Origin of the sequence: Paucibacter soli (genome assembly GCF_037482845.1) — a bacterium.
GTDB classification, from domain to species: domain Bacteria; phylum Pseudomonadota; class Gammaproteobacteria; order Burkholderiales; family Burkholderiaceae_C; genus Paucibacter_B; species Paucibacter_B soli.
This window is the reverse complement of sequence record NZ_JBBHJW010000013.1, coordinates 1-57,337: the sequence shown is the minus strand read 5'-3', so window position 1 is coordinate 57,337 and position 57,337 is coordinate 1. Positions and strand designations below refer to the sequence as shown.

48 protein-coding genes, 6 tRNA genes and 1 pseudogene (1 of these 55 cut by a window edge) are annotated in these 57,337 nt (G+C 66.8%); 19 read left to right on the top strand and 36 right to left on the bottom strand.

Translation table 11 applies throughout. The features are described 5' to 3' along the window. Positions 1-529: the end of a diguanylate cyclase gene (locus WG898_RS23140; protein ID WP_339605142.1), read on the top strand. 2,027 nt of this gene lie to the left of the window's left edge; 529 of the gene's 2,556 nt are visible here — the last part of the coding sequence; its start codon lies beyond the left edge, outside the window; it ends in the stop codon at positions 527-529. 8 nt (positions 530-537) lie between these two features. On the opposite strand, the gene paeA is transcribed toward WG898_RS23140, so the two are convergent. From paeA to smc, 3 genes are all read right to left on the bottom strand, one after another. Then, the gene (gene paeA, locus WG898_RS23135; RefSeq protein ID WP_339605141.1) at positions 538-1,833 is read right to left on the bottom strand and encodes a polyamine export protein PaeA; all 1,296 of its coding nucleotides are present in this window, start codon (positions 1,831-1,833) and stop codon (positions 538-540) included. Between the two features lie 35 nt (positions 1,834-1,868). Continuing rightward, a complete protein-coding gene (locus WG898_RS23130; RefSeq protein ID WP_339605140.1) occupies positions 1,869-2,924 on the bottom strand; it encodes a cell division protein FtsZ in 1,056 nt (351 codons plus the stop codon). Positions 2,925-3,003: 79 nt separating this feature from the next. Then, complete coding sequence (gene smc, locus WG898_RS23125) at positions 3,004-6,525, bottom strand: chromosome segregation protein SMC (RefSeq protein WP_339605139.1); 3,522 nt, start codon at positions 6,523-6,525, stop codon at positions 3,004-3,006. Positions 6,526-6,719: 194 nt separating this feature from the next. Here smc and queF point away from each other — a divergent pair, with 194 nt between their 5' ends. Genes queF through WG898_RS23085 form a run of 8 tightly spaced genes read left to right on the top strand, consistent with a single transcriptional unit; the run spans position 6,720 to position 14,880 of the window. Next, positions 6,720-7,151: a preQ(1) synthase gene (gene queF / locus WG898_RS23120; RefSeq protein WP_339605138.1), complete on the top strand. Its 432-nt coding sequence runs from the start codon at positions 6,720-6,722 to the stop codon at positions 7,149-7,151. Positions 7,152-7,162: 11 nt separating this feature from the next. Then, positions 7,163-7,588 (top strand): SET domain-containing protein, encoded by a 426-nt coding sequence (locus WG898_RS23115; protein ID WP_339605137.1) that lies wholly within the window; start codon positions 7,163-7,165, stop codon positions 7,586-7,588. 7 nt (positions 7,589-7,595) lie between these two features. Next, positions 7,596-8,819: a succinyldiaminopimelate transaminase gene (gene dapC / locus WG898_RS23110; RefSeq protein ID WP_339605136.1), complete on the top strand. Its 1,224-nt coding sequence runs from the start codon at positions 7,596-7,598 to the stop codon at positions 8,817-8,819. Between the two features lie 47 nt (positions 8,820-8,866). Further along, positions 8,867-9,688, top strand: a complete 822-nt coding sequence (gene dapD, locus WG898_RS23105; RefSeq protein WP_339605135.1) for a 2,3,4,5-tetrahydropyridine-2,6-dicarboxylate N-succinyltransferase — start codon at positions 8,867-8,869, stop codon at positions 9,686-9,688. A 26-nt stretch (positions 9,689-9,714) separates the two neighbouring features. Beyond that, positions 9,715-10,872 (top strand): PilT/PilU family type 4a pilus ATPase, encoded by a 1,158-nt coding sequence (locus WG898_RS23100; protein ID WP_339605134.1) that lies wholly within the window; start codon positions 9,715-9,717, stop codon positions 10,870-10,872. Beyond that, positions 10,869-12,026: a succinyl-diaminopimelate desuccinylase gene (dapE, locus tag WG898_RS23095; RefSeq protein ID WP_339605133.1), complete on the top strand. Its 1,158-nt coding sequence runs from the start codon at positions 10,869-10,871 to the stop codon at positions 12,024-12,026. The genes WG898_RS23100 and dapE overlap by 4 nt, the downstream gene beginning before the upstream one ends. Next, complete coding sequence (prmB, locus tag WG898_RS23090) at positions 12,023-12,904, top strand: 50S ribosomal protein L3 N(5)-glutamine methyltransferase (protein WP_339605132.1); 882 nt, start codon at positions 12,023-12,025, stop codon at positions 12,902-12,904. Before dapE ends, prmB begins: the two co-directional genes overlap by 4 nt. Then, entirely contained in the window at positions 12,901-14,880 is a 1,980-nt protein-coding gene (locus tag WG898_RS23085; RefSeq protein ID WP_339605131.1) for an ATP-binding cassette domain-containing protein, read from the top strand. Before prmB ends, WG898_RS23085 begins: the two co-directional genes overlap by 4 nt. 15 nt (positions 14,881-14,895) lie before the next feature. On the opposite strand, the gene WG898_RS23080 is transcribed toward WG898_RS23085, so the two are convergent. Continuing rightward, on the bottom strand, positions 14,896-15,255 hold the full coding sequence (locus WG898_RS23080; protein WP_339605130.1) for a DUF1304 domain-containing protein: 360 nt from the start codon (positions 15,253-15,255) through the stop codon (positions 14,896-14,898). 67 nt (positions 15,256-15,322) lie between these two features. On the opposite strand from WG898_RS23080, the gene WG898_RS23075 reads away from it, so the two are divergent. Further along, positions 15,323-15,817 (top strand): MarR family winged helix-turn-helix transcriptional regulator, encoded by a 495-nt coding sequence (locus WG898_RS23075; RefSeq protein WP_339605129.1) that lies wholly within the window; start codon positions 15,323-15,325, stop codon positions 15,815-15,817. A 24-nt stretch (positions 15,818-15,841) separates the two neighbouring features. Then, entirely contained in the window at positions 15,842-16,267 is a 426-nt protein-coding gene (locus tag WG898_RS23070; RefSeq protein WP_339605128.1) for an organic hydroperoxide resistance protein, read from the top strand. Here WG898_RS23070 and WG898_RS23065 read toward each other — a convergent pair. Continuing rightward, positions 16,264-17,208 carry an asparaginase gene (locus WG898_RS23065; RefSeq protein ID WP_339605127.1) on the bottom strand — a complete coding sequence of 315 codons (945 nt, stop codon included), beginning with the start codon at positions 17,206-17,208 and terminating at the stop codon, positions 16,264-16,266. The two genes, WG898_RS23070 and WG898_RS23065, sit on opposite strands and share 4 nt — an antisense overlap. 90 nt (positions 17,209-17,298) lie before the next feature. On the opposite strand from WG898_RS23065, the gene lexA reads away from it, so the two are divergent. Together lexA and WG898_RS23055 are read left to right on the top strand one after the other, a co-directional pair. After that, the gene (gene lexA, locus WG898_RS23060; protein WP_339605126.1) at positions 17,299-17,997 is read left to right on the top strand and encodes a transcriptional repressor LexA; all 699 of its coding nucleotides are present in this window, start codon (positions 17,299-17,301) and stop codon (positions 17,995-17,997) included. 12 nt (positions 17,998-18,009) lie between these two features. Beyond that, positions 18,010-18,306, top strand: coding sequence for a helix-hairpin-helix domain-containing protein (locus tag WG898_RS23055; RefSeq protein WP_339605125.1), 297 nt, complete (start codon positions 18,010-18,012; stop codon positions 18,304-18,306). A gap of 77 nt (positions 18,307-18,383) precedes the next feature. Here WG898_RS23055 and WG898_RS23050 read toward each other — a convergent pair. The 25 genes from WG898_RS23050 to WG898_RS22930 all read right to left on the bottom strand — a co-directional run bounded on the left by WG898_RS23050 (position 18,384) and on the right by WG898_RS22930 (position 41,110). After that, a tRNA-Asp gene (locus tag WG898_RS23050) sits at positions 18,384-18,460 on the bottom strand. Between the two features lie 90 nt (positions 18,461-18,550). Continuing rightward, a tRNA-Glu gene (locus WG898_RS23045) sits at positions 18,551-18,626 on the bottom strand. Between the two features lie 88 nt (positions 18,627-18,714). After that, positions 18,715-18,790: transfer RNA gene (locus WG898_RS23040), tRNA-Ala, on the bottom strand. 85 nt (positions 18,791-18,875) lie between these two features. Continuing rightward, a tRNA-Asp gene (locus tag WG898_RS23035) sits at positions 18,876-18,952 on the bottom strand. Positions 18,953-19,034: 82 nt separating this feature from the next. Beyond that, positions 19,035-19,110, bottom strand: a tRNA-Glu gene (locus WG898_RS23030). Between the two features lie 48 nt (positions 19,111-19,158). After that, positions 19,159-19,234, bottom strand: a tRNA-Ala gene (locus tag WG898_RS23025). Between the two features lie 103 nt (positions 19,235-19,337). Continuing rightward, on the bottom strand, positions 19,338-20,753 hold the full coding sequence (gltX, locus tag WG898_RS23020) for a glutamate--tRNA ligase (protein WP_339605124.1): 1,416 nt from the start codon (positions 20,751-20,753) through the stop codon (positions 19,338-19,340). Then, positions 20,750-21,991, bottom strand: a complete 1,242-nt coding sequence (locus tag WG898_RS23015) for an O-succinylhomoserine sulfhydrylase (RefSeq protein ID WP_339605123.1) — start codon at positions 21,989-21,991, stop codon at positions 20,750-20,752. The genes gltX and WG898_RS23015 overlap by 4 nt, the downstream gene beginning before the upstream one ends. A gap of 5 nt (positions 21,992-21,996) precedes the next feature. Then, on the bottom strand, positions 21,997-23,508 hold the full coding sequence (gene purF, locus WG898_RS23010; protein ID WP_339605213.1) for an amidophosphoribosyltransferase: 1,512 nt from the start codon (positions 23,506-23,508) through the stop codon (positions 21,997-21,999). 85 nt (positions 23,509-23,593) lie between these two features. Beyond that, a complete protein-coding gene (locus WG898_RS23005) occupies positions 23,594-24,082 on the bottom strand; it encodes a CvpA family protein (protein WP_339605122.1) in 489 nt (162 codons plus the stop codon). Between the two features lie 2 nt (positions 24,083-24,084). Then, positions 24,085-24,879 carry an SPOR domain-containing protein gene (locus tag WG898_RS23000; protein ID WP_339605121.1) on the bottom strand — a complete coding sequence of 265 codons (795 nt, stop codon included), beginning with the start codon at positions 24,877-24,879 and terminating at the stop codon, positions 24,085-24,087. A 73-nt stretch (positions 24,880-24,952) separates the two neighbouring features. Further along, the gene (gene folC / locus WG898_RS22995) at positions 24,953-26,287 is read right to left on the bottom strand and encodes a bifunctional tetrahydrofolate synthase/dihydrofolate synthase (RefSeq protein WP_339605120.1); all 1,335 of its coding nucleotides are present in this window, start codon (positions 26,285-26,287) and stop codon (positions 24,953-24,955) included. Between the two features lie 73 nt (positions 26,288-26,360). Continuing rightward, positions 26,361-27,233: an acetyl-CoA carboxylase, carboxyltransferase subunit beta gene (accD, locus tag WG898_RS22990; protein WP_285232019.1), complete on the bottom strand. Its 873-nt coding sequence runs from the start codon at positions 27,231-27,233 to the stop codon at positions 26,361-26,363. 52 nt (positions 27,234-27,285) lie between these two features. Further along, on the bottom strand, positions 27,286-28,098 hold the full coding sequence (gene trpA, locus WG898_RS22985; protein WP_339605119.1) for a tryptophan synthase subunit alpha: 813 nt from the start codon (positions 28,096-28,098) through the stop codon (positions 27,286-27,288). Beyond that, complete coding sequence (gene trpB / locus WG898_RS22980) at positions 28,095-29,342, bottom strand: tryptophan synthase subunit beta (protein WP_339605118.1); 1,248 nt, start codon at positions 29,340-29,342, stop codon at positions 28,095-28,097. The genes trpA and trpB overlap by 4 nt, the downstream gene beginning before the upstream one ends. A 19-nt stretch (positions 29,343-29,361) precedes the next feature. Continuing rightward, positions 29,362-30,009 (bottom strand): phosphoribosylanthranilate isomerase, encoded by a 648-nt coding sequence (locus WG898_RS22975; protein ID WP_339605117.1) that lies wholly within the window; start codon positions 30,007-30,009, stop codon positions 29,362-29,364. A 5-nt stretch (positions 30,010-30,014) separates the two neighbouring features. After that, on the bottom strand, positions 30,015-30,803 hold the full coding sequence (truA, locus tag WG898_RS22970) for a tRNA pseudouridine(38-40) synthase TruA (RefSeq protein ID WP_339605116.1): 789 nt from the start codon (positions 30,801-30,803) through the stop codon (positions 30,015-30,017). Between the two features lie 76 nt (positions 30,804-30,879). Beyond that, entirely contained in the window at positions 30,880-33,537 is a 2,658-nt protein-coding gene (locus WG898_RS22965; RefSeq protein ID WP_339605115.1) for a motility hub landmark protein FimV, read from the bottom strand. Positions 33,538-33,786: 249 nt separating this feature from the next. Further along, positions 33,787-34,917, bottom strand: coding sequence for an aspartate-semialdehyde dehydrogenase (asd, locus tag WG898_RS22960; protein ID WP_339605114.1), 1,131 nt, complete (start codon positions 34,915-34,917; stop codon positions 33,787-33,789). 93 nt (positions 34,918-35,010) lie between these two features. After that, positions 35,011-36,117, bottom strand: coding sequence for a 3-isopropylmalate dehydrogenase (gene leuB, locus WG898_RS22955; RefSeq protein ID WP_339605113.1), 1,107 nt, complete (start codon positions 36,115-36,117; stop codon positions 35,011-35,013). 7 nt (positions 36,118-36,124) lie between these two features. Further along, complete coding sequence (gene leuD / locus WG898_RS22950; protein WP_339605112.1) at positions 36,125-36,775, bottom strand: 3-isopropylmalate dehydratase small subunit; 651 nt, start codon at positions 36,773-36,775, stop codon at positions 36,125-36,127. Further along, positions 36,775-38,190: a 3-isopropylmalate dehydratase large subunit gene (leuC, locus tag WG898_RS22945; RefSeq protein ID WP_339605111.1), complete on the bottom strand. Its 1,416-nt coding sequence runs from the start codon at positions 38,188-38,190 to the stop codon at positions 36,775-36,777. Before leuC ends, leuD begins: the two co-directional genes overlap by 1 nt. Positions 38,191-38,196: 6 nt before the next feature. Further along, complete coding sequence (locus WG898_RS22940; RefSeq protein WP_339605110.1) at positions 38,197-39,096, bottom strand: LysR family transcriptional regulator; 900 nt, start codon at positions 39,094-39,096, stop codon at positions 38,197-38,199. A 90-nt stretch (positions 39,097-39,186) separates the two neighbouring features. Continuing rightward, on the bottom strand, positions 39,187-40,842 hold the full coding sequence (locus WG898_RS22935; protein WP_339605109.1) for an NAD(P)/FAD-dependent oxidoreductase: 1,656 nt from the start codon (positions 40,840-40,842) through the stop codon (positions 39,187-39,189). Positions 40,843-40,942: 100 nt separating this feature from the next. After that, a complete protein-coding gene (locus WG898_RS22930; protein WP_285232006.1) occupies positions 40,943-41,110 on the bottom strand; it encodes a hypothetical protein in 168 nt (55 codons plus the stop codon). Positions 41,111-41,236: 126 nt separating this feature from the next. Here WG898_RS22930 and WG898_RS22925 point away from each other — a divergent pair, with 126 nt between their 5' ends. The 4 genes from WG898_RS22925 to WG898_RS22910 are packed head-to-tail and all read left to right on the top strand — an operon-like array spanning position 41,237 to position 44,713. Further along, complete coding sequence (locus tag WG898_RS22925) at positions 41,237-42,382, top strand: MlaE family ABC transporter permease (protein ID WP_339605108.1); 1,146 nt, start codon at positions 41,237-41,239, stop codon at positions 42,380-42,382. Then, positions 42,382-43,140, top strand: a complete 759-nt coding sequence (locus tag WG898_RS22920; RefSeq protein ID WP_339605107.1) for an ABC transporter ATP-binding protein — start codon at positions 42,382-42,384, stop codon at positions 43,138-43,140. Before WG898_RS22925 ends, WG898_RS22920 begins: the two co-directional genes overlap by 1 nt. Beyond that, a complete protein-coding gene (locus WG898_RS22915) occupies positions 43,137-44,141 on the top strand; it encodes an MlaD family protein (RefSeq protein WP_339605106.1) in 1,005 nt (334 codons plus the stop codon). The genes WG898_RS22920 and WG898_RS22915 overlap by 4 nt, the downstream gene beginning before the upstream one ends. Next, positions 44,138-44,713 carry a PqiC family protein gene (locus WG898_RS22910; protein ID WP_339605105.1) on the top strand — a complete coding sequence of 192 codons (576 nt, stop codon included), beginning with the start codon at positions 44,138-44,140 and terminating at the stop codon, positions 44,711-44,713. Before WG898_RS22915 ends, WG898_RS22910 begins: the two co-directional genes overlap by 4 nt. Before the next feature lies 1 nt (position 44,714). Here WG898_RS22910 and WG898_RS22905 read toward each other — a convergent pair whose 3' ends face one another. The 6 genes from WG898_RS22905 to scpA form a co-directional block, all read right to left on the bottom strand. Next, positions 44,715-45,182 carry a VOC family protein gene (locus WG898_RS22905; protein WP_339605104.1) on the bottom strand — a complete coding sequence of 156 codons (468 nt, stop codon included), beginning with the start codon at positions 45,180-45,182 and terminating at the stop codon, positions 44,715-44,717. Further along, positions 45,179-46,267 (bottom strand): hypothetical protein, encoded by a 1,089-nt coding sequence (locus WG898_RS22900; RefSeq protein ID WP_339605103.1) that lies wholly within the window; start codon positions 46,265-46,267, stop codon positions 45,179-45,181. The genes WG898_RS22905 and WG898_RS22900 overlap by 4 nt, the downstream gene beginning before the upstream one ends. Before the next feature lie 14 nt (positions 46,268-46,281). Then, complete coding sequence (locus WG898_RS22895) at positions 46,282-48,357, bottom strand: acetyl-CoA carboxylase biotin carboxylase subunit (protein WP_339605102.1); 2,076 nt, start codon at positions 48,355-48,357, stop codon at positions 46,282-46,284. A gap of 21 nt (positions 48,358-48,378) precedes the next feature. Further along, positions 48,379-49,911 (bottom strand): acyl-CoA carboxylase subunit beta, encoded by a 1,533-nt coding sequence (locus WG898_RS22890; protein ID WP_339605101.1) that lies wholly within the window; start codon positions 49,909-49,911, stop codon positions 48,379-48,381. Next, on the bottom strand, positions 49,904-50,938 hold the full coding sequence (gene meaB / locus WG898_RS22885; protein ID WP_444718990.1) for a methylmalonyl Co-A mutase-associated GTPase MeaB: 1,035 nt from the start codon (positions 50,936-50,938) through the stop codon (positions 49,904-49,906). Before meaB ends, WG898_RS22890 begins: the two co-directional genes overlap by 8 nt. 129 nt (positions 50,939-51,067) lie before the next feature. Continuing rightward, positions 51,068-53,251, bottom strand: a complete 2,184-nt coding sequence (gene scpA / locus WG898_RS22880) for a methylmalonyl-CoA mutase (RefSeq protein ID WP_339605099.1) — start codon at positions 53,249-53,251, stop codon at positions 51,068-51,070. An 82-nt stretch (positions 53,252-53,333) separates the two neighbouring features. Between scpA and WG898_RS22875 the strand changes: the two genes are divergently transcribed. Both WG898_RS22875 and WG898_RS22870 read left to right on the top strand, forming a co-directional pair. After that, on the top strand, positions 53,334-53,999 hold the full coding sequence (locus WG898_RS22875; protein WP_339605098.1) for a GntR family transcriptional regulator: 666 nt from the start codon (positions 53,334-53,336) through the stop codon (positions 53,997-53,999). A gap of 517 nt (positions 54,000-54,516) precedes the next feature. Continuing rightward, positions 54,517-57,337 (top strand): annotated as a pseudogene (locus WG898_RS22870) (heme utilization protein); the annotation flags it as partial.

Below are 57,337 nucleotides of genomic sequence, written 5' to 3'. Positions count from 1 at the left end.
GCTGCAGGCCAAGAACCGCGAACTGGAGCGCCTGGCCATCACCGACGCATTGACCGGCTTGTACAACCGCCGCTATCTGGACATGGTGCTGGAGCGCGAGCTGCGCCGCGCGCAACGCTACGGCACCGAGCTGAGTGTGATCCTGCTGGACCTGGACCATTTCAAGCACATCAACGACCGGTACGGCCACCAGCTGGGAGACCAGGTGCTGGTCAGCGTGGCCGCGCTGCTGCGCACACGCCTGCGCGACAGCGATGTCGCCGGCCGCTGGGGCGGCGAGGAGTTTCTGATCATCTGCGCCAGCACCTCCGAGCCGGGCGCCAGCGCCGTGGCCGAGCAGGTGCGGCGCCATGTGGCAGGCTTGCCGCTGCCGCAGCGGGGCCACTGCAGTGCCAGTTTCGGCGTGGCTCAGCTGCGCGAGGGTGAGACGGCGGCCGGCCTGCTGGCACGCGCCGATGCCGCGCTCTACCGCGCCAAGCAGAGCGGCCGCAATCGCGTGCTCAGCGACGCAAGCCCGCAGCGCAGCTAGATGGTGGCTTAGGCCGCGGGCGGCAGGCGCGTGATCATCACCTGGTCCACGCGGTGGCTGTCCACGTCCATCACCTCGAAGCGCCAGCCCTCCCAGACCACCTGGTCGGTGCGCCTGGGGATGCGGCGCAGCATCACCATCAGGAAGCCGGCCAGGGTGTCGTACTGGCCGGCTTGGGGCCAGGCCTCCAGCTCCAGCGCGCGCTGCACATCGGGAATGGGGGTGATGCCGTCGGCCAGGAAGCTGCCGTCGTCGCGGCGCACGATCTGCTGCTCCTCGTCGTAGCTGGCCACCAGGCTGCCCATCACCGTGCTCATCACGTCGTTGAGGGTGATCACGCCCACCACCAGGCTGTATTCGTTCACCACCACGGCGAAGTCTTCGTGCTTCTCGCGAAACTGCAAGAGCACCTCGGAGAGGGTGATGCGGTCGGGCACGATCAGCACCTTCTTGATCAGGCCCTCGCTACCGCGCAGCTGCAGCAGCTCCGCGCGCAGCACGCGCTGGAACAGATCGGTGGCATCCACATAACCCACCACCTGGTCGATCTCGCCCGCGCAGACCAGATAGGTCGAATGCGGCTCCTCGGCGATGCGGTTGCGCACCAGCGCGTCGTCGTCGTCAAGGCCGAAGAACACGATGCGCTCGCGCGTGGTCATCACGCTTTCCACCGTGCGCGTGTCGAGCTCGAACACATTGGCGATGATCTGCTGCTCGGCGTCGGCCACCACGCCGGCCAGATTGCCGGCTTCGGTGAGGGCCAGTATGTCGGCATGGGTGATGCTGTTGTCGCGCGTGGCCGGCAGGCCCATCAGCCGTATCAAGGCCTCGCTGATCTTGCTGAAGGCCCAGGACAGGGGCTTGAGCAGGGTGCACAGGCCCAGCATCGGCCCGATCAGGATCAGCGCCACGCGCTCGGGTTCATTCATCGACAAGCGCTTGGGCACCAGGTCGGCCAGCACGATGAAGAGCGCGGTGATGGCCGCAAAAGACAGTGCGAAGCCCAGGCTTTGCGCCCGCTCGGGCGCGAGCAGCAGGCCCAGGGCGGCGGAGAAATGCGGCGTGAACGCGCCTTCGCCGACGATGCCGCCGAGTATCGCCACGGTGTTCACACCGATCTGCACCACGGTGAAGTAATGCCCGGGCTGCTCCTGCACCTCCAGCACGCGCTCGGCGCGGCCATCGCCCTCGTCGGCCAGCTGGCGTAGCTTGAGCCGGCGCGAGGCCGCCACCGACAGCTCCGCCATCGAGAAGAAGGCGCTGGCGGCGATCAAGAGGGCAATCAGCAGCAGGCCGGTGCTCAAGCGTGCTCCGTTTCCGAACAGAGCTTGCAGTGTAGTCAGCTGAAGAGCCGCCGCGCGGCCAGGCTGCCGGCCGCCAGATCGCGCGAGGCCAGCGCCTTGTAGAGCGTGGCGAGTTCCTGGCCGATGGCGGCGAAGGCATGCAGATTCAGGATCTGGGCGCGGTCGTCGCAGACATCGGCCTCGATGTCGCGCGAGAGCGCCCGCGCGGCTTCCTGCCAGGCGGCGAAGGGCTCCAGGGCCTCGGGGGTCTGCGGCACGTCCAGCGCCAGCGTCAGCTCGCGCAGCGCCGAGGCCTGCGGGTCCTCGGCCAGCGCCGCCTGGGCATCGAACTGCAGGCTCAGGATGGGCGGCGCGCCCTCCTCGTCGGCGGCCAGCACCAGGCGGCCCGGGATGGCGCCGGGCACGAAGCCATGGCGAAGCGCCATCTGCTGCACATAGCCCAGGGTCCAGGCGGCGCTGCGCGCGCGCAGCACCACGGCCAGCTGGGCATCGTGCTCGCTGGCGAACTGGTCGAGCTCGCGCGCACGCGCCACCACATCCAGCATGTCGGGGAACTGCACAAAGGCCGAGAGGCCGTCGGCAAAGCCCTGCACCTTCTGCACGAACTCCGAGTACTCGATCTCGTTCATCGCGCCGCTGCGGTTGGCCATCTGCACGCCGGCCTGGAACTCGCTATAGCGCTGGCCGGCCATGGGCAGTTCCCACTCGCCCGATTCGGCATTCAGCCCCTCGATATGAAAGGGCTTGGTGCCGGCGCGGCGGCTGCCCGGCAGGTGCGAGATCGCCAGCTCGCCGCTCACCGGTGCTTCCAGGGTGACGGTGGCGATGGCGTCGATCAGCGCGTCGATACGGGCCGAGGGCTTGCGCGGCAGCTGACGCGTCGGCAGCGCTGCGCCGCCATCGGCCTGGAAGGGTTCGCCAACCGCCGCCCTGGCTTCGCCGAGGGTCGGGTCTTGCCTGTCCCCCAGCTGCGGCTCGATCGGCGGATCGGCACGGCGCGGGCCGGCCTTGCGCGCGCTCCAGGCGCCGTGGGCGATGACGATGATGAGGATCAGGCCGCCGAGGATGGCGAGCATGGCGGTAAGGGTCATGCCAGACCTCCCGCCGGGCCGCCCCAAGGGAGGGCTGAGCCCCCTTGGGGGGTAGCGAACGAAGTGAGCTTGGGGGCTGTCATAGTGCCTCCGCCATGCCCAAGGCCGCTTCCATGTCGACGGCCACGATGCGCGACACGCCCTGCTCCTGCATGGTCACGCCAATCAGTTGTTCTGCCATTTCCATTGCAATCTTGTTGTGCGAGATGAAGAGGAACTGCGTGCCCTTGCTGCTCATCTCGGAAACCAGTTTCGCGTAACGCTCGGTGTTGGCGTCGTCCAGCGGCGCATCCACCTCGTCCAGGAGGCAGAAGGGCGCGGGGTTGAGCATGAAGATCGCGAACACCAGGGCGATCGCGGTGAGCGCCTTCTCGCCGCCCGAGAGCAGGTGGATGGTGCTGTTCTTCTTGCCGGGCGGCTGGGCCATCACCTGCACGCCGGAATCGAGGATCTCGTCGCCGGTGATCACCAGCTTGGCATTGCCGCCGCCAAAGAGCGTGGGGAACATGCGGCCGAAGTGCTCGTTCACCTGGTTGAAGGTGCCCGAAAGCAGCTCGCGCGTCTCGAGGTCGATCTTGTGGATCGCATCCTCCAGCGTCTTCATCGCGGTGCTGAGGTCGGTGTACTGAGAGTCCAGGAAGGTCTTGCGTTCACGCGCCGCGCTGAGCTCGTCCAGCGCCGCCAGGTTCACCGCCCCCAGGGCCGCGATCTCGCGGTTGATGCGGTCGATCTCGCCCTGTAGACCGTAGAGCTTGACCTGGCCCTCCTCCACCGTCCTGGCCAGCGCCTCCAGGTCCACGGCGGCGGCGAGCAACTGCTCCATGTACTGGGCGCCGCCCAGCGAGGCGGCCTGCTCGTCGAGCTGCAGCTTGGTGATGCGCTCGCGCAGCGGGTCCAGGCTGCGTTCGAAGACGAGGCGCTGCTCCTCGGCCTTGCGCAGGCGCAGGCTGAGATCGTCGTAGCCGGCGCGCACGGCGGCCAGCTCGCGCTCGCGCTCGACCTTGAGCGCCAGCGCGTCCTGCAGGCCGGCCTGCGCGGCGGCGTCGTTGAGCGTCTCAAGCTCCTTGCCCAGGGTCTCGGTGGACTGCACATTCAGCGCCATCTGCTGCTGGGCGGTCTCGATGGAGCGCTGCAGCTCGCCGCGGCGCGCCGCCAGGGTGCGGGCGCTGAAGGTGGCCTCCTGGGCGCGGCGCTCCAGCGAGCGCAATTGCTCGCGCGCCTCGGCCAGGCGGCGCTCGGCCTGGATCACCGCATCGTCCAGCTCGGCATGTTTTTCCTGGCAGGTCGCCAGCTGCATATCGAGTTCCTCGAAGCGCGCCTCGCCGGTGATGCGGCGCTCCTGCAGCTCCTCGGACTGGGCGTCGATCTCGAACAGCTCTTCTTCCAGCTGTGTGCGGCGCGTGCTGGCGGCCTCGCTCTGCTGGGTCAGGCGCAGCAGTTCGACGTGCAGCTGGTGCGCGCGGGTCTGGGTGTCGGTGGCGTCACGGCGCAGCTGGCCCAGGCGCTGCGAGGCCTCGGTATGGCCGGCCTCGGCGCGCACCAATTGCGTCTTGGCGTCCTCGGCGATGAGCTGCTGGGCGCGCAACTCGCGGCCCAGGTTTTCGATTTCCTGGGCGCGCGCCAGGAGGCCGGCGGCCTCGGAATCGGGCGCATAAAAGCTCACCGCGAACTGGCTCACCGCATGGCCCTCGCGGGTCATGATGACCTCGCCATGCGTGAGCCTGGCGCGGCCGGCCAGGGCCTCGTCGATGCTGGCGGCGGTGTAGACGCCTTCCAGCCAATCGTTCAGCAAGGCCTTCAGCCCAGGCTGGTCGTCCAGGCGCAAGAGCTCGGTAAGGCGCGGCAGGGTCTCGTGGGTGTTGGCGATCGCGGCCGCGGGCGGCGAGTAGAAGGCCAGCCGGGCGGGCGGCGCATCGCTGGCAAAGGCGCGCACCGTCTCCAGCCGGCCCACCTCGAGCGCACCCATGCGCTCGCGCAGCGCCGCCTCCAGCGCGTTTTCCCAGCCCTGCTGGATGTGCAGCCGGGTCCAAAGCCCGGCCAGGCCTTCCAGCCCATGCTTGGCCAGCCAGGGTTTGAGCTTGCCCTCGGTCTGCACTTTTTCCTGCAGCGCGCGCAAGGCATCGAGCCTGGCGGAGAGGTCCGATTGCCGCGCCAGCTGGGCATTGGCATCCTGCTGTGCGGTGCGGCGCGCCTCGTCCAGCGCCGGCAGCTGCTCGCCGAGCTCGTGCAGGCGCGCATCGGCCAGTTCGCGGGCCTCGTCGGCCGCCGCGCTCTGGCGCTTCAATTCGGCCAGGCGCTCCTGATCGGGCAGGGCGAGGCCCTGCCGTTCGCTGGCCAGGCGCTCGCGCCGGGTACGCAGCTGGCGCGCCTGCTCGTCGATATTGCGGCTCTCGGCCGCCAGCACCTGGATCTGCTGCTGCACCTGGGTCACGAGGGCACGCTGCTCGTTGGCCTTCGCTTGAGCCGCGCGCACCGCATCCTCGCTATTGGGCAGGTTGATGCCCTGCTCCTCGGCCTGGGCGGCGAGGATCTCGCTCTGCTCCTCGGCGCTGGCAATCTGCGCGCCGATCTGCTCCTGCTCCTCGCGCGCCTGGGCCGAGCGCTCGCCCCATTGCTGGTTCTGCGCCTGCAGCTCCAAGAGGCGCTGCTCGACGCGCTGGCGCCCCTCCACCACATAGCGGATGCGCTCTTCCAGCCGGCTCACTTCCAGCTGCGCCTCGGCCATGCGGCCTTGGCTGGCATGCAGCTCATCGCCCGCCGCATAGTGGGCCTGGCGCACGGTTTCCAGCTCGGCCTCGACGGCGCGCAGCTCGGCCATGCGCGCCTCCAGCGCGTTCACCGCTTCGAGCTGCTCGCCCTTCACGCGCGCCTGCTCGCCGGTGGCATCGCGGTGCTTGAGGAACCAGAGCTGGTGCAGCTTGAGCGTGCCCTGCTCCTGCAACTGGCGGTAGCTGGCCGCCACCACCGCCTGCTTCTCCAGGCGCTCGAGGTTGTTGTTCAACTCACGCAGGATGTCGTCCACGCGGGTGAGGTTCTCGCGCGTGTCCTTGAGGCGGTTCTCGGTCTCGCGGCGGCGCTCCTTGTACTTGGAGACGCCGGCGGCCTCCTCGAGGAACATGCGCAGCTCTTCGGGCTTGCTCTCGATGATGCGGCTGATGGTGCCCTGGCCGATGATGGCGTAGGCGCGCGGCCCCAGGCCGGTGCCCAGGAACACGTCCTGCACATCGCGGCGGCGCACCACCTGGTTGTTGATGTAGTAGCTGGAGCTGCCGTCGCGCGTCAGCACGCGCTTCACGGCGATCTCGGTGAACTGGTTCCACTGCCCGCCGGCACGCGCGTCCTCATTGCTGAACACCAGCTCCACGCTGGCGCGGCTGGCCGGCTTGCGGTTGCCGGAGCCATTGAAGATCACGTCCTGCATGGACTCGCCGCGCAGCTCGCTGGCCTTGCTTTCGCCCAGCACCCAGCGCACGGCGTCCATGATGTTGGACTTGCCGCAGCCATTGGGCCCCACCACGCCCACCAGCTGCCCGGGCAGCTGGAAATTCGTGTGCTCGGCGAAGGACTTGAAGCCGGAGAGCTTGATCGAGTTCAGGCGCATGACAACAAACGCGTACTAAGCCCTTGATTTGGTTATAGAAAAGCCCCTTACCCGGGGCCTATCTAGGGGCCGGATGATACCATCGGGCCCTCCCCAAAACAGAGAACGCCAGGGCCGCCGCCCGGGCCGCACCATCCATGGCCACCCAGAAGAAAACCGCCAAGCCTGCAGCTCCCGCGCCCAAACAACGTGAGATGCCACCCAACCCGCCCTCGCGCCCCAGCAAGGAACTGCACGTCTTCCCGAACCCGGCCCCCGAGCGCGACTATGTGATCCAGTTCCAGGTGCCCGAGTTCACCTGCCATTGCCCGCTCACCGGCCAGCCCGACTTCGCACACTTCACCATCGACATGATCGCGGACCGGCACTGCGTCGAGCTGAAGAGCCTGAAGATGTATTTCTGGAGCTACCGCGACGAGGGCGCCTTCCACGAGAAGGTCACCAACACCATTCTGGAAGACATCGTGAAGGTGACGAACCCGCGCTTCATCCGCATCACCGCCAAGTGGTATGTGCGCGGCGGCATCTACACCAATGTGGTGGTGGAGCACCGCAAGAAGGGCTGGAAGCCCGAGCCGCGCGTGGACCTGCCGGCCCACGGCTTCGAGTCCGGCCTGCTGCGCTGATAGCTCGCCGCGTGGCCCTTGCGTCCCACCCCGCGCATCAACTGGTCGAGGTGACGGTGCGGCGCAGCCGCATCGACGGCTTTGGCGTGTTCGCCGCCGAACCAATCGCTGCCGGCGCGCGCCTGGGTGACCTGACCGGCGAGGCCATCACGGTGGCCGAGGCTCGCCGGCGTGCGCAGGGCCGGCAACGGCTGATGCTGGTGGAACTCTCGGCCAGCCGCGCCATCGATGCCAGCCGCGGCAGCGACCCGATGCGCTTCACCAATCACAGCTGCGCACCGAATGCAAGGCTGCAGGTGGAAGGCGGCGAGGTGCGCTTCTTCGCGCTGCGCGATATCTCGCTTGGCGAAGAAATAACCGTCTCCTACGGCAGTACCCACCATGAAGGGCGCCTGGCCTGCCGCTGCGGGGCCGAGAATTGCCAGGGTCAACTCTGAATCCGACATGAGCGCCATCGCACCGCCCGCACCACATAACCCGCTGCTGGACAAGCTGCACCCCTACCCCTTCGAGCGCCTGCGCGCGCTCACCGCGGGGCTGACGCCCAACCCGGCCTATCGGCCCATCAGTCTGGGCATCGGCGAGCCCAAGCATGCGGCGCCCAAGCTGATCGAAGACGCCTTGATGGCCAGCTTGAAGAGCCTCGCCGCCTACCCGGCCACCGCCGGCGCACCGGCCCTGCGCGAAGCCATCGTCGGCTGGCTGCAGCGCCGCTATGGCCTGGCCCTGGACGCGGCCACCCAGGTGCTGCCGGTGAACGGCTCACGCGAGGCGCTGTTCGCCATCGCGCAGACGGTTGTCGACCCCACGCGTGCCGGCGCCACCGTGGTCTGCCCCAATCCCTTCTATCAGATCTACGAGGGCGCGGCCCTGCTGGCTGGCGCCCAGACGGCCTTTGCGAATTCAGACCCGGCGCGCAATTTCGCCGCCGATTGGTCGCAGATAGATGCGGCCACCTGGGCAAGGACCCAGCTGCTGTATGTGTGCTCGCCCGGCAACCCGACCGGCGCGGTAATGCCGCTGAGCGAGTGGGAGCAGTTGTTCGCGCTCAGCGACAAGTACGGCTTCGTGATCGCCTCGGACGAGTGCTATTCGGAGATCTACTTCCGCGACGAGGCCCCGCTCTCGGGCCTGGAGGCCGCGGCCAAGCTGGGGCGCAGCGATTACAAGAACCTGATCGCCTTCACCAGCCTGAGCAAGCGCTCCAATGTGCCGGGCCTGCGCGCGGGCTTTGTGGCGGGCGATGCACAGCTCATCAAGCGCTTCTTGCTCTACCGCACCTACCATGGCAGCGCCATGAGCCCGATGGTGCAGGCGGCCAGCATCGCCGCCTGGGGCGACGAGGCCCATGTGGTCGAGAACCGCGCGCAGTACCGCGCCAAGTTCGCCCAGGTCACGCCGCTGCTGGCCGAGGTGCTGGACGTGGCGCTGCCGGACGCCAGCTTCTACCTCTGGGCCGGCGTGCCGGGGGGCGACGACGTTCGCTTCTCCCTGGAGTTGCTGGCTCAATACAATGTCGCGGTGCTGCCGGGCAGCCTGCTGGCGCGTGAGGCCCATGGCCAGAATCCGGGCGCCGGGCGCATCCGCCTGGCCCTGGTGGCCGAACTGGCCGAATGCATGGAAGCCGCCGAACGCATCCGGACCTTTGCCCGGGCCTACCAGGCCTGAATCCGCCGCTATCCCCTTCTCCTCCCCTTCTTCGAACGAGTTTTCTCATGAGCCAAGAACTGCAAGCCGTCATCGACCTCGCCTGGGAAGGCCGCGCCAATATCAATGCCACCAACGCCCCCGAGGTGCGCGAGGCGGTGGAGCATGTGATCGCCGAACTGGATGCCGGCCGCCTGCGCGTGGCCGAGCGCCAGGCCGTCGGCCAGTGGACGGTGCACCAGTGGATCAAGAAGGCGGTGCTGCTGTCGTTCCGGCTGAACGACAACCACATCATGGGCGAAGGCCCGCTGACCTTCTTCGACAAGGTGCCCACCAAGTTCGGCGGCATGAGCGAAGAGCAGCTGCGCGCCACCGGCGTGCGCGTGGTGCCGCCCGCGGTGGCACGCCGCGGCAGCTACCAGGCAAAGAATGTGGTGCTGATGCCTTCGTATGTGAACATCGGTGCCTATGTGGACGAGGGCGCGATGGTCGACACCTGGGCCACCGTGGGCTCCTGCGCCCAGATCGGCAAGAACGTGCACCTGAGCGGCGGCGTGGGCATCGGTGGCGTGCTGGAGCCGCTGCAGGCCAACCCCACCATCATCGAAGACAACTGCTTCATCGGCGCGCGCTCCGAGGTGGTGGAAGGCGTGATCGTCGAGGAGAACTCGGTGATCTCGATGGGCGTCTACCTGGGTCAGAGCACGCCCATCTACGACCGCGAAACCGACACCGTGAGCTACGGCCGCATCCCGGCCGGCTCGGTGGTGATCAGCGGCAGCCTGCCGAAGGCCGATGGCAAGTACAGCCTCTACGCCGCCATCATCGTCAAGAAGGTGGATGCGGGCACGCGGGCCAAGACGTCCATCAACGAGCTGCTGCGCGCCTGATCACGCCAACGCAAAGGGAGCCCGGCATGAGCACAGGAAATATGGAGCGCATTCTTCGGTTGATGGCCGAGAAAGGGGCGTCCGACTCCTATCTCTCGGCCAATATGCCGGTGCTGATACGCATCAACGGCCAGATCCTGCAGCTGTCCGACCAATTGCTCTCGCATGCACAGCCGCGCCAGCTCATCAGCGAGGTGATCGAGCCGGCCCAGCTGGCCGAGCTGGACCAGACCGGCGAGTTGAACATGGCGGTGGCCATCCCCAAGGTGGGCAGCTTCCGGCTCTCGGGCTTTCGCCAGCGCGGCAGCATCGCCGCGGTGTTCCGCCATATCCCGCACACCATCCCCTCGCTGGAAAGCCTGAACCTGCCACCGATACTGGGCAAGCTGGTGCAGGAAAAGCGCGGCCTGATCCTGATGGTGGGCGCCACCGGCACCGGCAAGAGCACCACGCTGGCGGCGATGCTGGAGCAGCGCAACCAGAACATGGCCGGCCACATCCTCACCATCGAGGATCCGCTGGAATACCTGTTCAGCAACAAGCGCTCGGTGGTGAACCAGCGCGAGGTGGGGCGTGATACCGCCTCCTTGCATGTGGCCTTGAAGAACGCGCTGCGCCAGTCGCCCGACTGCATCCTGATCGGCGAAATCCGCGATCGCGACACCATGACCGCGGCGATTTCCTACGCGCTCTCGGGCCATCTGGTGCTGGCCACGCTGCATGGCAACAACAGCTACCACGCGCTCAACCGCATCCTCTCCTTCTACACGCCGGAGTCGCGCCCCGCGCTGCTCAACGACCTGGCCGCGGGCCTGAAGGCGGTGATCTCACAGCGCCTGGTGCGCGCCGCCGCGGGCGGCCGCGTGCCGGTGACCGAGATCATGCTCAACACCAAGCTGATCGCAGAGTTCATCGAGCAGGGCGATTTCGCCAGCGTCAAGGAAGCGATGGAGAAGTCGATCGCCGAGGGCTCGCTGACCTTCGAGGAGCATTTCGCCAAGCTCATCAAGGACGGCACCATCACCCGCGAGGAAGGCCTGGCCTTTGCCGACTCGCCCACCAATCTGCTGTGGCGCCTGCAAAACGACATGCCCGGCCAGGCCAAGCCGAATGCCAAAAAGGAAGAGCCGGCCCAGGACGAGGCCAGCTTCACCGAAATCACCCTGGACGTGAGACCCGAATGAGCCAGGCTGACGCCACTTTCGCGCTGCTGGAGCAGCTCATTGCCCTGCCTTCTGTGACGCCGCACGACGCCGGTTGCCTGGAGCTGCTGGGTGCGCGCCTGCAGGCCCTGGGCTTCGAGCTGGAGCGCATGGACTCGGGGCCCGAGGATTTCCGTGTGAGCAATCTCTGGGCCATCAGGCGCGGCAGTGCCGCCGCCGGCCCGGTGCTGATGTTCGCCGGCCATACCGATGTGGTGCCCACCGGCTCGCTGGTGGCCTGGACCAGCGACCCCTTCGTGCCCAGCTACCGCGATGGCCGCCTCTATGGCCGCGGCACGGCCGACATGAAGAGCTCGCTGGCGGCCATGGTGGTGGCCTGCGAGGCCTTTGTGGCCGCGCATCCTGGCCATGCAGGCAGCATCGCCTTCTTGCTCACCAGCGACGAGGAAGGCCCGGCCCGCGACGGCACCGTGGTCTGCTGCGAGCGCTTGCGCGCACGCGGCCAGCGCCTGGACTACGCCATCGTCGGCGAGCCCACCTCGGTGGCGCAGATCGGCGACATGGTCAAGAACGGCAGGCGCGGCACGCTCAGCGGCAAGCTGCGCGTGCAGGGCATCCAGGGCCATGTGGCCTACCCGCAGCTGGCGCGCAACCCGGTGCACCAGGCCGCACCCGCGCTGGCCGAGCTGGCCGCCGAAGTCTGGGACCAGGGCAATAGCTATTTCCCGCCCACCACCTTCCAGATCTCGAACATCAAGGCCGGCACTGGCGCCACCAATGTGATCCCCGGCGAGCTCGAGCTGGATTTCAACTTCCGCTTTTCCACCGAGTCGACGCCGGAGGGGCTGAAGGCGCGCGTGCATGCGCTGCTCGATCGCCACGGCCTCGAATACGGCCTGGACTGGGTGCTGGGCGGCGAGCCCTTCCTGACGCCGGTGGGCAATCTCTCGGCGGCGGTGAGCGCCGCCATCGAGGCCGAGACCGGCCGCCGGCCCGAACTCTCGACCACCGGCGGCACCTCGGACGGCCGCTTCATCGCCAAGATCTGCCCGCAGGTGCTGGAGTTCGGCCCCATCAACGCCAGCATCCACAAGATCGACGAGTACGTGCCGGTCGACAATATCGCGCCGCTCACCGCCATCTACCGGCGCACCCTGGAGAACCTGTTGCTGTGACCACCCTGATTGCCTGCATCGAGGCCCACGCCGCCCGCCTGACCGAGGCGGGCGTTTCTTTTGGGCATGGCACGACCAATGCCTTTGACGAAGCGGCCTGGCTGGCGCTGTGGAGTCTCCAGCTGCCGCTGGACGCGCTCGACGAGCATGCCGAGCAAGACCTGACCCCCGAGCAGCAGGCGCGCCTGGCCGCCCTGGTGGACGAGCGCATCCTCAGCCGCAAGCCCGCCGCCTACCTGACGCGCGAGGCCTGGCTGCAGGGCGTGCCCTTCTATGTCGACGAGCGCGCCATCGTGCCGCGCAGCTTCATCGCCGAACTGATCGCCGACGCCAGCATCGACGCCTGGTTGTCCGACCGGACGCTGCGCGTGCTGGACCTGTGCACCGGCAATGGCAGCCTGGCCGTGCTGGCCGCGCTGGCCTGGCCCGAGGTGCAGGTCGACGCCATCGACCTCAGCCCCGAGGCGCTGCAGGTGGCCGAGATCAATGTGGCCAAGCATGGGCTGCAGCAACGCATCCGCCTGCTGCAGGGCGATGGGCTGGCGCCGGCGCAGGGGCCGTACGACCTGATCCTGTGCAACCCGCCCTATGTGAACAGCCAGTCCATGGCCAGCCTGCCGGCCGAATACCGCGCCGAGCCCGAACTGGCCCTGGCCGGCGGTGCCGACGGCATGGACTTTGTGCGTCGCCTGCTGGCTACCGCCCCGCAGCAACTCAGCGAGCATGGCGTGCTGGTGCTGGAGATTGGCAACGAGCGCGCGTTTTTTGAAGCGGCATTCCCGCATTTGGAAGTGGCCTGGATGGAAACATCGGCCGGAGAAGATCAAGTTTTGCTAGTCACCCAAGAATCCCTGACGAAGAAAGCCCTGCACGCATGATCACGCTGCGCAATATCACGCTGCGTCGCGGCACCAAGGTCGTGCTGGACGATGCCAGCGTCACGCTCCAGCCCGGCGAAAAGGTCGGCCTGGTGGGCCGCAACGGCGCCGGCAAGTCCAGCCTGTTCGCACTGCTGACCGACAAGCTGCAAAGCGACAAGGGCGACGTCGACATCCCGCGCCAATGGACCATGGCCGAGGTGGCGCAAAACATGCCCGAGACAGAGATGCCGGCCACCGACTTCGTGCTGGAGGGCGACACCCGCCTGATGGCCGCGCAGCAGGCCCTGGCCGCGGCCGAGGCGGCCGAGGACGGCCATGCCATGGCCGATGCCCATGCCCTGCTGATGGATGCCGGAGTGTTCGACGCCCGCCCGCGCGCCCAGGCCTTGCTGATGGGCCTGGGCTTTACCGGCGCCCAGGTGGACGCGCCGGTGAACAGCTTCTCGGGCGGCTGGCGCATGCGCCTGCAGCTGGCGCGCGCGCTGATGTGTCCGGCCGACCTGATGCTGCTGGACGAGCCCACCAACCACCTGGACCTCGACGCCCTGGTCTGGCTGGAAGCCTGGCTGCAGCGCTACGAAGGCACGCTCATCATCATCAGCCATGACCGCGAATTCCTGGACGCGATCACGCGCGTGACCCTGCACCTGGATGAGCAGAAGCTGATGCGCTATGGCGGCAACTACACCGCGTTTGAAGCCATGCGCGCCGAGCGCATGGTGCTGCAGCAGGCCGCGTTCGAGAAGCAGCAGGACCGCATGGCCCATCTGCAGAAATTCATCGACCGCTTCAAGGCCAAGGCCAGCAAGGCCAAGCAGGCGCAAAGCCGCGTGAAGGCGCTGGAGCGCATGGAGCGCCTGGCGCCGGTGCTCACCGCCTCGGATTTCTCCTTCGAGTTCCGCGAGCCGGTGAGCCTGCCGAACCCGATGCTGATGTTCGACGAGGTGGCCTGCGGTTACGCCACCGACGAGGGCGAGAAGATCATCGTGCGCGGCATCAACCGCTCGGTGCTGGCCGGCCAGCGCATCGGCATCCTGGGCGCCAACGGCCAGGGCAAGTCCACCGTGGTGAAAACCATCGCGCGCATGCAGCGCGCTTTGGGCGGCAAGATCACCGAGGGCAAGGGCCTGCAGATCGGCTACTTCGCCCAGCAGGAAATGGACGTGCTGCGCCCCGACGAGGGGCCGCTCTCGCACATGGTGCGGCTGGCCAAGGAGGTCAGCCCGAGCGCGCGCGAGCAGGAGCTGCGCGACTTCCTGGGTCAGTTCCGCTTTGTCGGCGAGATGGTCAACCAGCAGGTCGGCAGCCTCTCGGGCGGCGAGAAGGCACGCCTGGTGCTGGCCATGCTGGTATGGCAACGCCCCAACCTGCTGCTGCTGGACGAACCGACCAACCACCTGGACCTCAACACCCGCGAGGCGCTCTCGATGGCGCTCAACGAGTTCGAGGGCACGGTGATGCTGGTGAGCCATGATCGCGCCTTGCTGCGCGAGGTCTGCGATGAGTTCTGGCTGGTGAGCAAGGGCGTGGTCGGGCCCTTCGACGGCGACCTGGACGACTACCAGCGCTGGTTGCTGGAGCAGTCCAAGGAGGCGGCCAAGGCTGCCAAGGAAGCGGCCAAGGAGGCCGCGAAGGCAGGCGCGAAGAAACCGGTGGCTGCGGCACCGGTGGCCGCGCCCGCGCCTGTGCCCAAGCGTGAGGATCGCAAGTCCAGCGGCCAGGCGCGCCAGAAACTGGCCGAGCAGACCAAGCCGATGCGCAAGGAGATGGAAGCCATCGACGCCAGTCTCAACAAGTTGGCGGACGAGCGCACGGCGGTCGAGGCGCAGCTGGCATCGGGCAGCGCCACGCCGACCCAGATCGCCGATCTGGGCAAACGCCTCAAGTCCATCCACGATGAACTCGAGGCCGCCGAGTTGCGCTGGTTGGAGCTCAGCGCCGAGGTCGACGCGCTGCACGCAGCCGCCGACTGAGAAAGAAGCGCCGGCTCAGCTTAGTAGCAAGGCGGCGATCGTGAGCGCGGCCGGCAGCGCCTGCACGAAGAGGATCTTGCGGCTGGCGGTGGCCGCGCCATACAGGCCGGCCACCAGCACACAGCCCAGGAAGAAGAACTGCACCGGCCGGCCGGCGGCATCGCCCAGCAGCAGGCCCCAGGCCAGGCCGGCGGCCAGGAAGCCGTTGTAGAGCCCCTGATTCGCGGCCAGCACCTTGCTGGCCTCGGCGAATTCGGCCGTCAGGCCGAAGGCGCGGCGCCCGCGTGGCGTGGTCCATAGAAACATCTCCAGCACCAGGATGTAGACGTGCAGGGCCGCCACCAGCCCCACCAGGATCTTGCTCACCATGCCCATCGCCGCTCCTTAGAAGCAATACCCATTTAGATTGTGTGCAATTTAATTGCGAACTACATTAGCGCCCATGGACAGCGCACGCACCATCCGTACAAACCGCAAGCAGGCCGAGGGCCGCGCGCATGCCGACTGGCTGGCACTGGACCAGCAACTCTGCTTCGCGCTCTACGCCAGCTCGCTGGCCATGACCAAGCTCTACAAGCCCCTGCTGGCACCGCTGGGCCTGACCTATCCGCAGTATCTGGCGATGCTGGTGCTGTGGGAGGGCGACGACATCAGCGTCTCCGCCCTGGGCGAACGGCTGCAGCTGGATTCGGGCACCCTGACCCCCTTGCTCAAGCGCCTGGAGGCCAACGGCCTGATCCGGCGGCAACGTGCGCGGGACGACGAGCGGCGCGTCCACATCCTGCTCACCGACGCCGGCCTTGCGCTGCGGCAGCGTGCCAAACCCATACCGAAGGCCCTGGCCTGCGCCAGCGCCTGTTCGCTCGATGAATTGAGCTCCCTCACCCGGCGCCTGCATGCGCTGCGCGCGCAGCTCGGCAACGCCGCCACCACCTGACCGTTCCCCAAGGAAGCAAGCATCATGGCTCTCGACAAAGTCCTCTACACCGCCACCGCCACCGCCACCGGCGGCCGCCATGGCACGGCGCAGTCTTCGGACGGCGCGCTCAAGATCGAACTCAGCACGCCGCGCGAGCTGGGTGGCGCCGGCGGCCCCGGCACCAACCCCGAGCAGCTGTTTGCCGCAGGCTACTCGGCCTGCTTCATCGGCGCGATGAAGGCCGTGGCCGCGGCGCAGAAGCTCGCGATTCCGGCCGATGTCTCCATCACCTCGGATGTGGGCATAGGCCCGATCCCGGCCGGATTCGGCATCCAGGTGGCGATGCGCATCAGCCTGCCGGGCATGGAGCGCGCCGCCGCGCAGGCCCTCGTCGACGCTGCGCACAAGGTCTGCCCCTATTCGAACGCCACGCGCGGCAATATCGAGGTGACGCTGACCCTGGTCTAGGCCAGCAGCTGCAGGATCAGCTCGACGCGCGCCTTCACCGCTGACAGTGCGCCGGCGCTTGGCAGGCCGCTCTCGTTCTCCATCACGGGCCCGGCATCGCAACGCGAGCTGCGCAGCACGCGCACGCCCTGGGCCTGCGCCTGCAGCAGGGCCTGCTCGAGATCCTGCGCCAAGGTGCCATTGCCGGTGCCGGCCACCACCAGGCCGGCCACCCCCTGCGCCAGCAAGGCGCGCACCACGCTGCCATCGGCGCCAACGTGATTCATCACGATCTGCACCTTGGGCCAGGCCAGCGTATCGCAGGCAATGCGCGACAGGCCCAGGGGCTGGCCCGCCGGCCAGGCACCCAGCCGGCGCACTGCCCCCTCCTCCACCACGGCCAGCACCGCCTCGTCGCGGGAGCGGAAGGCGTCCACCCGGTAGCTGTGCGCCTTCTGCACCTGCACCGGGTCGTGCACGCGTCCGGCCAGGGCCACGCAGACGCCGCATGCATCCGCCTGCGCCGCCACCGCCACCGCATCGACCAGGTTCTGCGGGCCATCGGGCACCAGCGCGCTGGCCGGGCGCATCGCCGCCGTCAGCACCACGGGCTTGGTCGGCGCCAGCACCCGTTGCAGGAAGTAGGCGGTTTCCTCCAGGGTGTCGGTGCCATGGGTGATCACCACGCCCTTGACCTCGGGGCGTGCCAGCTGCCTGGCGGTGGCCTGGGCAAGGCGTTGCCAGGTCGCAAAGTCCATGTCCTTGCTGTCGAGCTGGGCCACTTGTTCGGCCTCGAGCTTGCGCCCGGCCAGCTGTGGAATCGCCGCCAGCAGGCTGGCCACCGAAAGCTGGCCGGCCGTGTAGCCGACGTTGTCCGCCGCGTCCGCCGAAGTGCCGGCAATCGTGCCGCCAGTGCCCAGGATCACGATCAAGTCATTGGTGTTGCTTTGCAATTTATTCATTCCTGGATGAAAATACAGTAGCTGGATAAATGATCAGAGACCTGCACAGGCTCGGTCTGCCAGTTTCAGCCCATTCCCAGCGAGGTCAGCGTGGACGATAGCCCCAAACTCACAGCCCGGCAGCAGCAAATCCTCGATCTGGTGCGCACCAGCATCGAGCAAACCGGTGCGCCACCCACGCGCGCCGAGATTGCACATGAGCTCGGATTTCGCTCGGCCAACGCCGCCGAAGAGCATTTGCAGGCCCTGGCGCGCAAGGGCGTGATCGAACTGCTGGGCGGCACCTCGCGCGGCATCAGGCTACGCTCGGACACGCTGCGCGCCCTCAACCTGGCGCGCGAGGCACGTACCGGCGTCAGCGGCATGCAGCTCAATCTGCCCATGCCGGCTCTGAACCAACTCACCCTACCCCTGGTGGGGCGCGTGGCGGCGGGCTCGCCCATATTGGCGCAAGAACATATCGAGCAAAACTATAGCGTCGAGGCCGGCATGTTTGCGCGCAAGCCGGACTATTTGCTACGCGTACGCGGCATGAGCATGAAAGACATTGGCATCATGGATGGCGACTTGCTGGCCGTGCAACGTGCCAGCGAGGCCAGGAACGGCCAGATCGTCGTCGCCCGCATCGGTGATGAGGTCACCGTGAAGCGTTTCAAACGCGGCAAGCAAGGCATTGAACTGCTGCCAGAAAACCCCGATTTCGAGCCCATACGCGTGAGCGAAGGCGATCAGAGCTTTGCGCTCGAAGGCCTGGCGGTCGGCTTGATACGCTCGCAGTTTCTCTCCTGAGGCGGCAGGCCCATGGCGAAACCGAGCAAGGCGGCGCATTGCGACGATTGCGTGACGCTGGAGCAGATCCCCAATATCGGCCCCGCCATGGTGGACGATCTGCGCCTGCTGGGCATACGCGTGCCGGGCGAGTTGCGCGGGCGCGATGCCTTTGTGCTCTACCAGCAGCTGTGCGCCATCACCGAGCAGCGCCACGACCCTTGCGTGCTCGATACCCTGATGGCGGCGGTTGACTTCATGGCCGGCGCTGCCGCCGCGCCCTGGTGGCATTACACGCCGCAGCGCAAGGCGCTCTACGGCAGTATCTAGCGCAGTATTTGGCGTCGCATTTGGCGCATAAACAAAAACCCCGACCGCTTGCGCAATCGGGGTTTTTTACAAAATGTTGGCGGAGTGGACGGGACTCGAACCCGCGACCCCCGGCGTGACAGGCCGGTATTCTAACCAACTGAACTACCACTCCAGATGGACAAGCATTATATAACTCATCGCATCGGCAAGTTTTGTAAATTCTCGATACTCTCGCATCGATATTTACCAAGCCTTGCAAACTTGGCGTCCCCTAGGGGATTCGAACCCCTGTAGTCACCGTGAAAGGGTGGTGTCCTAGGCCTCTAGACGAAGGGGACTAAACCTTCTTGTGAATATTATAAACCTAAATCGCGCGCCACCTGACATATCCTAATCATATTCTCAGACATATTGCCCGGTAATTGATGGTGGAGGTAAGCGGGATCGAACCGCTGACCTCTTGCATGCCATGCAAGCGCTCTCCCAGCTGAGCTATACCCCCGTGAGGACAGCGCGCCATTCAAGCGTCAAATACTCTTCTCAAAATACAAGCGGCCAACTGAATGGCCGCCGTACTAGCGAAACCTTGGCGGAGTGGACGGGACTCGAACCCGCGACCCCCGGCGTGACAGGCCGGTATTCTAACCAACTGAACTACCACTCCGCGTGGGATAAGTTACGCAAACCTTCAAACTCCTGTTTCCATCGAAACTGGCGTTCAAAGGATTGCCAAGCCTTATCAAACTTGGCGTCCCCTAGGGGATTCGAACCCCTGTAGTCACCGTGAAAGGGTGGTGTCCTAGGCCTCTAGACGAAGGGGACTAAACCTTCTACCTCTTGAACCGCGCGCCACGTCAGACCCGGAAGTCTTGGTGGAGGTAAGCGGGATCGAACCGCTGACCTCTTGCATGCCATGCAAGCGCTCTCCCAGCTGAGCTATACCCCCTCGGAAGCTGCAAACTGCTCTTGGACATATTCCGTCTGCCAAGCTGCCTGCGACTCTTTGTGTATCGCGCTGTTCAAGCGAGACATAGATTATAGGACGATTTTTACAAGGAGCGCAAGCGTTCGATCACAATTTCTTTTGAGAACAGTTCCAGCACCGCATCCACCGAGGGAGTTTGGGCGCGACCGCACACCAACACACGCACGGGTATCGCCAGCTGCGGCATCTTCAGGCCATGCGCCGTGATGACTTGCTTGATGGCGGCCTGAATCGCGGCCTTGTTCCATTCGATGCCGGCGAACTGCTCGGCCAGCGCTGCCAATGCCGGTTTCACCGCCTCGCTCACGTGGGCGGCGCGTTCTTCCGCATTCGGTGCGACCGGGCCAAAGTACATGGACAGCCAATCGGCCAGGGCCACGGTGGTGGCGCAGCGGTCCTTGAACAGCGCCACCATGGCCGGCAAGCGCGCCACATCCGCTGCCATGCCACGCTTGGCCAGTTGCGCGGCCACCAACAGGGCCAGGCGGCCATCGTCGGCCTGCTTGATGTACTGGCTGTTCACCCACTCCAGCTTGGCGGGATCCCATTGCGCCGGGCTCTTGTTGAGATGGCTACCATCGAACCAGCTCACCAGTTGTTCACGCGTGAACAACTCGTCGTCGCCATGGCTCCAGCCCAGGCGTGAGAGGTAGTTCAGCATCGCCTCGGGCAGGTAGCCAGCCTCCTCATAGGCGGTCACGCTCACAGCGCCGCGGCGCTTGGAGAGCTTCTGGCCATCGTCGCCCAGGATCACCGGCATATGGCCGAACTTCGGCAGCGGCGCGCCCAGGGCATTGAAGATATTGATCTGCCAGGGCGTGTTGTTGACATGCTCGTCGCCACGGAACACATGGCTGATCCTCATGTCCCAGTCGTCCACCACCACGGCGAAGTTGTAGGTGGGCACGCCGTCGGTGCGCAGGATGATGAGGTCGTCGATCTCGCGGTTGTTGATGCTGATGCGGCCCTTCACCACGTCGTCCCACACCACGTCGCCATGCAGCGGATTCTTGAAGCGCACCACCGGCTTCACGCCCTGCGGCACCGCCGGCAATTGCTTGCCCGGCTCGGGGCGCCAAGTGCCGTCGTAGCGGCGCTTCTCGCCGCGCGCTTCCTGGGCGGCCTTCATCGCGTCCAGTTCCTCGGGCGTGCAATAGCAGCGGTAGGCCGTGCCGGCGGCGATCATCTGCTCGACCACGGCCTGGTAGCGCTCCAGGCGCTGCATCTGGTAGATCGGGCCCTCGTCATAGTCCAGCCCCAACCACTTCATCGCGGCCAGGATCTGGTCGACCGAATCCTGGGTGGAGCGGGCCACGTCGGTGTCTTCCACGCGCAGCACGAACTGGCCGCCGTAATGCCTGGCATAAGCCCAGGAGTACAGGGCCGTGCGGGCCGTGCCCAGATGCAAAAAGCCGGTGGGCGACGGCGCGATACGGGTACGAATCGTTGTGCTCGGGGGGGTGGGGGCTTGTTGGCTCATCGGTTCTTCAAAGTGGAAAGGCCGCGCAGCAGGTCGTCGGTGATGTCGTCCACATGCTCAAGGCCGACGGCCAGCCGGATCAGGCCTTGGCCGATGCCGGCCGCCTGGCGCTGAGCCTCGCTCAGGCGTCCGTGCGAGGTGGTGGCTGGGTGGGTGATGATGGATTTCGTATCGCCCAGATTGGTGGCAATGCTCAGCATGCGTGTGCTGTCGATCAGATGGAAAGCAGCAGCTCGCGCCGCCTCGGGCGACTCGCCATGCAGATCGAAGGACACCACCGCCCCGCCCTGCCCGCCCTGCTGGCGCATCGCCAAATCATGCTGCTGATGCGATGGCAGGCCGGGATAGTAGACACGCGCCACCTCGGGCCGAGTCTCCAGCCATGTGGCCACCTTGAGGGCGTTCTCGCAATGTGCCTTCATACGCACCGAGAGCGTCTCCAGGCCTTTGAGCACCACCCAGGCATTGAAGGGCGCCAGCGTCATGCCGGCGGTGCGGATCACCGGGCCGAATACGTCCTGGATCAGCTTGGACGGGCCGCACAAGGCACCCGCCATCACCCGCCCCTGGCCGTCCAGGTACTTGGTGCCCGAGTGCATCACCAGGTCCGCGCCCAGGCTGGCCGGGCGCTGCAAGACCGGGGTGCAGAAGCTGTTGTCGACCACCAGCAGCGCACCATGGGCATGGGCCATGGCGGCCAATGCGGCGATGTCGCAGATGTCCGTAAGCGGATTGGTGGGCGTCTCGGCAAACAGCAGCTTGGTGCTCGGCTTGATGGCGGCCTGCCATTCGGCCAGATCGGTTTGCGAGACGAAGCTGGTCTCGACCCCGAACTTGCCGAACTCCTTGGCAAACAGATTGATGGTGGAACCGAATACCGAGCGCGAGCAGACCACATGGTCACCGGACTTCAGCAAGCCCATGATGAGCAGCAGGATGGCGCCCATGCCGGTCGCCGTGGCCACGGCGGCCTCGGTGCCCTCCATCGCCGCCAGGCGCGCCTCCAGGCTGCGCACGCTCGGGTTGCTGGTGCGTGCGTAGGTGAAGTCCTCCGAGGCGGCGAAGCGCCGCGCCGAGGTTTCGGCGTCGGGCTGCACAAAGCCGCTCGTCAGGAACAAGGCCTCGGAATTCTCGCCATACTGGCTGGGCGCCAGCGCGGTGCGCACCGCCAGCGTCTCGGGCCGCAGGCCCTCGGGCAGGCGCGCACGCGCAATGCGGCGGTCTTCTTCGTCGTTCATGTGCGTCAGCCCTCGGTGCGGCTTTGCAAGGCCAGGCGGCTGCGCGCCGGGCCGTCTTCCTCGTCGCCCTGGCTCTTGCGCTGCTCCTGCATGGTGGCGAAGTCCTCGGCGCTGACATCGCCGGTGATGTAGTGGCCATCGAAACAGGAGGCCTCGAAGCCCGCCAGGCCCGGCTTGAGTGCGGCCACCACACGCTTCATCGCGTCCACATCCTGGTAGATCAGCGCGTCGGCACCGATGAACTGGCGGATCTCTTCGATCGTGCGGTTGTGCGCCACCAGCTCTTCCTTGGTGGGCATGTCGATGCCATAGACATTGGGATAACGCACCGGTGGTGCGGCCGAGGCCAGGTAGACCTTGCGTGCGCCGGCCTCGCGGGCCATCTGCACGATTTCCTTGGAGGTGGTGCCACGCACGATGGAGTCGTCCACCAGCAGCACATTGCGGTTCTTGAACTCCAGGCCGATGGCATTGAGCTTCTGGCGCACCGACTTCTTGCGCGCGCCCTGCCCCGGCATGATGAAGGTGCGGCCCACATAGCGGTTCTTCACAAAGCCCTCGCGGTAGGGCTTGCCGATGCGGTGCGCCAGCTGCATCGCCGAGGGGCGGCTGGATTCGGGAATCGGGATCACGACGTCGATGTCGCTGGGCGGCATGGTGGAGATGAGGCGCTGCGCCAGCGTCTCTCCCATGTTCAGGCGCGCCTGGTAGACCGAGATGCCGTCCATCACCGAATCAGGCCGGGCCAGGTAGACGAACTCGAACATGCAGGGGTTGAGCGTCGGGTTCTCGGCGCATTGCTGGGTGTGCAGCTGACCCTTGGTGTCGATGAAGAGCGCCTCGCCGGGCGCCACGTCGCGCTCCAGCTGATGGCCCGTGCCCTCCAGTGCCACGCTTTCGCTGGCCACCATGTACTCGCCGTCCGCCGCCTTGCCGAAGCACAGCGGGCGGATGCCATAGGGGTCGCGGAAGGCCAGCAGGCCGTGGCCGGCGATCAGCGCGATCACCGCATACGAACCCTTGATGCGGCGATGCACCGCACGCACCGCCTTGAACACCTCTTCCGGCGTCAGCGGCAGGTCGCGCGCTGCCAGCTCCAGCTCATGCGCCACCACGTTCAAGAGCACCTCGGAATCGCTCTCGGTGTTGATGTGGCGGCGGTCGATGTCGAACAACTCCTTCTTCAGCGCATGCGCGTTGGTGAGGTTGCCGTTGTGCACCAGCACGATGCCGAAGGGCGCGTTGACGTAGAAAGGCTGCGCCTCTTCCTCGTTGTAGGCATTGCCCGCCGTGGGGTAGCGCACCTGGCCCAGGCCCGTGCTGCCAGGCAGCGCCCGCATATTCCGGGTGCGGAACACGTCGCGCACCATGCCGCGCGCCTTGTGCATGAAGCATTTGTTGCCCTGCATCGTGACGATGCCGGCCGCATCCTGGCCGCGGTGCTGCAGCAGCAGCAGGGCGTCGTAGATCAGCTGGTTGACGGGCGCCTGGGAGATCACACCGACGATGCCGCACATATCGTTTACCTCGAATAGCGTCTCAGCAAGAGACTTCACTGAACCATACACAGGGCGCGGGCACTTGTGGCACCCGCGCCGGATTTCAAACCGGAATGAACTTCAATACCTCGGCCGGCAACAGCGGCTTGAGCCCCTGCAACAGGGCCTGCAGCCAGGGCGCCAGCTGCGAGTCGCTCCAGGCCGCCGACTCCACCACCGGCGTCATGCTCACCACCACCACCAGCAGCAGGCCGATCAGCACGCCACGCAGCACGCCAAAGCCGGCACCACCGAGGCGATCGAACACGCTCAGCGGCGTGGCATGGATGAGCGCCCGAAGCAGCTTGGCCGCCAGCCCCCATACGATCAGGATCAGCACAAAGCCAAGCACCAGGCTCGCGGCATGCGTGAGCACCGGCCCCATGCGCTCGGCCGGCAGCCAGCCCTCGGTCCAGGGCGACAGGTAGCGCGCGCCCAGATAGGCCACCACCCAGCCGGCGATGGAAAGAACTTCGAACACCAGACCGCGCCACAAGCCCAGCAGCACCGAAATGCCCAGCAGGCCCAGCAGGACAAGGTCGACCCAGGCCATCGTCAGAGCGTCAGTACCGCGGTGGAGAGGCCACCGCCACGCACCTTTGCCGCGGCCTTGTCGGCCTCCTCACGGCTGGCGAAGGGGCCCACGCGCACGCGGATGCGCTTGCCATCGGCGGTTTCCACCGCCTGGGTATAGGTCTTGAGGCCGAGCTTCTCGACCTTGCTGCGCGCCTCCTGCGCGGCCTTGGCGTCGGCATAGGCGCCCACCTGCACGATGAAGCGCGCGCCCGCGGCGTCGCTGGCCTTTTTGTCGGCGGCGGGCTTGCCCTCCAGCAGGGCCTGCACGCGCGCGGCCTCGGCCTTGGCGTCGGGCCTGGGCGCATCCGGCGCCTTCTTCTCCGCCTTGACGTCGGCCTTGGTTTCGGCCTTGACTTCGGGCTTGGGCTTGTCCACCGGTTTGTCTACCGTCTTGGCGGCGGGGGCGGGCGTCGGCTTGGGCTCGACATCGTGGGCTTCGCGGGCTTCGGTGATGATGCCCTGGCCCTGCTCGGCGGTGGCCACCGGCGCCTCTTGCGAAGCGGCGGGCGCAGGCGCCGGGGCTGGGGCCGGAATGGCCAGCGGCGGCAAGGCATCCTTGCGCGGGATCTCGATCGGCAGGTCCACCGGGATCGGTCGCGGCTGGGTCTCGAACACCAGCGGGAAGCCGATCACACCGATGCCCACCAGCACGGCCGCACCGATCAGGCGACGGCGCGCACGCAAGCGCAGCTCCTGCACGGCATCCAGGCTGTCGGAGACCGGTTTGGCCGCGGGGGCGGCCGCTGTGCGCTTGAAGAAGGACAGCAGATCCATGTCGTGGGCGGTGCCTTGAATTGAAAGCGGCCTCCATTCGGGGGCCGCGGTCGTGGGGTCCTGATCCTGAGATTCAGTGCTGCGTTGCGCCGCCGCCCGCGCTGATGCGCGGCAGGCCTTGCTGCAGCACTCCTCCCACGGTGTAGAAGGAACCGAAGACCAGAATTCTATCAGCGGGGTCGGCCGCCGCGGCGGCGGCGGCCAGGGCTTCCATGGGCGCCGCATGCTGGAAACTCTGCACACCGGCGGGCGTCTTCAGCCTGCCGGCCGCACGCAGCGCTTCGAACTGGGCCGCCAATGCCTGCGCCGTGGCGGCGCGCGGCAAAGGCAGATCGGTGAAATGCCAGGCATCCACCAGGGGCGCGATGCGTTCAAGAATCTGCGCCAGGTCCTTGTCGGCCATGGCGCCGAACACCACATGGGTGCGCGGGAAGAAGCCCATCTGATCGAGGTTCTGCGCCAGCGCCGCCACCGCATGGGGGTTGTGCGCCACGTCCAGTACCAGCGCCGGCTGGCCCGGCACGACCTGGAAGCGCCCCGGCAGCTCCACCATGGCCAGCCCGGTGCGCACCGCCTGCGCGCTGATGGGCAGGCGCTCGTACAAGGCCTCGAACACCGCCAGCACACCCGCGGCATTGAGCAGCTGATTCACGCCGCGCAGGGCCGGATAGGCCATGCCGCTGAAGCGCCGGCCGCGGCCCGCCCATTGCCATTGCTGACGGTCGCCGCTGTAGGTGAAATCGCGCCCAAGCTGGCGCAGGTCGGCACCAATGCCGGCGGCAAACTCGGCGATCGAGGCCGGCGGCATCGGGTCACTCACCACAACCGGCTTGCCCGCACGCATGATGTGAGCCTTCTCGCGCCCCACCGACTCGCGGTCGCTGCCCAGGAACTCGGTGTGATCCAGATCGATGCTGGTGATCACCATGCAATCGGCATCGATCGCGTTCACCGCGTCCAGCCGCCCGCCCAGGCCCACCTCCAGGATCACCAGGTCCAGCGGCTCGGCCGCCAGCCGGTGCAGGATCGCCAGCGTGGTGAATTCGAAATAGGTCAGCGCCAGTTCGCCACGCGCAGCCTCGACGGCCTCGAAATGCGGCAGCAGCGACTCGGCCGGCACCGGCGCCCCGCCCACCCGGCAGCGCTCCTGGAAATGCACCAGGTGCGGCTTGATGTAGAGGCCTACCCGATAGCCCGCGTGCAGGGCGATGGACTCCAGCATCGCGCAGGTGGAGCCCTTGCCATTGGTACCCGCCACCATCACCACCGGCGCCTCGAAGCGCAGACCCAGGCGATCACGCAACTCGGCCACGCGGGCCAGGGTCATGTCGATTTCCTTGGGATGCAGGCGCTCGCAATGGGCGAGCCAGTCATCGAGGCGCTGTTGGGCAGTGGAGCTGCTGGTCATCTGGAATCTGCAAAGCAACACGGCCAGACCTTGCGGGCCTGGCCGTGCGGGGTTTCATCAACAAAGCAATCGTTCAGGCCACCGCGTCCGAGCTCTGGCGCTGCAGCATGGCGAGCTGGCGCGCAATCGTCTCGCGCAGCTGGCGGCGGTCCACGATCATGTCGACCGCGCCCTTTTCCATCAGGAACTCGGCGCGCTGGAAGCCCGGCGGCAGCTTCTCGCGCACCGTGTTCTCGATCACGCGCGGGCCGGCAAAGCCGATCAGGGCCTTGGGCTCGGCGATCACGATATCGCCCACAAAGGCGAAGCTGGCGGATACGCCACCCATGGTGGGGTCGGTCAGCACGCTGATGTACGGCAACTTGGCCTTGGCCAGGCGGCTCAGCGCCGCATTGGTCTTGGCCATCTGCATCAGGCTCAAGAGGCCTTCCTGCATGCGCGCGCCGCCGGTGGCGGTGAAGCAGATGAAGGGGGTCTTCTGTTCCAGGGCGGTTTCGACGCCACGCGCAAAACGCTCACCCACCACCGAGCCCATGGAGCCGCCCATGAAGTCGAACTCGAAGCAGGCCGCCACCACCGGCACGCTCATCACCGCGCCGCCTATCACCACCAGGGCATCGGTCTCGCCGGTGGACTCCAGCGCTTCCTTGAGCCGGTCGGGATACTTCTTGCTGTCCTTGAACTTCAGCGCATCCACCGGCAGCACCTCCTGGCCGATCTCGTAGCGGCCTTCGCCGTCGAGGAAGGCGTTCAGGCGCGCACGCGCGCCGATGCGGTGGTGGTGGCTGCACTTGGGGCAGACATTGACGTTCTGCTCCAGATCGGTCTTGTAGAGCACCGTCTCGCAGGACGGGCACTTGATCCACAGGCCCTCGGGCACCGTGCGGCGCTCGTTGGGGTCCTGTTGCTGCATCTTGGGCGGCAGAAGTTTCTCGAGCCAACTCATTGCAGATTCCTTTTTGCTAGCCGGCCCGGGCGAAGTGCCCTGGGCCAGAGTGTCAAGTCGATGCCGGCAGCGCGTCCAGCGCCGCCCGTATCTCGCGGATGAATTCAGCACCCGTGGCGGCGACATTATCGCGTGTCTGCACCTCCAGCAGCTGAACCAGGCGCGAGCCGATCACCACCGCGTCCGAAACCCGGCCCACGGCCTGGGCCGTGGCGGCGTCGCGGATGCCAAAGCCCACGCCCACCGGCACGCTCACATGGGCGCGGATGCGCGGAATCATCGCGGCCACCGCCTCGGTGTCCAGATGCCCGGCACCGGTCACGCCCTTGAGCGAGACGTAGTAGACATAGCCGCGCGCCACCTGGCCGATGCGCGCCATGCGCGCATCGGTGGAGGTGGGGGCGAGCAGGAAGATCGGGTCCAGCTCCTGCGCGCTCAGCGCGGCCGCGAAGGCCTCGCATTCCTCGGGCGGGTAATCCACCACCAGCACGCCATCCACGCCGGCCGCCTTGGCATCGCGCACGAAGCGCTCCATGCCATAGCGTTCGATCGGGTTGGCATAGCCCATCAGCACCACCGGCGTGCTGCTGTTGCGCGCCCGGAAGGCACGCACATAGGCCAGCACCTGGGGCATGCCGATGCCATGGGTCAGCGCCCGCTCGGCGGCGCGCTGGATCACCGGGCCGTCGGCCATCGGGTCCGAGAAGGGCACGCCCAGCTCGATCACATCGGCACCGGCCTCGGCCATGGCCAGCATCAGCTCGACCGTGGTTTCGGGAAAGGGGTCGCCCGCATGCACGAAGGGAATCAGCGCCTTGCGGCCCTCGGCCGCGAGCCGCGCGAAGGTGGCTTGGATGCGGTTCATGCCTGGCCTCCCTTCACAGCCTGGCCCTTGCAGGAAGGCCGGCAGAAGAACTCGGCATGCGAGAGATCGGCCACCGTGCCGATGTCCTTGTCGCCACGGCCCGAGAGGTTCACCAGCAGATGCTGGTCGGCTCGCATGGTCGGCGCCAGCTTCATCGCATGGGCCACCGCATGGCTGGATTCCAGCGCCGGGATGATGCCCTCGGTGCGACACAGATAGTGGAAAGCGGCCAGCGCCTCCGCATCGGTGACGCCCACATATTCGGCGCGGCCGATGTCCTTCAGATAGGCATGCTCGGGGCCGACGCCGGGATAGTCCAGGCCGGCCGAGATCGAATGCGTCTCGATGATCTGGCCGTTCGCGTCCTGCAGCAGATAGGTGCGATTGCCATGCAGCACGCCGGGGCTGCCGGCCGAGAGCGTGGCCGCATGCTTGCCGCTCGCCACGCCCAGGCCGGCCGCCTCCACACCGATCAGGCGCACGCCGGCATGCTCGATATAGGGGTAGAAGATGCCGATGGCGTTCGAGCCACCGCCCACGCAGGCGATCACCGCATCGGGCTGGCGGCCGATCATCGGCGGCATCTGGGTCAGGCATTCATCGCCGATGACGCGCTGGAAGTCGCGCACCATCATCGGATAGGGATGCGGGCCGGCCACCGTGCCGATGATGTAGAAGGTCGATTCCACATTCGTGACCCAGTCGCGCATGGCCTCGTTGAGCGCGTCCTTGAGGGTCTTGGAGCCCGATTCCACCGGCACCACACGCGCACCCAGCAGGTTCATGCGGTAGACATTGGGCGACTGGCGCTTGACGTCCTCGCTGCCCATATAGACCACGCATTCCATGCCGTAGCGGGCGCAGATGGTGGCCGTGGCCACGCCATGCTGGCCGGCGCCGGTTTCGGCGATCACGCGCTTCTTGCCCATGCGCTTGGCCAGCAGGGCCTGGCCTATGGTGTTGTTGACCTTGTGCGCGCCGGTGTGGTTCAGGTCTTCGCGCTTGAGGTAGATCTGCGCGCCGCCGAGCTCGCGGCTCATGCGGTCGGCGTGATAGATGGGGCTGGGGCGGCCGACGAAATGGGCCAGCTCGCGCCGGTACTCGGCGATGAACTCGGGGTCGCGGCTGTAATGCGCGTAGGCCTCGTTCAGCTCATCCAGGGCGTGCACCAGGGTCTCGGCGACAAAGCGCCCACCGTAGGGTCCGAAATGCCCGCGGGCATCGGGTTGGTCATAGGTCGTCATGGGGGATTCTTCTCACTCTTCAGCTATTGGCTTCATCGAGGCGTGCATCGGCTTCACGCACCGCCTCGCAGAACTGACGCATCAGCGCGGCGCTCTTGAGGCCCTTGCCGGCCTCCTCCACACCCGAGCTGACGTCAACGGCCCAGGGCCGGACCTGAAGAATCCCTTCGATCACATTTCCGGCATGCAACCCACCAGACAAAACGACTGGAGAGGGCACGTTTCTTGGAATGAGTGACCAATCGAAAACCTTTCCGCCTCCGCCATAGCCCTCGACATGGGCGTCGAGCAGCAGGCCTTGGGCGCTGGAGAACTGAGACGCGAAGTCTAGCAAATCAAAACCCGGCCCCATGCGGGCAGCGCGCAAATAGGGGCGCGCGGCGCGCTCGCAGTCCGCCCTGCCCTCGTCGCCATGGAACTGCACGAGCATATTGGGCAGGGCCTGCAGGCCGGCCGCCAGCTCGGCGTCGCCGGCGTTGACGAACAGACCAACCGGCGTCACGAAGGGCGGCAGGCGGCGCGCCAGCTCGGCGGCGCGCTGTGGCGTCACGGCGCGCGGGCTTTTGGCGTAGAACACAAAGCCGATCGCATCGGCGCCGGCCTCGACGGCGGCGTCCACATCGGCCTCGCGGGTCAATCCACAGATCTTGATGCGGGTACGGCTCATAGGTGTCAGGGCAGCCAGTCCATGGCCGCCGTCTTGTCGGGCAGTTGCAGCTCCGCATCGTAGTACGGGCCCACGAAGTAGAGGCCATCGGGCGCAAAGGTCGGGGCCGCGAGCTTGCGGTCGCGCGCCGCCAGCACCTCGGCCAGCCAGGCCACCGAGCGCGTGCCCGTACCCACCGCCAGCAGGCAGCCCATGATGTTGCGCACCATGTGATGCAAAAAGGCCGAGGCATCGAACTCGAAGCGCCAGTAGGCGCCGCGTCGGTGGATCTCGATGGCGCGCAGCGTCTTGATCGGCGAGGCCGCCTGGCACTCGGCCGAGCGGAAGGAGCTGAAGTCATGCTCGCCCAGTAACACCTCGACCGCGGCGCGCATCGCCTCACCGTCCAGCGGCCTGAAGATCCACCCTGCCCCGCCCGCCTCGATCGCTGGCCGCACCGCCGACTCGAGCAGCAAATAGGCGTAGCGTCGGCCGCGCGCATGGTTGCGGGCATGGAAATCGGCGCCGGGAAAGGCACACCACTGGATCGCGATATCGGGCGGCAGATAGCGGTTCGTGCCGCGTATCCACGAAAACGGATCCCGCTCCACCTGGGCATCGAAGTGCACCACCTGGTTCAGCCCATGCACGCCGGCATCGGTGCGTCCTGCGCAGATGGTGCGTATCGGGTGGGCGGCGAATTTGGCCAGGCCGCGCTCCAGCTCGTCCTGCACCGTGCCGCCGCCGGGCTGGCTCTGCCAGCCCTTGTAGGCAGTGCCCCGGTAGCTCACTCCCAGCGCCACGCGCGTTGTCATCTCGTCCCCAAATGAAAGAAAAGGCGCCCGGTCGGCCCGAGCGCCTTGATTGTCGCCGCGCGTTTGCGCCGGCCCGTCAGCGCAGCTCGTCCAGCATGGCCTGGGCCTTGGCCTTGAGCGCACCGTCGGCCTTGGCGATCAGCTCCTGCAGCACATCGCGTGCGCCCTCGGTATCGCCGATCTGGCGGAACTCGTCGGCCAGTTCCAGCTGACGCTGCAAGGGGTCGCCCTCGTCATCGCCCAGTGCGTCCAGCGCATCGCCGAGTTTGTCGTCGGCATGGCTCGCGGCCGTGGTCTCCTGCAGCACGGTATCGAAATTGGCCGACAGACCTTCATCCAGCTGCGTCACTTCCGCCGCCGGCAAGGCTGCCGTCGGCTCGGGGCCAGGCAGGTCAAGGTCAATACTGGACAGGTCGAAATCCAGCGCCGGCGTCGACGCCTCGGCGGCCTGGGCCGGCGCGGCCGGCATGTCGAAGTCGCCCAGGTCGTTCAGATCGAACTCCAGATCGGGCGCCGCCGCCGGTGCCGAGACGTCCAGATCCATGGCCAGCGGTGCCTGCTCGACCGTGGTCGCCAGGGCCTGAGTGGCATCCATGGAGCGGCTGTCGGCGGGCGCGGGCGAACCCAGGTCCAGATCCAGGTCGAGATCCAGCATGCTCGGCGGGCCGGCATCCGCGGCACGCTCGACCGGCGCCGTGGCCAGATGCGCCACATTCGAGGCCGGCAGCGTGGTCGCATTCATGGGCTCGGGCCGCATGTCCTCGTCGCCGCTTTCGGTGACCGGCGCGCCGCCGGGCTGATACAGCGGATTGTCCGGATCGATCTGGCGACCCAGCTCCTGCGCACGCTCCCAGTCCTCGCCCACGCCATGCGTTTCGGCATACAGGTGTACGGCGAGTTGTTCAAAGCCCTTGGTGTCGCGGCGCTTGGCGTAGACCTCCAGCAGCTTGAGGCGGATCGCCAGGCGCTCGGGGTTGGCGCGCAAGGCTTCCTTGAGAATTTCCTCGGCCTGCAGATCGCGGCCATAGGCCAGGTAGACATCGGCCTCGGCAACCGGATCCACATCGCCGATGGCATCCAGCTGGCTGAGCGAATAGCTCATCGACGACTGGCCGCTGGTCGACGCGTCGCGCGTGTCGACGCGTTGACCGCCACTGGCGCCGAAGAAGGAATCCGGCTGCATGCGGCTCTCGGTGAAACCGGTCTCGGCATGCTGGGCGGGCTGCTTGCGCGAGCGCCAGCGCAGGAAGGCCGCACCGCCCAACAATGCCAGCAGGCCGGCGCCCAGCGGCAGGATGTTGTCCATCAAGGTGTCCATCACCCCAGGCGCCTCGGACACCGGCATGGCCGGCGCACTTGCCGCCGGCTTGGGCGGCAGCGGCTTGGAGGCCGCCACCGGCGCCGGCGCAGGCGCCGATGCCGGCGCCGATGCCGGCAGCACCGGTGCCGGCGTCACGACGGCGGGGGCAACGGCCGGTGCCGGTGCCGGTGCCGGTGCCGGTGCCGGTGCGGGAGCCGGCGCGGGTGCAGGGCTCGGCGCCGGTGCTGGTGCAGGCGTTGGCGCCGGGCTGGGTGCCGGTGCCGGCTTGGCCGCCGACGAGAGCTTCTTCAGCTCTTCGACATTGCGTGTCAGCTCGGCCACACGGGTGGCGGCGTCCTTCTTCTCGGTATCCTTGGACAGCTTGGCTTCGGCACCCGAGCCAGGCTTGCTGAGCGTCAGCTTGTCGGGCGTGGTGGCGGCGGCCGGCTTGCGGTCTTCCACCGCGGCCTGCACCTTGCCCTTGGCCTGGCGCGCGCTTTCCTGCGCTGCCATCTCGGGCGCGCCGCTGGCCAGGCGCTGGCGATAACTGCTGAAGTCAGCGCTCTGGGCCTGGATCACCTGGCGGGCTTCATTCGGGCTGATGGCCGCCAGCGTCTCACCGCCGGGCACTTGCAGCACCGAACCGGCCTTCAGGCGGTTCATGTTCTCGTTGATGAAGGCGTCCGGGTTGTTGCGGTACAGGCCCACCAGCATCTGGTCGAGCGATACCCCGGGCGCCTGGGTCTTGCTGGCCACGCGCGAGAGCGTGTCGCCCGGCTTGACGGCGTATTCGCTCGAGGCCGCTGCGGCTACCGGCTTGGGTGCTGGCGCGGGCTTGGGCGCCGGTGCTGCGGCCGCCACCTGCGGCTCGGGCTTGCTCTCCTGGCGCGGTTTTGCCGGCGCGGCGGGTGGCAGCGGCGCTGGCGCGCGGCTCGCCACCGGCGGCACCGCCGCGGGCTCGGCCGGCGTCGGCGCGATCACCGGCGCGGTGGCCACTTCGGCGGCGGGTTTGGGCGTGCCCGGCGGATCGAACAGCAAGGTGTATTCACGCACCAGACGGCCGCTGGCCCAGTTGATCTCGAGGATCACATCGACGAAGGGCTCCTGCACCGCGCGATCACTGGCAATGCGCAGAAAGGGCCGGCCGTCGGCGCGGCGGCTCAGCTGCACCTGGGTGGCGCTGAGCACGGCGTTGTACTCGACACCCGCGGCCCGGTAGGACTCGGGCGGCGCAACGCGCAGCTTCAATGTGCCGGCCTCTTCCGACGTCAGGCTGGTGACATCGATCTCGGCCTTGAGCGTTTCGCCCAGGGACGATTGCACCGAGAGCCGACCGAGGCCCAGGCCCCAGGCGGTGGTGCTGGCCACGGCCAGAACAGCCACTGCCACATGGGTCAGGGCAAAGCGCGCATAAGCGCCAGGATGAGTATTCAAGGCGTCCCCCAAAGCAACAAGGCGGGCACCCCAGGGTGTCCGCCTGTCTAGACGATGTTTGTATTGCTGCTCGCAGCCCTCGCGATGCTGTCCCATGCGGTCAGACGACATGAAATCACAACAGCATCAAGCATATACGCTTGGGACCTCAGGCAAAGGCTGAATACGAGTGTTGACAACGCCCTGATTCACCTCCCGTTACCAGCATGTGGCTTGCCGGCAACGAGGGGTGGGATCAGCCTGGGGTAATCACCGAGCGAGCAGGATGCGCAGCATGCGGCGCAGCGGCTCGGCGGCGCCCCACAGCAACTGGTCGCCGATGGTGAAGGCGCCCAGGTATTCGGGGCCCATCGCAAGCTTGCGAATGCGGCCCACCGGGATGCTCATGGTGCCGGTCACTGCCACCGGGGTCAGGTCTTGCAGCGTCGCCTCGCGGGTATTGGGCACGACCTTCACCCACTCGTTGTCGGCTGCGATCATGCCCTCGATCTCGTCCAGCGGCACATCCTTCCTGAGCTTGAAGGTCAGGGCCTGGCTGTGGCAGCGCATCGCGCCCACACGCACGCAAAAACCATCCACCGGAACCGCGGCCGTGCCGAAGCCCTCTCCCATGCCGAGGATCTTGTTGGTCTCGGCCATGCCCTTCCACTCTTCCTTGGACTGGCCATTGCCCAGGTCCTTGTCGATCCAGGGAATCAGCGAGCCGCCCAGCGGCACGCCGAAGTTCGCCGTCTCGGTGGCCGAGAGCGCACGCTGCTTGGCGATCACGCGGCGGTCGATCTCGAGGATGGCGCTCTTGGGATCGTCCAGCAGCGCCTTCACCTCGGCATTGAGCGTGCCGTACTGCGTCAGCAGCTCGCGCATATGCTGGGCACCGCCGCCCGAGGCTGCCTGGTAGGTCTGGGTGCTCATCCACTCGACCAGACCGGCCTTGTAGAGCGCGCCCACGCCCATCAGCATGCAGCTGACGGTGCAGTTGCCGCCCACCCAGTTCTTGCCGCCCTTGACGAGCGCGTCCTTGATGACCGGCATATTGACCGGGTCGAGGATGATGACGGCGTCACTGGCCATGCGCAGCGTCGAGGCGGCGTCGATCCAGTGGCCGTTCCAGCCGGCGGCGCGCAGCTTGGGATAAACCTCGGTGGTGTAGTCGCCGCCCTGGGCGGTGATGATGATCTCGCAGCGCTTGAGCTGCTCGATATCGAAAGCGTTCTGCAGCTTGGTTTCGTTCTTGGCCTGGGCCGGGGCGGCGCCGCCAGCGTTCGAAGTGCTGAAGAACAGCGGCTCGATCAGGTCGAAATCACGCTCAGCGCTCATGCGGTCCATGAGCACCGAGCCCACCATGCCGCGCCAGCCTACCAGTCCTACAAGTGTCGTCATCTGCTTACCTCTATCGCCCTAGAAAAGTTGGAAGCTCTTCCTTCCCCGGCTCGCTTCGCCGGGGGTGTTGGGGCGAGACGAACCGGAGCTGAACTAGCTCTTAATGGTTTTGGTCATGGTGGCGGTGTTGCCCGTCAAGGCGGCGACGACCGCATCACCCATCTCGCGCGTGCCCACCTTCTGGGTGCCCTCGCTCCAGATGTCCGCGGTACGCAGACCCTGGGACAACACAGCGCCAACAGCCGCCTCGATACGGGCGGCGGCTTCGGGCTGGTTGAGGGAGAACTTGAGCATCATGGCAGCTGACAGTATTGTAGCCAGCGGGTTTGCAACACCCTTACCGGCGATGTCAGGCGCGCTTCCATGGCTGGGCTCGTACAAGCCCTTGTTGTTCTTGTCCAGCGAGGCCGAGGGCAGCATGCCGATCGAGCCGGTGAGCATGGCGGCCTCGTCCGAGAGGATGTCGCCGAACATATTGCCGGTCACCACCACGTCGAAGCGCTTGGGTGCCTTCACCAGCTGCATCGCGGCGTTGTCCACATACATATGGTCCAGCTCCACATCCGGATACTGGGCATGCACCTCGGTGACCACGTCCTTCCAGAACTGGAAGGTCTCCAGCACATTGGCCTTGTCCACCGAGGTCACGCGCTTGTTGCGCTTGCGTGCCGCCTGGAAGGCCACATGGGCGATGCGCTCGATCTCCGGGCGCGAGTAGCGCATGGTGTCGAAGGCCTCCTCGCTGCCCGGGAAATGCCCGTCCACCGCGGTGCGGCGGCCGCGCGGCTGGCCAAAATAGATGTCGCCGGTGAGCTCGCGGATGATGAGGATGTCAAGACCTGACACCAGCTCGGGCTTGAGGCTGGAGGCATGGGTGAGCTGCTCGTAGCAGATCGCCGGCCGGAAATTGGCAAACAGGCCCAGCTGCTTGCGCAGCCCGAGGATGGCCTGCTCGGGGCGCAGCGCGCGTTCCAGCTTGTCGTACTTCCAGTCGCCTACGGCGCCGAACAGCACCGCGTCGGCGGCCTGGGCCAGCTTGAGCGTGGCCTCCGGCAGCGGATGACCGCTGGCCTCATAGGCCGCACCGCCGACCGGCGCGGTTTCCAGTTCGAACTTGAGGTCGAGTACGTTCAGGACCTTGACGGCCTCCGCGACGATTTCGGTGCCGATGCCATCACCGGGCAGGACTGCGATTTTCATAGTGGAATCATCCGATCAAACGGTTGTTCAGCCAGGGCTTGGTGGCCAGGCGCTCGGCCTCAAAGGCCTTGATCTTGTCGGCATGGCGCAGGGTCAGGCCGATGTCGTCGAAGCCATTGAGCAGGCAGAACTTGCGGAAGGCCTGCACTTCAAACGGCAGCTCGCTGCCATCGGGCTTGACGACCACCTGACGCGCCAGGTCCACGCTCAGCTGGTAGCCCGGGAAGGCCGCCACCTCGTCAAAGAGGCGCGCCACCTGCGCCTCGGGCAGGACGATGGGCAGTACGCCGTTCTTGAAGCAGTTGTTGAAGAAGATGTCGGCAAAGCTGGGCGCGATCAGCGCGCGGAAGCCGTATTGCTCCAGCGCCCAGGGCGCATGCTCGCGGCTGGAGCCGCAGCCGAAGTTGCTGCGCGCGATCAGGATCGAGGCGCCCGCATAGCGCGGCTGGTTCAGCACGAAGTCCGGGTTGGGCCGGCGCGTGGCCGGATCCTGGCCGGGCTCGCCCGCGTCCAGATAGCGCCATTCGTCGAACAGATTGGGGCCGAAGCCGCTGCGCTTGATCGACTTGAGGAACTGCTTGGGGATGATGGCGTCGGTGTCGACATTGTCGCGATCCATCGGGGCCACCAGGCCCTTGTGCACGGTGAACTTTTCCATCACGAAATCCTGCGAACGTCAACGAAATGGCCCTGCATGGCCGCGGCCGCGGCCATCGCCGGGCTGACCAGATGGGTGCGCCCACCGGCGCCCTGGCGGCCTTCGAAATTGCGGTTGCTGGTGGAGGCGCAGCGCTCGCCGGGCTCCAGCCGGTCGGCATTCATGGCCAGGCACATCGAGCAACCGGGCTCACGCCACTCGAAGCCGGCAGCCTTGAAGACCTGGTCCAGGCCTTCGGCCTCGGCCTGCGCCTTGACCAGGCCCGAGCCCGGCACCACCAGCGCCAGCTTCACATTGCTGGCGATCCGCCCACCCAGGCGCCGCACCACCGCGGCGGCCTCGCGCATGTCCTCGATGCGGCTGTTGGTGCAGGAGCCGATGAAGACCTTGTCGATGCGAATGTCGCTGATGGCCTTGTTGGGCTCCAGGGCCATGTACTGCAGCGCGCGCTCGATGGCGCCGCGCTTGACGGCGTCCTTTTCCTTGTCGGGGTCGGGCACGCGGTCCTCGATGGACAGCACCATCTCGGGCGAGGTGCCCCAGCTGACCTGCGGGCGGATCTGCGCCGCGTCCAGCTCCACCACGGCGTCGAAATGCGCGCCGGCGTCCGAGTGCAGGGTGCGCCAGTAGGCCACCGCCTGCTCCCACTCCACACCTTTGGGGCTGAAGGGCCGGCCCTGGCAGTAGGCGATGGTGGTCGCGTCCACCGCGATCAGGCCGGCGCGCGCGCCCGCCTCGATCGCCATATTGCAGACCGTCATGCGGCCTTCCATGCTCAGCGCACGAATGGCCGAGCCGGCGAATTCGATCGTGTAGCCGGTGCCGCCCGCCGTGCCTATCTTGCCGATGATGGCCAGCACGATGTCCTTGGCGCCCACGCCAGGCATGACCTGACCCTCCACGCGTATCAGCATATTCCTGGCCTTCTTGGCCAAGAGCGTCTGCGTGGCCAGCACATGCTCGACCTCGGAGGTGCCGATGCCATGCGCCAGCGCGCCAAAGGCGCCATGGGTGGAGGTGTGGCTGTCGCCGCACACCACCGTCATGCCGGGCAAGGTGGCACCCTGCTCGGGGCCGATCACATGCACGATGCCCTGGCGACGGTCGTTCATCTTGAACTGGGTCAGGCCATGGCGGTCGCAGTTCCGGTCCAGGGTGTCGACCTGCAGCCTGGAGATCGGGTCGGCAATGCCCTGGCTGCGGTCGGTGGTGGGCACGTTGTGGTCGCTTACCGCCAGATTGGCGGAGAGCCGCCAGACCTTGCGGCCCGCCAGGTCCAGGCCTTCGAAGGCCTGCGGGCTGGTGACCTCGTGCACCAGATGGCGGTCGATATAGAGCACGGCCGTGCCGTCGTCCTCGGTGTGCACCACATGCTCATCCCAGAGCTTGTCGTAAAGCGTTCTTGCCGTCGTCATGCTTGTTCATCCCTTGTCGGATTGGGGTGGACACAGGCTGTCCACAAAGCGCTGCACCACCATGGGCAGGCGCTCCTGGCGCGCCACCGCCAGCACATAGTCGCGCTGCGCCCAGTCTTCCTCCAGGCGCAGGGTTTTCAAATCGAATACGCGGGCAAAGCGTTCGGCCGGCCCGCCGGGCAGCACCGCCACGCCCAGGCCCGCCTCCACCAGCTGCGCGATCGCATCGAAGCCGCGCACCTGCAGGCGTGCCTTCAGGGTGCGGCCACGCGCCAGCGCCTGTTCGCGCATCAGGTCCTGCGCGGCGGCGCCGGCATGCAGGCCGATCAGGTCGTAGTCCAGCAGGTCGTCGAAGCTGACCGCGCTGCGCTTGGCCAGCGCATGGCCCTTGGGCACCAGCACCGCCAGGCGGCCCTGGCGGTAGGTCCAGGTCTGCAGGCGGTTGTCCAGCAGCGGCGCGGTGAACACGCCCACATCGGCGCGCCCCTCGGCCACCGCGGCCTGCACCTCGGCGCTGGTGAGGTCTTCCAGGCTGATGCGGATCTGCGGGTGTGCTTGCGAGAAGGCCACCAGGTCGGGCGGCAGGCATTCGGCGATCGAGCCGGCGTTGGCGGCAATGCGCAGATGCCCCTTGATGCCACGCGCAAACTCCACCACCTCGCTCTCCAGCGCATGCAGCGAGGCGTGCAACGAGCGGATATGGCGCACCAGGGCGCGGCAGGCCTCGGTGGGCTCGACGCCCCGGGCGCGGCGCTCAAACAGCTGCACCCCCAGGCGCGACTCCAGGTCCGAGAGCCGCTTGCTCGCGGCGGCCAGCGCCAGATGCTCGCGCTCGGCACCGCGCGTGATCGAGCGCGTCTGCTCGATCGCGAGCACGAGGTTGAGGGTGGTGAGGTCGAGTCGCATGGTGTGGCTGTGGCGAGGCCAGTCTAGCCTTCGCGCAACATGCAAGTCTACCTAGCAACAAAAACCATGCTTCGCATTCCGCGAAGCAATTCAGACGGACAGCCCCAGCATCTGCCGCGCCACCGCCTCGGCCACCTCGATGCCATCCACGCCCGCGGACATGATGCCGCCCGCATAGCCGGCGCCCTCGCCCGCCGGGAACAGGCCGGCCACATTCAGGCTCTGGTAGTCGCGGCCGCGCGTGATGCGCAGGGGCGAGGAGGTGCGGGTCTCGACCCCGGTGAGCACCGCATCGGCCATGGCAAAACCGCGGATCTGGCGCTCGAAGGCCGGCAAGGCCTCGCGTATCGCCTCCAGCGCATAGTCGGGCAGGCTGCCACGGCCTTTTTGCTGCAGATCGGTGAGCGTGACGCCCGGCTTGTAGCTGGGCATGACCTTGCCAAGCGCGCTGCTGCGCTGGCGCTTGATGAAGTCGCCCACCAGTGCGCCCGGGGCCTTGTAGCCGCCCTCGCCCAGCTCATAGGCGCGCGACTCCCAGATGCGCTGGAAGGCCATGCCGTCGAGCGGGCTCACCGGCCCCTCGGTCCTGCCATCCTGCCGGTAGTCCTGCGGCGAGATGCCCACCACGATGCCGGCGTTGGCATTGCGCTCGTTGCGCGAATACTGGCTCATGCCATTGGTGACCACGCGCTCGGGCTCCGAGGTGGCCGCCACCACCGTCCCGCCTGGGCACATGCAGAAGCTGTAGACCGAGCGGCCATTGCTGGCATGATGGACCAGCTTGTAATCGGCCGCGCCCAGGATGGGGTTGCCGGCATTCGGGCCGAAGCGCGCCGCGTCGATGACGCTTTGCGGATGTTCGATGCGGTAGCCGATCGAGAAGGGCTTGGCCTCCATATGGACGCCGCGCGCATGCAGCATCTGGAAGGTGTCGCGCGCGCTATGGCCCAGGGCCAGCACCACCTGGTCGGTGGCGATCTGCTCGCCGGAAGCGAGCGTGACGCCACGCACATGGCCCTTCTCGATCAACAGGTCGGTGACCTTCTGCTCGAAGCGGATCTCGCCGCCCAGGGCCTCGATCTCGGCACGCATCTTGATCACCATGCTGACCAGGCGGAAGGTGCCGATGTGCGGCTTGCTGACGAACAGGATCTCCTCGGGCGCACCCGCCTTGACGAACTCGTTCAGCACCTTGCGCGTGAGGTGGCGCGGGTCGGAAATCTGGCTCCAGAGCTTGCCGTCCGAGAAGGTGCCGGCACCGCCCTCGCCGAACTGCACATTCGATTCGGGGTTCAGCTCGCCCTGGCGCCACAGGCCCCAGGTGTCCTTGGTGCGCTCGCGCACCTGGCGGCCACGCTCCAGCACGATGGGGCGCAGGCCCATCTGGGCCAGGATCAGGGCCGCAAAAATGCCGCAGGGGCCGAAGCCGATCACCACCGGGCGCGGGCGCGCGCCGGCGTAGAAGTCCGCCGGCACTTGGCCGACGAATTTGTAGTCCATGTCCGGCGTGGGCTTCACATGCGCGTCGCCGGCAAAGCGGGCCAGCACGGCGGCCTCGTCGTCGAGCTCGCAGTCCACGGTGTAGATCAGCACCATGGCGCTCTTCTTGCGCGCGTCGTAGCTGCGCTTGAAGACGGTGTAGCTCTTCAGCTGCCCATCCTTGAGCCCCAGGCGCGCCAGCACGGCGGGGCGCAGCGCGTCCTCGGCATGGTTGAGCGGCAGGCGGAGTTCGGTGAGTCGCAGCATGACGGAAGGGTACGGTAAAAAGACACAGGCCCCGCGCAAGGCTGGGGCCTGTTGATCAAATCTGCAGCGCCTGCGGCGGGCCGCCGCGGCGCGCTTGGCTTCAGCCGCCCTTGTGCGGACGCTTGCCGGGGTTCTTCTTGCTGCGGGTGTGCGAGCCGCGCTCGAGGCTGATCTTCTGGCCGCGGCCGGTGGTCAGGGTCACGCCAGCGGTCGCAGCGGGACGGGGGGAAGCACGGCGCATGGCCTCGGTGACGATCTTGTTGCCCATTGATGGCTCCGGTACGAGAAATGAATGCGGGATTTTAGTGCATGAACCAAGCGAATCTTCAGAGGGGCGCGCCGCGGCCCTGTTAACCTGCGGCCAGCGAACCTGGCGGGCTGCATCGGAGAGGCCTTGAACGAGTTGTCCGAATTGCCGTTGACTACAGCATTGGAGACGGGCCCGGCGCCCGCGCAGGCCCATTGGGACGCCGATGCCCAGGGTCAGATCTTGCGCCTGGCGGGCGATTGGCGCGGCCAGTCCGCCCTGCCCGCCCCGCCGGCATCCAGCGGCACGAGCTGGCGCATCGACGGCAGCGCCATCAGCCATTTCGACAGCCAGCTGGCCGCCGCGCTCTGGGCCCTGGGCAAGCGCAGCGGCATGGCGCTGGACACCAGCCAGCTGCCGGCCGGCCTGCGGGGCATCCTGGCGCTGGCCACCAGCAGCCGTGCAGGCGGCACCGCAAGCCCGCCGCGCAGCCGGCGCTCGCGCTGGCTGACCCAGGTGGGTATGGACTGGCTGGCGCGCCTGACCCGCACCAGCACCACGCTGGGCTTTGTGGGCGAAACACTGGCTTCGCTCTACAAGGCCATGCGCGGCAGCACCGCGATGCGTGGCGAGGATCTTGCGCGCCAGCTCCATGCCTGCGGCCCCGCCAGCCTGCCCATCGTCTCGCTGGTGAGCTTTCTGGTCGGCCTCATCATTGCCTATATGGGCGCGGCCCAGCTGCAGCGCCTGGGCGCCCAGTCCTTCATGGCCGATCTGGTGACGATAGGCGTGGTGCGCGAGATCGCCGCGCTGATGACCGGCATCATTCTCTCGGGCCGCGTGGGCGCGGCCTTCGCCGCCCAGCTGGGCAGCATGCAGGCCAACGAAGAGGTGGATGCGCTGCGCGCCATGGGGCTGAACCCGGTCGAGCATCTGGTGCTGCCGCGCGTGCTGGCGATGGCCCTGATGGCGCCGCTGCTGACCACCTATGCGGCCGTGGTCGGCATGGGCGCCGGCCTGCTGGTGGCCGTGGGCATCTACCAGGTCGAGATGCTGGACTACCTCTATCGCAGCTCGCAGGCCCTGACCCTGGCGCACGCCGGCATCGGCCTGCTCAAGGGCACGGTGTACGCCATCCTGGTGGCGCTGGCGGGCTGCCGCCAGGGCCTCAACGCCGGCCGCAGCGCCCAGGCGGTGGGCGATGCCACCACCGCGGCGGTGGTGCAGGCCATCATCTGGATCGTGGTGGCGGCCTCGGCGCTGACCATCATGTTCCAGCGCCTGGGGTGGTGATGGCAGAGCCCGCCAAGCCCCTGCTGCGCGCCGAAGGCCTGAGCCTGGCCGTGGCCGGCCGGGTGATTCAAAAAGACCTCAGCTTTGAGCTGCGGCGCGGCGAGATCCTGGTGTTGATGGGCGGCAGCGGCTGCGGCAAGAGCACCCTGATGCGCCATCTGATCGGTCTGCAGACGCCTGCCGCGGGCCGCGTGCTCCATGGCGATGTGGACCTGGCCGAGGCCGACGATGCGCAGCTCGCCGAGCTGCGCCGCCGCTTCGGCGTGATGTTCCAGGCCGGCGCGCTGTGGAGTTCGATGACGGTGGGCGAGAACGTCATGCTGCCGCTGCGCGAGTTCACCGAGCTGGACGACGATGCCGCCGAGCAGCTGGCGCGCTTCAAGCTGGCCCTGGTGGGGCTGGACGGCGCCTTCGACGAGTCGCCCGCGGCGCTCAGCGGCGGCATGAAGAAGCGCGCGGCGATTGCGCGCGCGATGGCGCTGGATCCGCCGCTGCTGTTCCTGGACGAGCCCTCGGCCGGCCTGGACCCCCTCACCTCGGCACGGCTGGACGAGCTGATCCTGAACTTGCGCGATCATCTGGGCACCAGCATCGTGCTGGTCACGCATGAGCTGGACAGCATCTTCGCGGTGGCCGACCGCGCCCTGTTTCTCGACGCCAAGGAAAAGACCATGATCGCGCTGGACGCGCCGCGCCAATTGCTGGAAACCGGACCCGACACGGTGCGCGCCTTCCTGCGCCGGAAAGAGCGGCCATGAGAAAACGCCACGGCCACCCGGCCCTCCTGGGCTTGTTTGTCGTCACGGCGCTGATCGTGCTGTTCGTCGCCGTGTTCGTGATTGCCGGCGGCAAGCTGCTGGGCGGCAAGCAGAAGGTGGTGATGTATTTCAATGGCTCGATCTACGGCCTGCAGGTGGGCGCGCCGGTGGTGTTCCGCGGTGTGCGGCTGGGCAGCGTCAGCTCCATAGGCGTGGCCTACGACCGCGCCCACAACGAGGTGTCGATTCCCGTGGTGGCCGAGCTCGAGCGCGACATGCTGGGCAACCTCACCGGCGAGCACCAGCCCGGCACCGTGGTGGCCTCGATGAACGCCCTGGTCGGGCGCGGTCTACGCGCGCAGCTGGCGATGCAGAGCCTGCTCACCGGCCAGCTCTATATCGACCTGGACTTTCGCCCCGGCAAGGCGCTTGGCGCACCCGCAGAAGCGCGCGCCGAGATCGAGATTCCCACCGTCACCACGCCGCTGCAGGACCTAAAGAACCAGGTCGACGGCCTCGACATCAAGCGTCTGGTGGGTGACCTCTCGGCCATTGCCAGCTCGGGCAGGCGCCTGCTGGAGGGCCCCGAGCTGAGCCATGCGGTGAAGGACATCGAGGCCGTCGCCACCAACCTGCGCCGCCTCACCGAGCAAATCGACCGTCGCTTCGGCCCGCTGGCCGACGCCAGCTTGAGCACCCTGGACGCCACCAAGCTGGCGATGGAGCGCATGAACAAGGCCGCGGTCTCGGTGGACGATACCGCGCAGCGCGTGGGCAAGACCTTCAACCCCGAGGGCGCGATGGTCAAGGATCTGCAGCGCGCGGCCCAGGAGTTGACCCGCGCCGCCGCCGCGCTGGCCGATGCGGCGCAGGACGATGCGCCGCTGAACCAGAACCTGCAGCGTGCACTCAAGGATGTTTCGGGGGCTGCGCGTGCCTTGCGCGAGCTGGCCGACACCTTGGACCAACAGCCGGAATCCGTCTTGAAGGGGCGCCGATGAACAAACGACTGATCTGCTTGGGCGGGATGCTCTTGCTACTGCTGGGCGCCTGCAGCAGTTCGCCGCCGATTCAGCTCTACCAGCTGCGCGCCGAGCCCCCCTCGGAAGCGCCGGCGGCCACGACACAGGCAGTATGGGCCTTGGGTCCGGTGCTGCTGCCCGAGTACCTCGACCGCGACGCCATCGTGCGCCCCACGGGCCAGGCCAGCCTGCAGCACAGCCCCAACCAGCGCTGGGCCGAGCCGCTGCGCGACGCGGTGCCACGCCTCTTGGCGCAAGACCTGGCAAGTCTGCGCGGCAGCGCGCAGGTCTGGCGCATGCCGCTGCCGCCGGGCGTGCAGGTGGAACGTCAGCTGCGCGTCGAGGTGCAGCGCCTGGACGCCAGCACCGATGGCCGCAGCGTGGTGCTGCAGGCACGCTGGACCCTGGTGGACCCGAGCGGCAAGAGCCGCCCGCAGGTGAGCGAGCGCCGCATCGAGGTAGACGCCGGCGACGGCAGCATGGATGCGCTGGTGAGCGCGCACCGCAGCGCGCTGTGGCAGCTGGCGCTGGCGATTGCCGCCGCGCCCTGAGTTATGCCAGCGCCGCCACCACCTCGGGCGGCGCCTGCACCAGCTCGATCAGCACGCCCTCGCCGGCGATCGGAAACTCCTCGTTGCTCTTGGGGTGGATGAAGCAGATGTCGTAGCCGGCCGCGCCCTTGCGGATGCCGCCGGGCGCGAAGCGCACGCCCTTGGCGGCCATCCATTGCACGGCCTTGGGCAGGTCGTCCACCCACAGGCCCACATGGTTGAGCGGCGTGGCGTGCACCGCCGGCTTCTTCTCTGGGTCCAGGGGCTGCATCAGGTCCACCTCGATCTTGTGCGGGCCGCTGCCGATGGCGCAGATGTCCTCGTCGACGTTCTCGCGCTCGGAGACGAAGTTGCCGGTGACGGTGAGGCCCAGCACATCCACCCACAGCCTGCGCAAGGCCTGCTTGTCGGGTCCGCCGATGGCGATCTGCTGGATGCCGAGGATGCGATAGGGTTTGGTTTGACTCATGGTCTAGCACCTTGATGATCTGATGATGATGATGGGAATGCGGCCGCCAGGCGCAGCATCAGCGCGTCCAGCACCGGCAGCGCGGCCCAGGCCGGATCGGCGGGCAGCGGCCTTGCCAGCAGCTCGGCAGCGCTGCGCAAGGGATGCACCATGAAGCGGTAGCGCGCCCAGATCTCGGCATCGTCCACCAGTTCCAGAAAACGCAAGTGCACATAGAGCGCGAACAGGCTCTTCGTATGGTGGCTGCCGATGCTGGTGCCGCCGATATGAAACACCGGCAGCGCTTCGTCCTGCGGCAGGGTTCTTACCTTCCAGCCTTGCGCCAAGGCCACCGCCAGCAGCACATGCAAGGTATCGTGGAAACGCTGATAGTCCTTGAAGAATTGCTGCTCACCCAGACCGATGCGCTGCAGGGCGGCGATGGCCGTGCGCGGCGCCTTACGGTACTGGCGGGCATCGACGCGATGCGCGTGCATCAGGGTCCGCAAGGCCTCGGCGCGCAGGCTCAGCACATGGGTCAGCGGCACATCGAAACCGCAGCGTTGCCCCGTTAATGCAAACGAAGCAACCACGCACTCGCCCGGCCCCGGCTGCAGTTTTTGGAGCAGTGCCGGATCGAAGACATAGGCATCGTGGTCCACCACGGCGAAATCGCCGCGCTGATGCTCGATCAGCAGGCTCAACACATCACCATGGGGCTGGCTCGACCAGGGCAGGCAGCGCAGCCTGAACAACGGCAGCTCGGGGAAGCGCTTTTGCAGCAGGCGCAGCTCCCAGGGCCTGGCGCCATTGGCCAGCAGCACGATGGGCGCCTGGCCGCGCAACAGCGCCACACAGGGCAGCAGGAAATGCAGGGTGTCGGGCATCACGATCAGGTACAGCCGCAAGCCCGGCGTTGCCGGCAGACCGTCCTGGAAGCGTGCGAAGCGCCTGGCGTTCAGCCAGGGCCCCAAGACCCTGGCGTTGAGCGGCCCCGCCAGCGCGCGCCAGGCGCGCAGCAGCGCGGCCGAAGGCAGGTACCAGAGCAAGGCCTGGTAGCCGGCCAGGCCGCGCTCGCGCATGGGCCGCCAAGCCTGGCGCAGCATGCGCCGGGCGCCTATCACTCGAAGCGCAGGATGGGTTGATCCACCGACAGGCTTTCGCCCGTCTTGGCCAGCACCTCGGCCACCTTCACGTCCTGCGTGGCCAGGAGAATGTTCTCCATCTTCATGGCCTCGATCACCGCCAGGCGTTCGCCGGCCTGCACGGTCTGGCCGGGCTGAGCGGCAATATGAACCAGCAGGCCCGGCATGGGCGAGAGCAGGAACTTGCTGGTATCGGGCGGCGCCTTGTAGGGCATCAGCTCGTACAGGGCCGCGGCGCGCGGCGTCAGCACCATCACCTCGATGGCCGTGCCATTGTGGGTGAGCTTGTAGGCCAGCGGGTTCTTGGCCGCGCCGCGCTCGGCCTGGGCCACAAAGGGCTGGCCGTTCACCGTGCCCGTCAGGCGGATGTCGTTCAGGCGCGAGCGGCATTCGATGCGGTAGGCATGGCTGCCGATCTGCACCGTGGCACGTCCCGCCTGGCCGGCGAATTCGGACACATGCACCTGGTGCCACTGGTACTCGCCCGCACCCTCGTTGACGACGGCCACATAGTCGCTCTCGACCTGCAACTCATGGCCGAGCATCTGGCCGCTGATGCCGGCGGCGCGCTCGCGCGTCTTGCGGCGCACGAAGGCTGCCAGCGCCACCAGGAACAAGGGGTCGTCATGCGGCACGTCCTCGGCGCGGAAACCGCTGGCGTAATGCTGGGCGATGAAGCCGGTGTTGAAGTTGCCGCTGACGAAATCCGGATGCGCCAGCAGCGCGGCCTGGAAGGGAATGTTGCTGGAGATGCCGCGGATGACGAAACCGTTGAGCGCCTCGCGCATCTTGGCAATCGCATCCTGGCGATCGCGGCCATGCACGATCAGCTTGGCAATCATCGAGTCGTAGAACATGGGGATCTCGCCGCCCTCGTAGACGCCGGTATCCACGCGCACGCCACCGAACTCGCCGTTCTCGTAGGCGGGGCCCTGCAGGGTCTCGCGGCCCTGCTGCAGCGGGCCTTCGGGCGGCTGGTATTTCACCAGCCGGCCGGTCGAGGGCAGAAAGTTGCGGAAGGGGTCTTCCGCATTGATGCGGCACTCGATGGCCCAGCCCTCGCGGCGGATGTCCTGCTGCTTGAAACCCAGCGGCTGGCCGGCGGCCACGCGGATCATCTGCTCCACCAGGTCCACGCCGGTGATGCATTCGGTGACCGGATGCTCGACCTGCAGGCGGGTGTTCATCTCCAGGAAGTAGAAGCTCTGATCCTTGCCGACCACGAACTCCACCGTGCCGGCGCTCTGGTACTTCACCGCCTTGGCCAGGGCCACGGCCTGCTCGCCCATGGCGCGGCGCGTGGCCTCGCTGATGAAGGGCGACGGCGCCTCCTCGATGACCTTCTGGTGGCGGCGCTGGATCGAGCATTCGCGCTCATGCAGATAGACCACATTGCCCTGGCTGTCGCCCAGCACCTGGATCTCGATATGGCGCGGCTCCTCGACGAACTTCTCCATGAAGACACGGTCGTCGCCAAAGCTGTTGCGCGCCTCGTTGCGGCAGGACGTGAAGCCTTCGAAACAATCACGATCGTTGAAGGCCACGCGCAGGCCCTTGCCACCGCCGCCGGCGCTGGCCTTGATCATCACCGGGTAGCCGATGCCTTTGGCGATCTGCACCGCCTCCTCGGCCGAGAGGATGGGCTCGTTGTGGCCGGGGATGGTGTTGACCTTGGCTTCGCCCGCGAGCTTCTTGGAGGCGATCTTGTCGCCCATCGCCGCGATCGAATAATGCTTGGGGCCGATGAAGACGAGGCCCTCTTCCTCAACGCGGCGCGCGAAGGCCTCGTTCTCGCTCAGGAAGCCATAGCCGGGGTGGATGGCCTGCGCGCCGGTGGCCTTGGCCGCGGCGATGATCTTGTCGGCCACCAGATAGGACTCGCGCGAGGGCGCCGGACCCAAGAGCACGGCCTCGTCGGCCAGCTCCACATGGCGGGCGTCCTTGTCGGCCTCCGAATAGACCGCCACCGTCTTGATGCCCAGCTTCTGGGCCGTCTTGATGACGCGGCAGGCGATCTCCCCGCGATTCGCAATCAGGATCTTGGTAAACATTGTTTTTCTCCGGCCGGCCAATTAAAGAGGAATGTTCCCGTGCTTGCGCCACGGGTTTTCCAGCTTCTTGTCTTTCAGCATCGCCAGGCTGCGGCTGATGCGCTTCCTGGTCTCGTGCGGCTGGATCACGTCGTCGATGAAGCCGCGCGCGCCCGCCACGAAGGGGTTGGCAAAGCGGGCCTTGTACTCGGCTTCCTTGGCCGCCAGCTTCTCGGGGTCGCCCTTGTCCTCGCGGAAGATGATCTCCACCGCGCCCTTGGCGCCCATCACCGCAATTTCGGCGTTAGGCCATGCGAAGTTGACGTCGCCGCGCAGGTGCTTGGAGGCCATCACGTCGTAGGCACCGCCATAGGCCTTGCGGGTGATCACGGTCACCTTGGGAACGGTGCACTCGGCATAGGCGTAGAGCAGCTTGGCGCCATGCTTGATGATGCCGCCGTACTCCTGCGAGGTGCCGGGCATGAAGCCGGGCACGTCGACGAAGGTGATCACCGGGATGTTGAAGGCATCGCAGAAGCGCACGAAGCGCGCCGCCTTGATGGAGCTTTTGATGTCCAGGCAGCCGGCCAGCACCAGCGGCTGATTCGCCACGATGCCCACCGTCTGGCCCTCCATGCGCGCCACGCCGATGATGATGTTCTTGGCGTAGTCGGGCTGCAGCTCGAAGAAGTCGCCATCGTCGACCGTCTTCAGGATCAGCTCCTTCATGTCGTAGGGCTTGTTGGGGTTGTCGGGCACCAGGGTGTCCAGCGACATGTCAACGCGGTTGCCCGGATCGCCGCTGGGGCGCGTGGGCGCCTTCTCGCGGTTGTTGAGCGGCAGGTAGTTGAAGAAGCGCCGCAACATCAGGATGGCTTCAACGTCGTTGTCGAAGGACAGGTCGGCCACACCACTCTTGCTGGTATGGGTGCCGGCGCCGCCCAGTTCCTCGGCCGTGACTTCCTCATGCGTGACCGTCTTCACCACCTCGGGGCCGGTGACGAACATATAGGAGGAATCCTTCACCATGAAGATGAAGTCGGTCATGGCCGGCGAATACACCGCGCCGCCGGCGCAGGGGCCCATGATCATGCTGATCTGCGGGATCACGCCCGAGGCCATCACATTGCGCTGGAACACGTCGGCATAGCCGCCGAGGGATGCCACGCCCTCCTGGATGCGCGCGCCACCCGAGTCGTTCAGGCCGATCACCGGTGCGCCCACCTTCATGGCCTGGTCCATCACCTTGCAGATCTTCTCGGCATGGGCCTCGCTGAGCGCGCCGCCGAACACTGTGAAGTCCTGGCTGAAGGCAAAGGCCAGGCGGCCGTTGATGAGGCCGTAGCCGGTCACCACGCCGTCGCCGGGGATCTTGTTGTCGGCCATGCCGAAGTCCACGCAGCGGTGCTCGACGAACATGTCCCATTCCTCGAAGCTGCCCTCGTCGAACAGCAGTTCGAGGCGCTCGCGTGCGGTCAGCTTGCCCTTGGCATGCTGGGCGGCGATGCGTTTCTCGCCGCCGCCCAGGCGCGCCTTGGCGCGCTTTTCTTCGAGCATCTGTTGGATGTCATGCATGGTGTTGGTCTCCAAAGAATTTGTTCAGCAGCGCTCGGGCTGCGGTCGACGGCGCGAGTTGCCCCTGAAGCACGCGTTCGGTGGTGTCAGCCAGCGCCGCCCGCACGGCCGGCGCCTCGGAAAATTCATGCCTCAGGCCGGCCTGGATGCGCTCCCACATCCAGGCCAGGGCCTGCTGCTGGCGCTTGGCGGCAAAGCGGCCACCCGCCTGCTGCAGGGCCTTGAACTGCATCACCAGGTCCCAGAAGCGGTCCAGCCCCGCGGCCTTGAGGGCGCTGAGCTGCATCACCTGGGCGTGCCACTGTTGCGCGTCATGCGCCACATGGTCGGGCCGGTGGTGCAGGCCCAAGAGGCGCAGCGAGGAGGCGATCTGGGCTTGGGCGCGCGTGGCGGCGGCGGCGTCGATGTCGGCCTTGTTGATCACCACCAGGTCGGCCAGCTCCATCACGCCCTTCTTGATGGCCTGCAGGTCGTCGCCGGCGTTGGGCAGCTGCAGCAGCACATACATGTCCGTCATGCCGGCCACCGCGGTCTCGCTCTGGCCCACGCCCACGGTCTCGACGATGACGATGTCGTAGCCCGCCGCTTCACAGACCAGCATGGCCTCGCGCGTCTTCTCGGCCACGCCGCCCAGGGTGCCGCTGCTGGGGCTGGGGCGGATATAGGCGCGTTCGTCCATGGAGAGATGCTCCATGCGGGTTTTGTCGCCCAGGATGGAGCCGCCCGAGACACTGCTGGAGGGGTCCACCGCCAGCACCGCCACGCGGTGGCCGCGCGCGATCAGCATCAGGCCCAGGGCCTCGATGAAGGTGCTCTTGCCGACCCCCGGCACGCCCGAGATGCCCAGGCGCAGCGACTTGCCGCTGTGCGGCAGCAACTCGGTCAGCAGGGCATCGGCCTGAGCACGGTGGTCGGCGCGGGTCGATTCCAGCAGGGTGATGGTCTTGGCGATGGCCCGGCGTTGCAGCGGGCCAGGACCACCTAGAACGCGTTCAGCCAAAGACGGCACTGGGCGCGTCACATCCATGGTCGCCCCAGGAACGCTCGTTGCATTGACGCCGCAGATCGAGCGGCGTCCCAGGATCCGGCTTTGCCGGGCCTAGGGACGCGGCGCCCCCTCGAGGGGGCCGGCGCAGCCGGTAGGGGGTGGGCCATATCAGGCGACCGCCTGCCGGATCTGCTCCAGCACATCCTTGGCGCTGGCCGGAATCGGCGTGCCAGGCCCATAGATGCCTTTCACACCGGCCTCGTACAGTTGTTCATAGTCCTGCGCCGGAATCACCCCACCCACGAACACGATGATGTCGTCGGCACCCTGCCGCTGAAGCTCGGCAATGATGGCCGGCACCAGGGTCTTGTGGCCGGCGGCGAGCGTGGAAACGCCCACCGCATGCACATCGTTTTCGATCGCCTGGCGGGCGCATTCCTCGGGGGTCTGGAACAAGGGGCCCATGTCCACATCAAAGCCCAGGTCGGCATAGGCGGTGGCCACCACCTTGGCGCCGCGGTCATGGCCGTCCTGGCCGAGCTTGGCGATCATCACGCGCGGGCGGCGGCCTTGTGCCTCGGCGAACGCCTTGATCTCGTCCTGCAGCTTGGCCCAGCCCTCGGCCGAGTCATAGGCCGCCGCGTAGACGCCGGTGACCTTTTGTGTGTCGGCGCGGTGGCGGCCGTAGACGGCTTCCAGCGCGTCGGACACCTCGCCGACCGTGGCGCGCAGGCGCATGGCCTGGATGCTGAGGTCCAGCAGATTGCCCTGCCCCGTCGTGGCGGCCTCGGTCAGCGCGGCCAGCGCGGCCTGCACCGCCGCGCCATCGCGCTTGGCCTTGATCGCATTGAGACGCGCAATCTGACCGTCACGCACCTTCACATTGTCCACATCCAGGATCTCGATCGCATCCTGCTTTGAAAGCTTGTACTTGTTGACGCCCACGATCACGTCCTTGCCCGAGTCGATGCGCGCCTGCTTCTCGGCCGCGCTGGCCTCGATCTTGAGCTTGGCCCAGCCGCTGTCCACAGCCTTGGTCATGCCACCCATGGCCTCGACCTCCTCGATGATGGCCCAGGCCTTGTCGGCCATGTCCTGCGTCAGGCTCTCCATCATGTAGCTGCCGGCCCAGGGGTCGATCACATTGGTGATGTGGGTCTCTTCCTGGATGATGAGCTGGGTGTTGCGGGCGATGCGGGCGCTGAACTCGGTGGGTAATGCAATCGCCTCGTCCAGCGAGTTGGTGTGCAGCGATTGCGTGCCGCCGAACACCGCGGCCATCGCCTCGATGGTGGTGCGCACCACATTGTTGTAGGGGTCCTGCTCGGTCAGGCTCCAGCCCGAGGTCTGGCTGTGGGTGCGCAGCATCAGGCTCTTGGGCTTCTTGGCATTGAAGCCCTTCATGATGCGGCACCAGAGCAGACGCGCGGCGCGCATCTTGGCGATCTCCAGATAGAAGTTCATGCCCACGGCCCAGAAGAAGGACAGGCGGCCGGCGAAGTCGTCCACATCCATGCCCTTGGCAATCGCCGTCTTCACATATTCCTTGCCGTCGGCCAGCGTGAAGGCCAGCTCCAGCGCCTGGTTGGCGCCGGCTTCCTGCATGTGGTAGCCGCTGATGCTGATCGAGTTGAACTTCGGCATCTTGGCTGCCGTGTACTCGATGATGTCGCCGATGATCTTCATCGACGGCTCGGGCGGGTAGATATAGGTATTGCGGACCATGAACTCCTTGAGGATGTCGTTCTGGATGGTGCCGCTCAACTGCTCCTGCGAGACGCCCTGCTCCTCGGCCGCCACCACATAGCCGGCCAGCACCGGCAGCACCGCGCCGTTCATGGTCATCGAGACCGAGACCTTGTCGAGCGGGATGCCGTCGAACAGGATCTTCATGTCCTCCACCGAATCGATCGCCACGCCGGCCTTGCCGACGTCGCCGGTCACACGCGGATGGTCACTGTCGTAGCCGCGGTGGGTGGCCAGGTCAAAGGCCACCGACACGCCCTGCCCGCCGGCGGCCAGCGCCTTTCTATAAAAGGCATTGCTCTCCTCGGCGGTGGAAAAACCGGCGTACTGGCGGATCGTCCAGGGGCGCACCGCATACATGGTGGCCTGCGGGCCGCGCACAAAGGGCTCGAAGCCGGGCAAGGTGTCGGCATGCGGCAGGTTTGCCGTATCGGCCGCGGTATAGAGCGGCTTAACAGTCAGGCCCTCGGGCGTGTGCCAGTTCAGGGCCGCCACATCGCCGCCCGGGGCCGACTTGGCGGCCGCCTTGTGCCATTGCTCCAGACTGGCTGGCGCGAACTCGGCGGACGCGTTGGCGGACGGGGACTTGCTTGCTTCAGACATCATGTTCGACTCCTGCGGACCCGGCATCATACCGCTCCGTTATTCATAATTATGAATGCAAAATTTGACTACACTCTGACGTGTCATGCCCGCCAACTCCACCAACAAGCCTTCCGCCAGCCTGGCACCCCGCGCGCTCTATCAAGAGGTGGCGGAGCGTCTGCGCCAGCAGATCTATGGCCGTGAACTGGAACCCGGCGCCTGGATCGACGAGCTCAAGCTCTGCAAGGAGATGGGCATCAGCCGCACGCCCATGCGCGAGGCGCTCAAGGTGCTGGCGGTGGAAGGCCTGGTCACGATGAAGGTGCGCCGCGGGGCCTATGTCACCGAACTCTCGGACCGCGACGTCCGCGAAGCCTACCAACTGCTGGCCCTGCTGGAAAGCGATGCCGCCGGCGAGGTGGCGCGCAAGGCCAACGCCAGCCAACTGGCCGAGCTGCAGCGGCTGCATGAGCAGTTGGAGGCCGGCCTCGGCGAGCGCGACCAGTTCTTTGCCGCCAACGAGGAATTCCATCGCAAGCTGCTGGAGATCGACGACAACCGCCTGCGCCAGCAGTTGGTTAGCGATCTGCGCCGCATCATCAAGCTGAATCGGCATCACTCGCTGTTCAAGGCCGGGAGGCTCTTGGACTCGCTGCAGGAGCATCGCGAGCTGATGGCGGCCCTCGCCGCGCGCTCGCCCGCCAGGGCCGCCGAGCTGATGCGGCTGCACTTCCAGAACGGTCTGGACGCCGCCCAGATACCGGCCTGAGCGCTCGCCAGCGCGCGGCGGAACTTGAGGGTCCAGGACGCCGAGTTCGGCCGCGGGGCGTGAAATCTGCACGGTTTTTTCGCCCAGCGGCGCAATTAGTGCGCTGAAACAAGGCCTTATGACGGCTTCCCTGCCCGGCTCCGGGCCCTAGCATCACTGCACCCAAACCTTTAATCAGGCTAAGTCCGGCAGTCCGTGTGCCCAAACCTCTGCAAGCGGGGCCGGCACGGGAGTGAAACCTAAAGTAAATCCGCAGGGGCCCGAAAACCGAGTGAAGCGCCTGGAGCTATGTCAGGCGTCCGAACAGGTATTTTTTTGCCCCGGCACCGCAAGACTGCCCCGACCTTTGTGAGTTCCATGGTGTTCAGTTCTGTCACTACAGCAAACCAGGCCCAGGCCAGCAGCCAGGCCCCATGGCTTGTTTTGCCCATGCGCATGACACCAGCGCGACGAATCCGACAGCCCGCGGCCCTGGTGGCCGAGCTGAACACCGACACAACCTCCAGGTGAGACCATCATGAGCACGTTTATCAATCTTCTGTCCACCAAGCAGATCGCGGAACTCACCACGGCGGCCATTCGGGACCTCACCACGGAAGACTGGGCTGCCTTCCGGACCGACCAGATCGTCGCGCTCACCACCGCGCAGGCGGCGGCCATCTCCACCCTGGGCATCTCGGTGCTCAACAGCACGCAGCTGAAAGCCTTCGAGACCGCCGATTTCGCGGCGCTCAGTTCGAGCAGCTTCCGCACCCTTTCCTCCGTCCAGATCGGCGCGCTCAACTCGAACCAGGTCGGTGCGCTGACCACCGCCCAGGTCGTCAACCTGACCTCGGACCAGTTGCCCGGCCTGAACACCGCCGACATCGTCGCGCTCGCGTCCAACCAGATCGGCGTACTGACCTCGGCACAGATCGCCCTGTTCTCCACCGCCCAGATCGCGGCCATCGAGACCGCCGACCTCAAGGGTCTGAGCACCGCGGCGCTGCGCAACCTTGGCAGCGACCAGCTCGATGCGCTCACCAACGGCCAGCTGCAGGCGCTGAGCTCGGCGCAGGTCGCCGCACTCACCACCGCCCAGGTGCAAGGTCTGAACACCGGTGACCTGAACGCCTTCACCAGCGACCAGTTCGCCAAGTTCACCTCGGCCCAGGTCGCCGCGATGACAAGCGACCAGATCGCCCACCTCACCACCGAGGATCTGAACGCCTTGGGTACGGCTCAGTTCGCGGCCTTGAACTCCAACCAAGTGGCGGCACTGACCTCGGTCCAGCTGCCCAAGCTGGAATCCGCGGACCTGCGTGCCATCACTACCGCCGCCTTCAAGGGCCTGAGCTCCGACCAGATATCCGACCTGACGAGCGAGCAGATCGGCTCGCTCACCACCGGCCAGATCAATGCGCTGAGCACCGATCAGTTGCCAGGCCTGTCCTCGGCTGACATCGTGGCGCTGAGCTCGGCCCAGGTGGCCTCGCTGACCGCTGCGCAAATCGTCAATCTCTCGACCGCGCATATCGCCGCCATCGAGACCAGCGACCTCAAGGCCCTCACCACCGCGGCACTGCGCGCGCTTGCCAGCGACCAGCTCGATGCGCTCACCAACGGCCAGTTGCAGGCCCTGACCTCGGGCCAGGTGGCCGCGCTCACCACGGCACAGGTGCAAGGCCTGAACACCGGGGACCTGAACGCCTTCACCAGCGACCAGTTCGCCAAGTTCACTTCGGCCCAGGTCGCCGCGATGACGAGCGACCAGATTGCCCACCTGACGACCGAAGACCTCAACGCGCTGGGCACCGCCCAGTTCGCCGCACTGAACTCCGACCAGGTGGCGGCACTGACCTCGGTGCAACTGCCCAAGCTGGAATCGGCCGACCTGCGCGCCATCAGCACGGCCGCCTTCAAGGCACTCAGCTCCGACCAGATTGCCGACCTCACGAGCGACCAGATCGGCTCGCTCACCACCGCTCAGATCAGCGTCTTGACTAGCGACCAGATGCCTGGCCTGGCCACGGCCGACATCGTGGCGCTCAGCTCCGCCCAGGTGGCGGCACTCAGCGCGGCCCAGGTCGTGAGCCTGTCCACCGCCCATATTGCTGCCATCGAGACCGCCGACCTGAAGTCGCTGTCGACCTCGGCGCTGCGCGCCCTGAGCAGCGACCAACTCGACGCGCTCAGCAACGGCCAGCTGCAGGCCCTGACCTCGGGCCAGGTGGCCGCGCTCACCACCGCCCAGGTGCAAGGCCTGAACACCGGTGACCTGAACGCCTTCACCAGCGACCAGTTCGCCAAGTTCACCTCGGCCCAGGTCGCCGCGATGACGAGCGACCAGATCGCCCATCTGACCACCGAAGACCTCAACGCCCTGGGCACCGCCCAGTTCGCCGCGCTGAACTCCGACCAGGTGGCGGCGCTGACCTCGGTGCAGCTGCCCAAGCTGGAATCGGCCGACCTGCGCGCCATCAGCACGGCCGCCTTCAAGGCGCTGAGCTCCGACCAGATCGGCAAGCTCACCAGCGACCAGATCGGCCAACTGACCTCGGGCCAGATCAACGCGCTGACGACCGACCAGCTGCCGGGCCTCAGCACGGCCGACGTGGTGGCCCTGAGCTCGGCCCAGGTGGCCTCGCTGACGGCCGCCCAGATCGTCAACTTCTCGACCGCCCAGATCGCCGCGATCGAGACCGCCGATCTGAAGTCGCTTGGCACTGCGGCGCTGCGCGCCCTCACCAGCGACCAGCTCGATGCGCTCACCAATGGCCAGTTGCAGGCGCTGACGTCGGCCCAGGTGGCCGCCTTGACCACCGAGCAGGTGCGCGGCCTCAACACCGGCGACCTGAACGCGCTGGTCTCGGATCAATTCGCCAAGTTCACCACCGCCCAGGTGGCGGCGATGAGCAGCGACCAGATCGCCCACCTCACGACCGAAGACCTCAACGCCCTGGGCACCGCCCAGTTCGCTGCACTGAACTCCGACCAGGTGGCGGCACTGACCTCGGTGCAATTGCCCAAGCTGGAGTCGGCCGACCTGCGCGCCATCGGCACGGCGGCCTTCAAGGCGCTCAGCTCCGACCAGATTGCCGACCTCACCAGCGACCAGATCGGCTCGCTCACCACGGGCCAGATCAGCGCACTCACCAGCGACCAGATGCCCGGCCTGGCCACGGCCGACATCGTGGCGCTCAGCTCGGCCCAGGTGGCGGCACTCAGCGCGGCCCAGGTCGTGAGCCTGTCCACTGCCCATATTGCTGCCATCGAAACCGCTGACATCAAGTCGCTCAGCACCTCGGCCCTGCGCGCGCTCGCCAGCGACCAGCTCGATGCGCTCACCAACGGCCAGT

Bases quoted from the DNA above. Each gene is read 5' to 3' on its own strand.
- WG898_RS23130 (WP_339605140.1), bottom strand. From the start codon at position 2,924: ATGACCCTTACCGCCATGCTCGCCATCCTCGGCGGCCTGATCCTCATC.
- smc (WP_339605139.1), bottom strand. From the start codon at position 6,525: ATGCGCCTGAACTCGATCAAGCTCTCCGGCTTCAAGTCCTTCGCCGAG.
- queF (WP_339605138.1), top strand. From the start codon at position 6,720: ATGCCACCCAACCCGCCCTCGCGCCCCAGCAAGGAACTGCACGTCTTC.
- dapC (WP_339605136.1), top strand. From the start codon at position 7,596: ATGAGCGCCATCGCACCGCCCGCACCACATAACCCGCTGCTGGACAAG.
- dapD (WP_339605135.1), top strand. From the start codon at position 8,867: ATGAGCCAAGAACTGCAAGCCGTCATCGACCTCGCCTGGGAAGGCCGC.
- WG898_RS23100 (WP_339605134.1), top strand. From the start codon at position 9,715: ATGAGCACAGGAAATATGGAGCGCATTCTTCGGTTGATGGCCGAGAAA.
- dapE (WP_339605133.1), top strand. From the start codon at position 10,869: ATGAGCCAGGCTGACGCCACTTTCGCGCTGCTGGAGCAGCTCATTGCC.
- WG898_RS23085 (WP_339605131.1), top strand. From the start codon at position 12,901: ATGATCACGCTGCGCAATATCACGCTGCGTCGCGGCACCAAGGTCGTG.
- WG898_RS23080 (WP_339605130.1), bottom strand. From the start codon at position 15,255: ATGGGCATGGTGAGCAAGATCCTGGTGGGGCTGGTGGCGGCCCTGCAC.
- WG898_RS23075 (WP_339605129.1), top strand. From the start codon at position 15,323: ATGGACAGCGCACGCACCATCCGTACAAACCGCAAGCAGGCCGAGGGC.
- WG898_RS23070 (WP_339605128.1), top strand. From the start codon at position 15,842: ATGGCTCTCGACAAAGTCCTCTACACCGCCACCGCCACCGCCACCGGC.
- WG898_RS23065 (WP_339605127.1), bottom strand. From the start codon at position 17,208: ATGAATAAATTGCAAAGCAACACCAATGACTTGATCGTGATCCTGGGC.
- WG898_RS23055 (WP_339605125.1), top strand. From the start codon at position 18,010: ATGGCGAAACCGAGCAAGGCGGCGCATTGCGACGATTGCGTGACGCTG.
- gltX (WP_339605124.1), bottom strand. From the start codon at position 20,753: ATGAGCCAACAAGCCCCCACCCCCCCGAGCACAACGATTCGTACCCGT.
- WG898_RS23015 (WP_339605123.1), bottom strand. From the start codon at position 21,991: ATGAACGACGAAGAAGACCGCCGCATTGCGCGTGCGCGCCTGCCCGAG.
- purF (WP_339605213.1), bottom strand. From the start codon at position 23,508: ATGTGCGGCATCGTCGGTGTGATCTCCCAGGCGCCCGTCAACCAGCTG.
- WG898_RS23005 (WP_339605122.1), bottom strand. From the start codon at position 24,082: ATGGCCTGGGTCGACCTTGTCCTGCTGGGCCTGCTGGGCATTTCGGTG.
- WG898_RS23000 (WP_339605121.1), bottom strand. From the start codon at position 24,879: ATGGATCTGCTGTCCTTCTTCAAGCGCACAGCGGCCGCCCCCGCGGCC.
- folC (WP_339605120.1), bottom strand. From the start codon at position 26,287: ATGACCAGCAGCTCCACTGCCCAACAGCGCCTCGATGACTGGCTCGCC.
- accD (WP_285232019.1), bottom strand. From the start codon at position 27,233: ATGAGTTGGCTCGAGAAACTTCTGCCGCCCAAGATGCAGCAACAGGAC.
- trpA (WP_339605119.1), bottom strand. From the start codon at position 28,098: ATGAACCGCATCCAAGCCACCTTCGCGCGGCTCGCGGCCGAGGGCCGC.
- trpB (WP_339605118.1), bottom strand. From the start codon at position 29,342: ATGACGACCTATGACCAACCCGATGCCCGCGGGCATTTCGGACCCTAC.
- WG898_RS22975 (WP_339605117.1), bottom strand. From the start codon at position 30,009: ATGAGCCGTACCCGCATCAAGATCTGTGGATTGACCCGCGAGGCCGAT.
- truA (WP_339605116.1), bottom strand. From the start codon at position 30,803: ATGACAACGCGCGTGGCGCTGGGAGTGAGCTACCGGGGCACTGCCTAC.
- asd (WP_339605114.1), bottom strand. From the start codon at position 34,917: ATGACGACACTTGTAGGACTGGTAGGCTGGCGCGGCATGGTGGGCTCG.
- leuB (WP_339605113.1), bottom strand. From the start codon at position 36,117: ATGAAAATCGCAGTCCTGCCCGGTGATGGCATCGGCACCGAAATCGTC.
- leuD (WP_339605112.1), bottom strand. From the start codon at position 36,775: ATGGAAAAGTTCACCGTGCACAAGGGCCTGGTGGCCCCGATGGATCGC.
- leuC (WP_339605111.1), bottom strand. From the start codon at position 38,190: ATGACGACGGCAAGAACGCTTTACGACAAGCTCTGGGATGAGCATGTG.
- WG898_RS22940 (WP_339605110.1), bottom strand. From the start codon at position 39,096: ATGCGACTCGACCTCACCACCCTCAACCTCGTGCTCGCGATCGAGCAG.
- WG898_RS22935 (WP_339605109.1), bottom strand. From the start codon at position 40,842: ATGCTGCGACTCACCGAACTCCGCCTGCCGCTCAACCATGCCGAGGAC.
- WG898_RS22930 (WP_285232006.1), bottom strand. From the start codon at position 41,110: ATGGGCAACAAGATCGTCACCGAGGCCATGCGCCGTGCTTCCCCCCGT.
- WG898_RS22920 (WP_339605107.1), top strand. From the start codon at position 42,382: ATGGCAGAGCCCGCCAAGCCCCTGCTGCGCGCCGAAGGCCTGAGCCTG.
- WG898_RS22915 (WP_339605106.1), top strand. From the start codon at position 43,137: ATGAGAAAACGCCACGGCCACCCGGCCCTCCTGGGCTTGTTTGTCGTC.
- WG898_RS22910 (WP_339605105.1), top strand. From the start codon at position 44,138: ATGAACAAACGACTGATCTGCTTGGGCGGGATGCTCTTGCTACTGCTG.
- WG898_RS22905 (WP_339605104.1), bottom strand. From the start codon at position 45,182: ATGAGTCAAACCAAACCCTATCGCATCCTCGGCATCCAGCAGATCGCC.
- WG898_RS22900 (WP_339605103.1), bottom strand. From the start codon at position 46,267: ATGCTGCGCCAGGCTTGGCGGCCCATGCGCGAGCGCGGCCTGGCCGGC.
- WG898_RS22895 (WP_339605102.1), bottom strand. From the start codon at position 48,357: ATGTTTACCAAGATCCTGATTGCGAATCGCGGGGAGATCGCCTGCCGC.
- WG898_RS22890 (WP_339605101.1), bottom strand. From the start codon at position 49,911: ATGCATGACATCCAACAGATGCTCGAAGAAAAGCGCGCCAAGGCGCGC.
- meaB (WP_444718990.1), bottom strand. From the start codon at position 50,938: ATGGATGTGACGCGCCCAGTGCCGTCTTTGGCTGAACGCGTTCTAGGT.
- scpA (WP_339605099.1), bottom strand. From the start codon at position 53,251: ATGATGTCTGAAGCAAGCAAGTCCCCGTCCGCCAACGCGTCCGCCGAG.
- WG898_RS22875 (WP_339605098.1), top strand. From the start codon at position 53,334: ATGCCCGCCAACTCCACCAACAAGCCTTCCGCCAGCCTGGCACCCCGC.